Origin of the sequence: Leptospira kanakyensis (assembly GCF_004769235.1) — a bacterium.
In the GTDB taxonomy this organism is placed as follows: Bacteria; Spirochaetota; Leptospiria; order Leptospirales; family Leptospiraceae; genus Leptospira_A; species Leptospira_A kanakyensis.
Genome location: NZ_RQFG01000019.1, coordinates 115,344 through 173,014, shown reverse-complemented (window position 1 = coordinate 173,014; position 57,671 = coordinate 115,344). Strand labels below are relative to the sequence as shown.

The following is a 57,671-nucleotide window of genomic DNA, read 5'->3' as shown; positions in this document are numbered from 1 at the left end:
ATAAAGACGAGTTCCCGAGCCGCCGGCTAAAATGATTCCCTTCATTTTGAATTCAATTCCTTATATTGAGATTCATAATATTTGTTATACTCGCCAGATAGAATTTCTTCCCACCAAGGTTTGTTTTCTAAAAACCAATCTACAGTTTGTTCAATGGCTTCATCAAATTGGTATTTCGGTTTCCAACCCAATTCCGTTTCAATTTTTGCGGGATCAATGGCATAACGAAAATCATGACCAGGACGATCCTTAACAAATTGAATTAAGTTTTTATGAGGAGCACCGCTTGGATTTTTTTTGTCCATTAGTTCACAAATTCTATGAACTATTTCCAAATTATTTTTTTCATTTCGTGTTCCAATATTATACGTTTCACCAAATTTTCCATTTCGCATAACCAAATCAATGGCTAGACAATGGTCTTTCACAAACAACCAATCTCGAATATTTTCTCCGGTTCCATAAACTGGAAGTGGTTTACCTTGTAGACAATTTAGTATCATAAGCGGAATTAATTTTTCCGGGAAATGAAAAGGTCCATAATTATTAGAACAGTTCGTGGTGATGACAGGCAATCCATAAGTATGGAAGTATGCCCGCACCAAATGATCGGATCCGGCCTTTGATGCCGAATAAGGTGAGTTTGGCGCATAAGGTGTCGTTTCAGTAAATGCTCCATCTGCACTTAAGGAACCAAAAACTTCATCCGTGGAAACATGAAGAAATACCTTTAGCTCTTTTTTAGTATGAAGAGTTCTCGCAAACTCTAACATATAAAAACTGCCAATCACATTTGTTTTAATGAATTCTTCTGGGCCGAGAATGGATCTATCAACATGCGATTCCGCAGCAAAATGAGCTATTTCTGTTACCGAAACATTTTGTAACTTTGAAAATACCTCAGTTTTATCAGTGATGTCTAACTTGATAAAGTTGAATCGGGGATCATTTTTCCATTTTTCTAAATTCTTTAGATTTCCCGCATACGTTAACTTATCAACAACGGTAATAGAAACATCTTCAGAAGATTCTAAAATTGTATGAACAAAATTTGAACCAATAAAGCCAGCACCACCGGTGACTAAAATTTTTCTTTGTTTCATGATTAAAACTATTTTATCCTTAAAACTGGGATTTCATTCATGATGGAATTTTTAACTTTCAAATTTCCATTCAATTCCATCGGCTCAAACAAACGGACTGACAAAGTCTTTTAACAAAGGTAGGACTTTATCCTTATCGGACAAAATGCACGCCTCCGTGCTGATACCCCAATCGATTCCAAGAGCAGGATCGTTGAATAAAATTCCCCCCTCAGACTCCTTGGAATATTCATTTGTGACTTTATATAAAAATTCAGTATTGTCTTCCAAAACGAGAAACCCATGAGCGAATCCAGAAGGTACCCAAAAGATTTCATGGTTTTTTTCTGTTAAAATGACTGCTACGTGTTGCCCATAAGTCTTCGAGTTTTTTCTGATATCAACGGCAACATCTAAAACAGATCCTTTGACCACTCGAACCAACTTACCTTGGTCCATCGGAGGGGCTTGGTAATGAAGGCCTCTCAAAACATTTTTATTTGATTTAGAATGGTTATCTTGGCTGAAGAGACTGGGAATTCCTAAAGAAACATATTCGGATGCCTTAAAAGATTCCAAAAAAAAGCCCCTATCGTCTCCATGAACCGTCGGGAAAATAAGAACAGGCCCCGAAATGGGAAATTCTTTCGTTTTCATATATTTAAATGAGTGGTATGTCCTTTGTCAAACTCTGGGAACAAGATCTTTTCCTTAGAAAGGGTTGTCAATAGAAGAAATAAAGAGCACTACGAACCTTTACTTTTAGTTTATTTTGTATTCAGATAAGGAAACTTAAATAGACTGGAAGTAACATCTATGAAACCAAAAATTTCAGTATGTATGGCTACATATAACGGTGAGAAATACATTGCCGAACAATTAAACTCAATCCTCAAACAACTAGCAGAAAATGATGAGATCATCGTATCCGATGATTCCTCAACAGATAATACGGTCAAAATATTACAAACTTACGCCGCCAAAGATCCAAGAATCCAACTATTTTTATACCAAACCTTTAGAGATCCAATTCAAAATTTTCAAAATGCTCTAAAGAAATCTACTGGAGATTATATTTATCTTTCTGATCAAGACGACGTATGGTTAGATAACAAAGTAAATACGATTAATACAATCTTAGAATCCTACGATTTGGTTTTACATGATTCCATTGTGACTGATGAAAATTTGAATATTACGGCCCCCTCTTTTTTTAAGATATTTGGCTCTAAAAAAGGCATTCTCAAAAACGTGATCAAAAGTTCTTATTACGGATCGTGTATGGCTTTCCGTCGAAAGATTCTAGAGAATGCCCTTCCCTTTCCGAAAACCAAAGAGATTGGACAAGACTTATGGCTCGGACTCGTAGCCGAGTTAACTGGAAAAGTGACCCTGGTTGAAACACCATATATCTACTACCGCAGACACCAAAACACTTTTACATTAAGGGGACTCGGCGGAACCAAACGAAACATCTTCCAAATCATCAGGGGGAGACTTGTGATGTTTTACGAACTAATTAAATTTAGTATAAGAAAAATCGGATTATTTTAATTTTTCACGGATGCCATTTTCAAAAAGTGTCAGTGCGGCATCAATGGTCTCATGCATATCAAAGTATTTGTAATCACCCAACCTTCCACTGATATAAACGTTTTCTAATGCATCTGCTTCTTTACGATATACTTTTACCAAATCAGTGTTTCTCTTATCATTGATTGGATAATAAGGATTTGATCCATCATCCAGGGAAGAAAACTCTTTAATAGTAAGAGTTGTGTTACCGTATGTTCTTTCTGGATGGAGATGTCTTGGCTCATGGATTCTAGTAAAAGGAACCGTCTCCTCTGCATAATTCATCACAGACGTTCCTTGGAAATCATCATAAGGGTGGGATTCTTTTTCAAACCGCAGGGTTCGGTATTCTAGTTTACCAAACTTGTAATCAAAATATTGGTCAATTGGACCGCTATAAATCAAAATTGTATCTTTAGGAATTTGATCCTTAATATCAAAATAATTGGTATTCAAAACGGTTGTAATGAGAGGGTTAGAAAGCATCCTTTCAAAAATTTTCCCATAACCATCTTTGGGAATTCCTTGCCAACGACTATAATAGTAACTTTCGTTATAGTTTTTACGAATTGGCAATCTATTTAAAATAAACTCAGGTAATTCCTTTGGATCTTTATTCCATTGTTTCTTTGTATATCCTTTTATAAAGGCTTCGTATAAAGGACGTCCAATTAAGGAGATTGCCTTTTCCTCAAAGTTGCGTGGAGGATGATCAATACGATCCTTGGCCTTTTCTTTTTCCAAGAAAGATTCCACCTCAAAGGGTTTTAGATTCAAACCATAGTATTGATTGATTGTCTCCAAATTGATGGGCATTTGGTAGACTTTGTTCTTAAAAGTCGTAAGGACTTGGTGATAATAATTGTTAAACTCTGTAAACTTTTGGATATAATCCCATACCTTCACATTCGAAGTATGAAATATATGAGTCCCATAAGTATGAAATTCGATCCCAGTTTCAGGGTCTACTTCCGAATAACAGTTCCCGCCGATATGATTTCGTTTTTCAATTACAAGAACTTCTTTCTTTAATTCAGAAGCAACTCTCTCCGCAATGACCGAACCAAAAAAACCCGACCCAACAACAATGACTGAATATTTCGAATAGTCCATAAAAGTTATAATAGAACAATAATAAGTTCAGCATCACCTTTTCAATTTATTTTTCTTAATTTATACAAAACACTTTACATAGGTAATTGAACCAGAGTTCAATTAGAAAAATGGCACACCTGAGTTTATTCCAATGCTCAAAATAGAAAAAAAGAAACCAAACGTTCGCTTTAAAGAGTTCTTATTAAAAATATTATTTCCTTTATTCAAAACAAAACTCTTTCAATTTATATTCTTGAGCAAAAAAACGGAAATTTTCATAAATCAAACTTTCCATGAAAAACAAAACGATCGTTTGGTTCTATTTTCGACCTTTAACTTAAAAGGACAAATTACCAAAAATTTAAAATTTTACTTAAAAAGTCTCTCCGATTTAGGATCTGACATTGTACTAGTGGATACGTCCCCCATATCCATTGCAGATGAAATCAAATCAATTCAACCCTACATCAAACACTATATCTGGAGAGAAAACGTTGGTTATGATTTCGGATCCTGGAAAACTGGACTTCTAGAAACGAATCGCTGGGAAGAATACAATCAAATCGTATTCACAAATGATAGTATTTACGGTCCTCTATTTTCTTTAAAACCAATCTTCGATAAATTTACAAATTCTAGTTATGATGTTTGGGGACTCACCGACTCTTATGAATTTGAACATCATATTATGAGTTATTTTTTAGTATTTCAAAATCGAGTTTTGAGTTCCGATTCCTTTAAAAGGTTTTGGACTGAACTGCGACATTATCCAACTCGTTTAAAAAAATTCTTAATCCTGGCTTATGAAATTGGAGGAAGCAAATATTGGATTCAGAATGGGTTTAAAGTAGGAGCTCTGGTTGAATATCAAAAATTAGACCAAAATATCGACAGTAGCTTTTATATAAATCCAACGCATGTGCATTGGGACACGATAGTCAAAAATCACGGTTTTCCTTTTATAAAAAGAGACCTTGCAAAAACACTGATTGCCAACGGCCTGTCGAATGATTTAGAAAACCTTTTGGAAACTAATCAATATTACCATTTAGACAATATTGATTTAATTTCCAAATCATAACGAAAACTTTAGACTTTAAGCGGAACTAACCTTTCTTCAATATTCTCTTTTCCAATTTCGCCGCTTTCATGATATTCTGCATCTTGATTTACATTCCAAACATCGTAAACAATTCGATCAGCAGCAATGTTCTCCACTGTTAACATAGCTGTCATCATTGCATGATCCTGGTTGTTGTATTTATGCATTCCATTCCTTCCAACCAAATGGAGATTTGTAAATTTACCTTGTATCTCAGCTTTTAATACATTGATATGATTTTGGTAAACATCATCGTAAACGGGGTAAGCTTTTTTCTGGCGAACAACAAAACCTTCTTTAATGTCTTGAAGTTTAGTTAATCCTAGTTTAACTACTTCTTTCTTCGCTAAGTTTACGAGTTCTTCGTCAGTAGAAGTCCAAAGCCCATCACCTTCAAAACAGAAATATTCTAAACCATAACAATTATATGCTGGATCTGGAACCATTTCTGGAGACCAACTTTTGAAATTTTGTATCCTTCCTACTTTTACTGAAGGATCATGAATATAAATCCAATTATCATCAAAAATATCTTTCTCTGAAACAACAAGGGCAACAGTCAAAAAATCACGATAACGAAGAGAATTAGCAGAATTTAAGGCAGCGGCAGAAACTTCCGGTTCGCGAATCGCTTGGAACAACTCTCGAATCGGTGCAGATGAGATCACATGTTCTGCCTCTAAAATCTCTGTTTTGCCCGACTTATCAATGGTTTGAACTTTCCAAACCTCACCGGTGCGTTCCAGTTGGTTCACAAGACGACCCATCTTAATTTCACCACCCATAGCTTGGATCTTCTCTGAACAGGCTTCCCACATCATACCGGGACCTTTCCTTGGATATCGAAAGGAATCAATTAATGTTTTGATCATTTTCGATTTATCTTTAACCTTAGATTTAGGTTTGATTGCATTCCAAATAGCGGAATACAATGACAATCCCTTGATCCTTTGTGCAGCCCAGTCTGCGGAAATATCCTTCGTATCCATCCCCCATACCTTTTCTGTGTATGTTTTAAAGAATATAGAAAAGAGCCGTTTTCCAAATTGGTTAGTCACCCAATCCTCAAAATTCTTAGGATCTTTTACAGGAAAGATACTTGCCTTAAGATAAGATAAAACACAGAGAATTGATTCGAATATTCCTAAATTAAACAAAGCTTCAAAGGCTTTTAAAGGATATGCATAGAACTTATTATTATAATAAATTCGCGAAGATCGTGGCCTATCCAACATATCATTTGGTAAAATTTCAGTCCAAAAATCCTCAACTTCTTTTGATTTAGAAAAAAATCGATGTCCACCTATATCAAAATAAAAACCTTTGATTGATTCAGTACGAGAGATTCCACCGACATATTTCTCATCTGCTTCCAAAATGGTAACATTAAATCCTTTTTTTGCTAACAGATAACCAGAGGTTAGTCCAGCAGGACCTGCTCCAATGATAATGATATTTTTTTGCGATGACATTAATTTTCCCTTTGGTATTTGCCTTAAACTATTTTATCTTTCTACATAAAAACAATCGATCTTTACTTACTTCCTCGCATTGCCCCGAACGAAATACTTCAATTAGCCGAGGGCTTACTATACTTTTATCTGAATAAAGATCAGAATGTTTCAATAAAAATGCGCCATTATGATCTAAAAAACTAGATTTAACAGTATTATAGTAGTGATCGTCTGAATTAAGGTGCGGAGAATAAGATGAAAATTGATTAGGACATGGTTTAGCATCATTAAATAAGAAAAATTCCTGATCCCAATACATAAGAGAAAGACAAGAACAGTTCGTATTCTGCTTGTTAAACTTCTGTTTGCAAATATTTTTTTCAATTAACAAAGTAGAGTGATCTAACACCACAAACTTTTCAAATTCAATAAAGTTAGTGAGATAAGAAAGAATCTGAAAAACACAAAGTATAGAAATTACAAGAAAACCAAACTTAAAAAACACCTTTTCTATTTTAATATTAAACTTCGGTAGGCCAATAGGAAGAATACGAACAAACAGGCCTTTACCTTTGTCGGCTATGACCAATAAATAAAAAAAGCAAATCCCCATATTGACATCAGTTTTGTATGATTGGGATATCCAAATATTACCCTGTTCTGGAATCCTCCAAGAGTCAAGAGGTAAAACAAAGATAGCTAAACTCAAAAGTAAAACCAAGGGGGGGTTTTTTCTATTAAGCATGATTGCCACAAACCCTAGAATGATTACCAAAACACGGTGATCATAAATAGGACCAAAGGCATTCAATTCGTACCAATTTTTAGGCCAAAAAAAAGCATTACCTAAAACTGTTTTGAACATTTCCAAACCACTGCCCAACCCCTGGGCTTTGTTAGTTTCAATAATCCAATAATGAAAATCAAGTTTCCCTGATTTAATCAAAATAAAAATTAAAAGAAGAATTGCTGGAACAAAATGTTTAATCCGAATTTTACGAAAATCCCTAACCAAAAAACAAAAGAAAAAAGAGAAAAATATAAAATCAGTAAAAAGATTCGTAAGTCCGAAAAATATTGATAGACCTATAACGTAGTGTGCAGAAACCAAATAACCAAAACGTTCTTTGCGATTACCTAAATAATAACTAAATAGACTCAAATAAGTTAGCTGAAAAAAAGGCAGATAAGTTTCTGATAAAACCCGAAAATAATCAAAACTCATCAATAAATGTAAAAGAATCAAACAAAAACAAACTTTAAAAAAAAGACTGACTTGATTATCTCTCAACATTAAAGAGATTGAAAAAAATGATAATCCAACAATAGTAAAAATAGTTATAAAACTAGAAAGTACGATAATGAAAATTCCATTACCTAATGAATTAAGAAGAAGTGTCTTTGGTAAAACCGAAAAAAACAAAGAAAGATAGAGATAAAGACCGGGCATGTGATTACTTGTCGCATATTCGTTTAATTTCCCACCCTTTGCGAGAAAAAAAGCATTTTTGATATTCTCACTAGCGTCACTTAAATGGACATACCGCCAATTAGCTAACTCGAATATCCCAAAATCTCCACCCCTATACTGGAAAAAGATAAGTAAGAAAAAAATAAATATAGAAACTAACAGTATTTCAACGATGAATTTATATATTAACTCAAATAATCTCATAAATTAACACAACTTTGTGGGCATTTTACACAATTTTCTGGATTAGTATATTGTCAACTTGTTTCATACCAATACAAAAACTAAGTTCAATATATACGGATAAATTTCAAATAATTGAAACAACTAACCATCACGAAAGGTACGAGAGGAATTAACAAAACTTTTAAATCCAATCAAAGTTGATTGTAACCTATTTTTTAAACCAGATCTTATTCCCTTTGAAAAAATTTATTACGTAGCGATCAAACCTTGGAATATGAAATTTTACAAACAAAAACACCAGTTGAAATGCAGTGATTCTTCCAAAAACAAAATCAATCGCCAATTTTTGTTTATACGACCATGGAGCCGTGGACACGCCTGTATTATCATTAATAGATATAGGTTGGTCAAAATGGAAAACTTTCGCTTTAGGTATAGTCAAGAAAAAAATATAATCTGAAATGATAAGTTTAGGTGTGATGAGATAGTTACCATATAAATCATGTAATTTCTTTTTATAGATCACGGACTGATGCAAAATTGCACCTTTTTCATAATTTGCAAAACCCGGAAAAAGCAAATTAGGATCTTTTAACAAATTACATGTATACCAGTTCCCGAAAACAAAATCCACATCCTCTAAATTTTTCAATTTAAAAAACGAAGCTAAAACATTACGATCAGCAAAACGATCCCCTGCATTTAAATAAATAATCCACTCACCCTTTGCTACCTTTAACCCTTTGTTCATGGCATCGTAAATCCCACGATCTGGCTCACTTACCCAATAATCAATCCTAGATTTGTTCTTTTTTATGAGTTCAAGAGTACCATCTCTTGAACCACCATCAATAACAATGTATTCAAATTCTTTAAAACTTTGCTCTCGAATACTTTCCAAAGTATGTGCAAAGAATTCCTTGTTATTCAAGACGATTGTGATAATAGATAATTTGGGTAACATTCAATTGATTCCTAAAAGAACAAATCTTAAAAAGAAGTGTAAAACACTAAAATAGACTTTCGCCATACTTATAAGAAAAAAACTAAGTAGCAATTCCAATTTTTTTCACAATTAAAACAAATAGAAAATAGCAAGGTTAGTTAAAAAGAGAAAGAACAAACAAATTCAAAAACAATAATCAATTTTTTCCGAACTATAATCTGTTTTAGTTTTTATAATTCATCAAACCTAAGTTTTTAGTATTCTAGAAACAATAGGTTTTCCAAAATCCTGCGTCAGAAACTATTTAAGTTTTATAAAATCAAAACTCAGCTGGTTGCGTAATTCAATTAAAAAGTTTACTTTGCTTGTAAACCCAGCTAACAATCTAAGACCAATAAATAGAATCTATTTTTTAGGAGTAATACTTTCCATCATCAAATGATGATCAGACCAAGTTAAACTTTGATAAAGTCTTGAAACAGCAGGAGCAAAATAATCTGACCTTTCTACCAAAAACTTAATAGACTTTGAATTCACTTTCTGCCTGGTAAAAACATGAAACGAACTCGAAATTGAAAAATAATATAATCCGTATTTTTTTGCTATAAAGGATAATGTTTTTTTATTATAGAATGTTATATGTTGTCCTGTTGCAAAAGAAAAATACCACCAACTTAAATCAGGAACTCGTTCTCCGTAAAGCTCAGTTGAAAATATCAAAAAAGAAATATTTTCATTTTTTAATAGAATATCAAACTGAGAAATCGGATTTTCCAAATGTTCTAAAACTTCAAAACTGACTACAGCATCGAAATGTCCCTTTGTTTCCGAACCAAACCCCTTTGAAAATTTATTTTCAGTGTACGGATCACTCCAATATGCTTTTAAACCTGAATCTCTTAAAAGTCGGACTAATAGTCCATAACCACCGCCGTAATCCAAAATTTCCCTTTCATAGCTTTTAAAGAATACACTCGCAAAGAATTTTATAAACATTTTCAAAAAACGAAGTATGAATACAGGAAAAATCAAATTACTATTTATAGAGGACAATAAAACCAATACTTTCTTTGATAAATCAATATTCCTTGCAACTAATCCCGTATCAGTAACAGCAATTGATTCAGCATATGCATTTTCCAACCAGTATACTTTGTCCAATTGTAACAATTCACATGTTTCACACTGAAACATATTTGCTTTGAATTTCGCCATATAAATTAGCTCACTGTAAACTAACTTACTTTGATTACCGCATAATTTACATTTCATAAAACAAATACCAAAAGAGTTCTCCTTAATTCAGTCGAAACCATATAGATAATTTAAAAAACATAAGCCGAAATCTAAATAACGTTCCCCTAAACCAAAATGGGAAATAATTTAATTCTGCAAAAATTTGATAAAAAGAATTAATTAACTGAGACTTAGGATGAATCAAAGGAAATTCCATTGATTCGACAGGTAAACTTGAAAACTGAGAATTTTCATCCAGAGTATGCGTCCCGTCACTTCTGAAACCAAGATTTTTAATTAAATTTTTATTCGGCATAATAGAAATTCTATTATTTTTCCAATTGTGATAAGTCCACTGATGATCCCAAGTATCAACAATTCCAGAGGACGAATCCATTATCCAACGTATCCAAATTTGTTTTGCTCGTTTATTCGATAATTTTTTATCCAAAACAAGTTCAACATCTTCTAACTTCACATTTTCTGCCTGGTATCCCTCCCATGCTCGACGCCATGAAGCCCATCCCCAAATATGAAAATACTTTGAAAAATAATATGATTCTCTAATACTAATTTGATTAGTAAAAAAATTATCACCAGATATCATACCAATCCGATCGTCTTTTTTATAATATTCCAAAAGGTTTTCACAAAATTGAAAAAAAGTAAGATCAGGTAGACAATCGTCTTCCAAAATAATCCCTTTTTCTTCCATTGAGAAAAACCAAGTAATTGCAGATGTAACACCATTTCTGCAACCTTGATTTGAAGTTGAAAACTTTGTTTCATATTCAATGGAATTTGGTATCAAATTTACTAATGCTCTCACCTGCTCTACTTTTTCGATTTCCCCTTCTTTTTGTTTTCTTGCTCCATCTACTGCAAAATATATTTTAGAGGGATTAGATTCGATGATTCTTTTTAACGTCAGCTTCGTTAAGTCAGGTCGATTAAAACTGATTAATAATACAGGAACACTCATAACGAATCCAATACTTTTACTATTTTTTTAAGTGCTAAATTAGAATCTATAGAATCAATAGATAACAATGAACCTCTTGAAAAAGAATCGTAGAGTAACTTTTTTTCAGTTTTAATTAATTTTTCAATTAGCGGTGGAAAAAAAACAGTTAAGTTCGAATATTTTTTTGGATAAGGAACAAATCTGAAAATATGATTTCCATTCGAAAAACAAAATACAGATTTAACACCCGTTCCCATTGCCATATGTAAACCACTGGAATCCATTGTTATTGTTACTTTGGAGTTACCAATAATATTTATTGTTTCAGTTAATGATAACTTTCCGCACTGGCTTTCGATATTATCTGAAATTTTACTTAAAAATTCACCAATTCGAGCCTCACTCCTTCCCCCTAAAACAATTATCTTATATCTACTGTTTTGTGAGATAGTTTTAAACATGAAAGTTAACTTACTTATGGATAGTTGGCGGCTCTTGGAGCTTGAACCAACAAAAAAAGCAATTATTTCTTTTTCACGTTTAAACGATTGATAAGGCAAAGAAAATTTTACATTTGAAAAAATAGGATCTAGTTGCTCAAAGAAATAGAGATTTCTGTCAAATTCAAACTCTAATTCCTTTTTGATTTCAATTAGGTTTGTATATTTATTATCGTTAAGAATTTTTGATTCAGGATCGTGATTTAAATCATCTCCATTTGGTGAAAATTTAAAACTTGCCCTTAGAGGCAACAAAAGAAAGTCAATGATTTGATTTCTTGAATAGGTTGGCTGTATAATAGTATGAATACGATAACAATTCAGTAAAAATAATACAAAAATTCTATAAATCCGACTTCTTTGTAAGTATCCAGTGTTAACCCAAAAAATTTTATCAACAGATTCAGAATCATAAATTTCAAAAATATTTTTCCAATCTTTATTCCCTATTAATAATACTTTTCGTCCTCCATTAATTTTCGATTTCCTAAAATCTCTCAAAAAATTTCTAAATAATATATAATCACCAATATTATCGATTTTACATATTACAGTGTATTCTTCTCCAAAAAATGATACTAACCGAGGAAATTTAACAATATTTAACAATATATTTTTAATCATTCTTACCATAGACATTTATGCGTTTCATAAGTATTAATTTAAAAGCATTAAACCTGAAATGTATAAGTGAATTAAATTGCATTTTTAGTAATGGGTGTAGTTGTTTAAAAAAAATTAGAAACAAGGTATTAGCACAAAATTGAGATATTAAAGTTGCATAAGCTGCGCCAATGATTCCAAAAGTTGGAATCCAAAAAAAATTTAGGATTATATTTGTAAACAGCCCTATTAAACTTTTGTAAACAGTCAGCTTTTGTAGATTCTCAAGGATGAAATAGTTACTTCCGGCAACACCTAAAAAAACGAAAATAGCAGTCCAAATATGAATTTTCAATACAGCCGCTGAATTTTCAAAATTAATTCCATACAAATAAGAAACCAAAACATTCCCAGAAAATTGTATCATTACTGCTCCGGTAAATGCAATCCAAAACAAGATACTATGCAAAAGTAAAAAACGATTTAAATATTGATTTGATATTTCCTTTTTTAATTGTATTAGAATTGGGAAAAAAGAGGAAGATAATCCAATCGGAATAAAATACCAAAACTCACTGAGTCTTACGCCAACGCTATAAATACCTAAATGACTATCTCCCAACATTGTTCCAATCATGATTTGGTCTACTTTCATATACACGATGACCGCAAAACTTGACACAAAAATAGGGAAAGAATCATACAGAATTTTTTTAATAATATTTAATTTAGGCTTATAATTTAAAAAAGAGCCATTTTGAATTCTATAATAAAAAAATAATCCAAGTGAAGCAAAAATTCCTTCTAATGCAAAACTAACAAATATATATTCTATAGGATACTCATATATGATCATGAGAAACCGAATAAATGAAATTGAAAAAAATACACTATTTTCGATAATCACCACTACCTTTATCTGAAGCAAAGCTTCATAAACATAGCGTACAACAGAAAAACATCGAAAAATTGATGGTAAACTTAAGAGAAAAAAATATGAGTATAAGCCACTATCTGGCCGCAAAACATATAGAACAAAAAATGACGCAATAAATGCAATAAAGCTGAAGCCTGTATGAATCCAAAACGTTGCAGCTAAAATTTCATTTTTGTTTTCCTTTTCGGACACCAACAATTTGATTAAAATTCCCTCGGAACCAAAGGAAATCAAAACAGAAAACAATACGACAATTGAATTTAAAAAATTATATTTACCGAACCATTCAGGACCAAAATATCTAATTAGAAGTACACTAACAGTGAAACCAATGGCTAATTTAAATACCTTATCAAAGAAAAACCATAGAGAATTAAGTAAAATTGCTTTCAAATGATAAAACTTTTTAGATAATACAAAAACTCACCAGAATAAGGAGGAAATTGATTAAATATCTCCATGCCGTCTTTGCCCAGTTTTTTATAAGAATAATTAAGGAAATAACATAAAGTTAAAATTTTAAACAAAACATATACCCTTAGCAATATCGAGATTTTTTGAAAAGTCCAAACTTTATAAAAACCAAACAATACAGAAGTGACAAATAAACTTAACCTAAAACCAAATAAAGTAAAAGGTAAAAACAATACATATAAAATAAAAACACCAATAAAAAGTCTGAACTCAAAATTATTAAGTTTATTAAAATTCAAAAGAACTGAGAATAAAATTAAAAACAAATAAGATGTCAAAAACATTGTATCATGTTGTGAAATAATACTTAGTTTCAATTCCATTAAATTTGATAATTGATATTTATCATGATAAAATTTGAACTTATATAACAACAATGGTATTTTCTCTAAATGTGAATAGAGTTCAGAATTCAAAATCGCCAAAAAAAGGAATATAAGCAGAGAGAAGAATCCGAAAAGGACTGCAATATAAATCTTTAATTTAGTAATCCTTTCAGAAAGGGTTACAATAAATAAATACAGTAGCGAACCCAAATGAAAAGATAGAGAAGTCAACCAAAGTAAAATTCCTTTTTTTGAGCCGTTTTTAACTAATACCAATGCCACTAAAGCAAATACCATCGAAAACTGCTGCCGCACCAATTGAGTCGAATAAAAATATCCGAAAGATAATAACGTTGCCGAAACTACAATTGGTTCAATTTTGTTGTTTAAGACATTTTTTGAAAGTTTAATTACTCCATAAAGAAGCATCAATGAGGTGGTAAAAGTGAATATAAACATTAAACCCGCTGGAGATAAATTAAAGGTTATAACACGTAAAAAAGAAATAAATAAAAAAATTAATGGCTCAACTGGAGAAGCCTTCCATACATTTAGTTGATCAAAAAAAGATGACTTATATATTTCTGTATAATAAAAATTCATGTCATCATTTGGAGAGCTTAAAACTCCTCTTGAGGAATGTATGATAGAAAGGTTAAATGCCAGCATAATATAAACAAAAATATGTATTCTTTTGTTTTCATTTTCAGTAAGGACAAGCAAACAAGTGGTTAGGAAAAAAATAGATAAAGCTGGGGCAAAAAAAACCAACCCAACTCCAAAAACCAAAAGTAGAATTGAAAGAAACTTTCTTATACGAAGATAAAAGCCCGATTTTAATTTTGATTCTAACTTGCGATTATAAATAAATATAAAGCTTAAAAGATTCCTATAAACATTTTGAAAATATTGTATATTCAAGATAATTCCCTTAGTCTTTATGATATTATAAAAAAAACTTATACAAACGATGGTATTTTTATATTTTAGAATAAAATATCACGATTTTGCAAAAACCCGATTTAATTACCTAGATCCGAATCCAGTTAAAATTGTTTTAATAGTTTTGAATGTAATTAATAAATCCAACCAGAATGAAAAGTTTTTAATATAATAAAAGTCATATTCTAATTTAACATTCATTCCTTCTACTTCCGCTGCATAACCTTGTTCAACTTGGGCCCACCCACTAATACCCGGTCTTACGACATGACGATAGGCAAAAAAAGGCACGTCTTTCTCATACCATTGTGACAGCTCAAAAGATTCTGGTCTAGGTCCGATAAAAGACATTTGCCCTATCAAAATATTAAATATTTGAGGAAGTTCATCTATTCGATATTTCCTAATAAATTTACCGATTTTCGTAATACGAGGATCATCTTCTGGGTTGGTGAATCCACTCCCCTTTTTATCGATATACATACTTCGAAACTTCAACATAGGAAAAACTTTCCCACGAAAACCCATCCTGGGTTGAATAAACAACGCAGGCCCTTTTGATTCTATTTTTATTAAGATAGCTATTAGTATAAAGATAGGGAAAAAAAAAGGAATTAAAACAATAGCAGAAATAATATCTATCCATCTTTTGATGTATTCATAAAACTCAGATGGCAATAATGATCCAAAAATATTTTCTGATAAACGATTGATTTTTACGCGACCTGTAAGAAATTCTCGAATTTTTTTTTCAGAGTATACCGGGATTCTTGCTAAAGTACACTGAGCTAAAAATTTTTCCCATTCAGCAGTAATCATAGGGCTATTGAAATCTGCAACAATAGCATTATATCTTTGACCTTCTAAATCGGGTGCTGACAATGTTTTAACGAATGCACCGTGCGACAATTCTAATTCCGAAATTGAACCGAAAGGTAAAATTGCATATCGAATTAACCTATATCTTCTACCAAGGAAAAAACCAGCGAAACACCAGATCAAAGTTACGAAAAAGCCAACTAAAAAGATCTGAATGGAATATGTAGTTCTAAAAAACAATATTAAACCAATTGGAACTGCATAACAGATCAAAGCAACTGGTAAAATATAAGATACAGATTCCGATCCAGGTAAACGAAACAATTTTCTTAAACTGAAAGTAGATATGGAAAACGCAATTAAACTAGCCGATAATGAAGTGATTAAATTTGGATCATTTGAATTCCAAAAAGCATAACCCCAAATAGGAATCGCACAGGATACAACAAGTACAATTCCACCCGTAATAAATTGAAAAAAATAACTTAACAATATGCGTTCGAACCACCTCGAATGCCTTCTAATATACGGAGTTGAATTCATATAAACTAATTACTCAAAAGAAGATAAAATTAAATCGACGGTCTTTGCAGTTGAAAAATAAGTATCCATCAGTAATAAAGATTTCTCAGACATTCTCTTTCGCACTTTCTCATCAGATAATAACACTGCATTCTTAAAAAGGGTTTTAGAATCACCGGCAATGGATATTTTACCGGCGCCATTTCCTTCGATTACTGAAACAATGTCATTTCCTGTGTTTACGGCGCCTAAGATTGGGATACCTACTTGACAATAAGCAAGAATTTTCCCAGGAAAATTATGAGTTGTATGATGGGGGTGCAAAGAAAACAAACCTACATTTACTTCTTGTAGAATTTGAATGAACTCTCCTTGGTCTACACTTTCTAAATATAAAGTATTTTGTAGGTTCCTATCTGATATCCAATTTTTAAGAAGGTCAACTTCATCGCCGCTTCCCATAAAAACAAAAAAAACATCTTTATACGGAACCATATCTTCAGCTAACTGAAGTAAATTCCTGATATCCTGTGCATGGCCAATATTTCCACCGTAGAAAAAAATAATTTTTGACTCTAAATTGTATTTCTTTCTAAAGTTTCCAATTTTATCTTTTATACGAGATTGCGATTGGTTACTTTTGAATCCAAGAGGTGAAGCCCAATTATATAACAAAGTAGATTTATTTCTAAAAATAGGAAATTTGTCCTGAAACCAATTTAAATTTGCTGGAGATTGGATTCCAATTATATCGGATGCAGAATAACACTTAGACTCATGCCATCTAAAAAACTTAGCAATCAATGATTTTTCTTTAATCATTCCATTATCAATGACCCACTGAGGAAAAAAATCTCTTAAAATTAAAAAGGACTTAGCGTTAGATTTTATCTTTAGAAAAAGAACGAAAGGATACCAAAAAATAGATGGTGAGTATGAAATAACGAATTGATAATTTCTACTTCCAAGTTTATTATAATATCTTAAAATCCCTTTATACGGCATCAATATTTCATTGATTAATCGTAATGGTTTCGAAGCAGTTTTTAGTTTTCCTGCGTAAAAACGGAAAATATTAATCCCATCCATTTGAATATTTAAGTTAGAGATACCCTTTTGAACCTTACCTAAAATCAATGGAGTATAAACATCCACTTCGTATCCACGGCTCTTAAATTCAATTGCAAGTTCATGCATCATTTTTGATGCAACTTTGGTACTATCTGGCAAATAATCATCAATCAGTATGGCTATCGAACCATGCGAATTTTTTTGAATCATTTATGTATTTTTTTTCCAAACTACTCGATTGACATATCCAGTATAACTTTGAACCAAATTTACGATTTTTGAAGAAACATCATCTACGAAATAATCAAAAACATTTTCATTTTTAACTTCTTTCTGATTAGAGACACTAATTGAAATATTCACTGATTCTAGAACTTCCAATTCCTTTAATCCAGATAAAATTAAAACTCCGGTATCCATCCCTTCAGGTCTTTCATGTGTGTTACGAATTGTTATCGCGGGAAATTTAAGAATTGCTGCCTCTTCCGTGATGGTTCCTGAATCGGAAATCACACATTTTGCATTTTGTTGTAAAAAAATATAATCTAAAAATCCAAACGGTTTTAAAAACTGAATATTCTCCACTGATTGGATACCCAAAGATTCTAATCTTTTTTTGGTTCTCGGATGGGTTGAAACGATCACAGGAATCTTATACTCTAACGCTAAACCCTTAAGTGAGTTTATCATTTCCAAAAGATTAGATTCGTTATCAACATTCTCTTCCCTATGGATACTTACCAAAAAATATTCTTTTTCACTCAAAGCTAATTCGGATAATATTTTTGATTTTTTTATTTTGGGTGCATAATAATCAAGAACCTCTTTCATATGAGATCCTGATTTAAATATGGTTTCAGGTTTAATTCCTTCATTCAAAAGATATCTTCTCGCATGTTCTGTTAAAACAATATTGATATCACTTAAATGATCAACTACCTTCCTGTTTAATTCTTCAGGGACTCTTTCATCAAAACAACGATTACCAGCTTCCATATGAAAAACTGGGATTTTTCGGCGTTTTGCGGAGATTACAGCCAAACAAGTATTTGTATCTCCATAAATTAAAATTGCATCTGGATTTTCCTTCTCCAATACTTCATCAATGTTTACTAATACTGCGGCGATAGTTTTGGCTACCGTATCAGATGCTACATTTAAAAAATAATCTGGTTTTCTGATTTCTAGATCATCAAAAAAAACATGATTTAGTTCGTAATCATAGTTTTGCCCAGAATGAACGAAAATATGATTAAAGTGCTTATCCATAGCAGCAATCACACGAGACATTTTAATTAATTCTGGACGTGTGCCAACTAAGGTTAAAACCTTAAGCATTTAGCTCACCTTGGACATAATCTAATTTTAATAATAATCCCTTAATTTCATCTACATCCAATCGTTTTGTATTGTGTGAAGTGTAATCATCCAATTCAGAAACCTTTTCTTCACCTTCTACAAAATATTTTTTATAATTTAGATCTCTATTATCTGCTGGAATACGGTAATAACGGCCCATATCTTCTGCCTTTGCCATTTCTTCTCTAGATACTAACGATTCATAAAGTTTTTCACCATGGCGAGTACCAATCACGCGAATTGGGTTTTTCTTCTGAAATAAGTCCTTTATAGCTTCGGCTAAATCTCCCACAGTTGAAGCAGGAGCTTTTTGGATAAAGATATCTCCCTGTTTTGCATGTTCAAAAGCATGCAAAACTAAATCTACAGAGTCCTCTAATGACATTAGAAAACGCGTCATTTGGGGATCCGTTATTGTCAATGGTTCTCCATTCTTCAATTGATCAATGAACAAAGGAATAACCGAGCCACGAGAAGCCATTACATTTCCATAACGTGTAGCACAAAAAACGGTACCACCTTCTGGAACTTGTCTCGATTTCGCAACCATCACTTTCTCAGCCATAGCTTTTGAAATTCCCATTGCATTAATAGGATAAACGGCTTTATCAGTGCTAAGGACAACTACCCTTTTGACATTCCTAAAAAGAGCTGCTGATAAAACATTTTCTGTTCCATTAACATTTGTTTTTAGCGCTTCCATTGGATAGAATTCGCAAGACGGAACCTGCTTTAAGGCAGCTGCATGAAAAACATAATCAACGCCAATCAATGCTGAAGAAATACTATCGAAGTCTCTTACGTCTCCAATATAGAATTTAAGTTTATCGTTGTTAAGAGAAATACGCATATCCTCTTGTTTCTTTTCATCACGGCTAAATACTCGAATTTCTTTTACATTGGTATTAAGAAATCTTTTTAAAACAGTGTTACCGAATGAACCTGTGCCGCCAGTGATTAAGAGAGTTTTATTATCAAACATGAGAATTGCCTTTGTATTTGTCATAATAAGATTTCATTTCAAATATCATTTGTCGCCATTTTCCTGGTTCATATCCCGTGATTTCGCGAAATTTACTAGAATCTAAAGATCTATCAATAGATGTTTCCCAATCAGGTATAATCTCGATATTTTTTTCGTATTCTTCTTTAATTAACTGAAGTAAATCAAATTTAGAAATTGGCTCGACTGATAAATGAAAAAGACCGCTGAGCTTTGGATTTGGAAGAATATATTTTTGAATTACTTTTGCCATCTCAACTGTTGTTAAACCAGAAAATATTGCCTTTTTAAAACCTCTTACTGCTATTGATTGTGTCAAAAACCAATCTACGAGAGAGTGATTTGATTGCAATTCATGCCCTATCAAAGAAGTTCGAAGCGTAATTACGTTTGGTTTATCCTTTATCTCACCCAATTCCTTTGATTTCCCATACAAATCATCGGCATTTGCTTTATCAGTTTCCTTATAATTCCCGACTTTTCCATCAAACACGCAATCCGTACTTATATGAACAAGTCTTGCTCCTACACGAAATGCAAGTTCCGCAAGCCTATGCGGAAGTAAAGAATTGATAGGCAAAACATATAGAGGATCAATTGATATGTTTAACTGTTTGATGATACCAACACAATTAATGATAACATCTGGCCTGATTTGAGTAATAACCTGGTTTAAGTGATCTGTGTTAAGAACATCAATATTATAAATCAAATTTTTGGAATTTGGAAAAAAATTTGTAATAGATTCTGTCTGTTTACTTTGCCTGAGTGTACCGAAAACTTCGTGGCCATATTCAGGTAACAGTCTATAAGTCGCACTTCCAAGCATTCCGCTTGTTCCCAGTATAAGGATTTTCATTATTTTGGTTATCTGTCCTAGAATCTCTTAAAGATTAAATAAAATATAAAAAAACTAATTTTACAAACAAACGCAACCAACCTCACTCGAATGTCAGGAAAAGAGAATAAAATATCTAGATGCTTTTCAAGTTCAAGTTTCTTCGTTAGATATATAAAAGTCTTATAGTCAGATCTTTTTGCCACAGTCTTTAATGCACCGATAGTCCATCTAGGTAAGACGAACATCCCATTTATAAACGAAGAATTAAATTCAAGTTTCTTTATCCCAACATAACCACTCATAACTTTATTTGGATTTATTGTAGTCATAATTGAATTCGGCCTAATCAAATAGAAATATAATTTTGCATCACTATAAGAAATTTTAATATTGTGATTAATGAGTCTCCAAATAAACTCTTGATCTTCAGAGAAATAAATACTTTCATCAAAATAAATTGAATTCTTAATCAAAAAACTCCTTCTAATCAACATACAAGGAATAATTAAAGTCACTTTTCTCTTGAGGAATTGCTCCTGTAGAAATAAGTTATCGAACACAGTATAATTGATTTTTTTTACAGAAGTTTTATCCTCTCCCTGAGTTATAAAACGAAAATTCACGACGGAAGCAGTAATTTCTTTTGTTTTCGCCTGAGAAATCAAGGCATTCAGAAATTCAGGATCTAAAATATCATCCGAATCTACAAAAACTACAAATTCTCCAAGAGCATGTTTAAGCCCGAGATTTCTAGCACTTGATAAACCCTTATTTTCTTGATAAAGTATTTTGAATTTAACATTCTCCGAACTCAGAATATCTTCAGCAATGGAAATTGAATTATCTTGGGAACCGTCGTTCACCAAAATCAATTCAAAATCTAAAAAACTTTGATTTAAAATTGATCTAATGGTATCTACAATATATTTCTCAACATTGAATACTGGAACTATTACACTAACTAACGATTGCATATTTTTTAACGTGTGAAATTATTATAAATCCATTTCAATAGCAATTTAGCTAAATTAAATATTCCAATGTCTCTATAACAAACCAATATTTCTGATAGGTCAACTTCCCTTTCATTTAATTTGGCTAATAGAATTGCATAACCCATCCATTTTGGTTTTCGATTTCCTATACACTTCTGAATGAAATCATTGTATTGATTATAGACAAAATCAAAGATCCTTTGATATCGAACTAAACTACTTATATTGCCACCACCTATCCAATAGTAACCTAAACATATTGGTATTTTTTGAAACTTCTCAGTAACTTCAGATATTCGAATCCAATAGTCATAGTCTTCTCCCGCAATAATCTCTCTTGCTTCCGATAAATATCCAACTTTTTCAACAATTGACCTACGTAAAACTACACTAGAATTATTTATTGCATTTCCATTGAGCAATAGATCCCTTTTAACAGGAACATCTAGCTTACGAGTTTTTGCTTTATTAAAAAAGAAAGGAATACCATTAATTCCATAAAGCCATAAATCATGGTATACTAGATCTGCACCTTTTTCTAGATAACGCATAGAGATTTCTAGTTTGTCAGGCAACCACCAATCATCAGAATCCAGGAACGCAATAAAATCACCTTTTGAATTCTGGATTCCAATATTACGTGATTTCGCAATTATTCCGTTATTCTGGATTAGATGATAATTTATTTGTATTTTATCTCTAAAATATCGAATTACTTCTTTAGTATTATCAATAGAATTATTATCAACAATTACTATCTCTAAATTCCGATAACTTTGATTTAACACCGAATTCAAACATCTCTCAAGAAGATGACCATGATTAAAAGTGGGTATTATTACTGAAACCTTCTTATCATAGCTTTTTTTATATTCACTTATATTATGCAAATCAATATCCTTATTTTGTTCATTTATTCGATATCATTTTTACAAAAAACAAGCAACCTATCGACTTCTTCATGCATATTCGGAAATTCATACAAATCAAGATTTTTGAGAAGCGTAATATCGAAATTAAATTCGATCGATTTTTCATTTATTGAGGATTCTGGTGTAATAATTTTTGGTAAATAACCATACAGGATATGAACCCTCGACTGAATTAATTCAGCCATTTGAAATATAGTTATTGTTTTTCCAGAAGCAAGATTCACGTGAGGAAAAGTAATATTAAAGCTATCGTCTGATATCTTGCCTATAACTGTTTCAATATTCTTAATAGGTATAAAATCTCGCAGTAGACTTTTATTTGAATGAATGTGAAGGCTTTTTGACTTAAATACTTGTCTACACAGGTCATTTGCCAGAAGACCCCAAGTTGCTACTTCTTTATGGGTTGGCGAACCAAAACCATTCGATAAACGAAGATTTACACCTTGAAAGTAACCCTGTGATGAAGCAAAATTCACCGCAAACTCCGCCATTAGGTGCGAACTCGCATAAGGATGGTAATTTCTTGTGCAAGTTTCCTCTGTAATTGTTCCAACAAGAGGAGAACCGTACACATGAGCAGTAGATAGATTGATAAATTTTTTAATTTTGCCAACCCTTGTCGCTTCGATTAACCTTGAAGTTGCAAGGCTATTAAATTCGATAGCCTCTATAGGATTTTTAGAACAATCTTGAGCGTTCATACCAGCAGCATGAACTATAATGTCAATTTCTCTACAAACCTCTGAAAGTTGAGTTTGATTCTTCCAATCCATTTGCCTAACTTCGCAATTTGGCAACCAATTGGGAGAGCTTTGATTCACCCTAGATCCTAAAACAATCAAATGACCCAAGGAAGAAAGATACTTGGCAATTCTACCTCCGAGATATCCAAACCCTCCTGTAATAAGTATCTTACTCACATTAACTGATCCAGGGGGCCCCCCCTTTTGCCCAAAGAGATTCTAATAGTTCATGATCACGTTTTGTATCCATACAATGCCAAAATCCCTCGTGATGGTAAGCCATTAACTGACCCGCGTTTGTGGCTCTTTCCAATGGTTCGCGTTCTAACAAGGTTGAATCTCCTTCGATAAATTCAAAAAACGAAGGTTCGAATACAAAAAAACCTCCGTTGATCCAGCCTTGGTGTAACTGCGGTTTCTCTTGGAATTTTTTCACAAGTGAACCGTCCATTTCTAGTTCACCAAAACGCGCAGACGGTCTCACTGCAGATACTGTGACCATTTTACCATGGCTATTATGAAAGCTTAATAGTTTGTTTAAATCTATATTTGAAACTCCATCCCCGTATGTTAACATACATGTTTCATTTCCGATAAATGGTTGCATACGTTTCACTCTACCGCCTGTCATCGAAAGATCTCCCGTGTTTACCAAAGTTACCTTCCAATCGACATTATCATGTTGATGAGGGTTGATGTTTCCAGTAGATAAATCTATCGTAAAATCAGAATTTAAAGATCTATAGTTCAAAAAATAATCTTTTACAACTTCTGCTTTATATCCTAGTGCTAGGTAGAAATCTTTATGGTTAAATTTTGCATAATGGTTCATGATATGCCATAGTATGGGCTTTCCACCAATTGGAACCATCGGTTTCGGAATTACATCGGTATATTCGGCAAGTCGTGTTCCAAATCCACCAGCAAGAATAATAGTTTTCAAATAAATCTCCTTAAATCAGGCAATAGTTCATCGCCCATTTCTCTGTTTTCCGCTTCCGATGGATCGTGTTCTAGGTCGCATATATTCAAAATTGCATTCAGTTCTTCCGAACCATAAAAAGCGACCCAAATTCCAGGTCCAATCGTGAGTCTTTTATAGTTTTCTAAAGAAATTACTATCTTTGAGAGAGATCCGTATGTTCGAGATGATCGTCTATCATCATAAGCAAAAAAAATCACTTCACCAAAAGCCAATGTTAAATTTAAAGTAGCCCGGTTATGCTTCTTCCAACCTTTAATTTCACCCCTTTTTATAGTAGAGAAATATGCCTCACCAAAACTAATGAAATTTGGATCACTTCTTTTCATCGCATGTCTTACATCTCCCTTTAAGCCTTTAATTATACTTAAAGAAGTTACAGTAATATCTTGAATTTCATCGAATGCTTTGAGAATCATAGAGACGTTGCCCACGGAATACTTTTACTCATAGCATTTTCAGAATATTCATAAATTTGCTTTAAGAAAAATTCTCTTATATTGGCTTTGTCATCAATAAAGCATTTATAACCTTGGGATGTCATTTTTATAGTTGTAGCAAAATCCCATGTAGCCTTCCATCCAAAATAAAAGAGAGCTTTATCACAGTTTAACTTCAATAAGCCGGATTCATAAGGCCCACGATACTCTGTTGAGATGTCCTGAAACTTGACTTGCTCCCAATATTGGCTCATCTCCGTCACCAGTTCGATAACTGAATGATTATTTTCTGCAGGAGGACCAAAATTAAAAGCTTCACCATGAACTTTCTCGTCAGAATCCAAAGCAATTGCTAAATTCAAATAACCGCTTAGTGGCTCTAAAACATGTTGCCAAGGCCTAGTTGCATTAGGATTTCGAAGTTGAACTACTTCACCATTCGACCAAGCAGTTACGACATCTGGAACAATTCTATCAAGAGCCCAATCACCGCCGCCGATTACATTTCCGGCCCTGGCGATCCCAATTTTAATATTCGAGTTCCTACCACCAAAAAAGGATTTGATGTAAGACTTAATCACTAATTCTGCGGCTCCCTTAGACGCACTATAAGGATCAGCTCCGCCTAATGCATCATTTTCGCGGTAACCCCAAATCCATTCAACATTGTCATATGCTTTATCACTAGTGATCATTACTACGTTACAAGACTTATTGTATTCTCTCAAAGCTTCGAGTAAATTTGCTGTACCAATAACGTTCGAGGTATAGGTCAAAAGCGGATCATTATAAGATAACCTGACCAAAGGTTGTGCCGCTAGATGAAATAAAAAATCTGGCTTTTCCCGCAAAATTATATTTTTCAAGGCACCCGAATCCCGGATGTCAATCCGAATATCCAATATATTTTTTGCTAAGTCTAATGCTTCGAAATTGGATGGGTTCGTAGGTATCCCATTGGAAATTCCAACGACCTTAGCACCAAGACTAAGCAACCACAAGGTTAACCAAGATCCTTTAAAACCAGTGTGACCCGTTACAATTACTTTCTTATCTTTAAATGTTGATTTTGTGATCATAAAACTTTCTTCAAACAAAATTATATCAGAAACTTATCCTTTATTTTTTTCTCGTCGGAGTTAATGCCTGTATACAAACTATTTAATACGGCTTTGATTTCTTTCTCTAATTCTTCACTCTTCATCGAATATAAATATTGCAAGTGATCCTTTAATTTTTCACCGCTTACCGAACGTAATATCCTATGTTTATCCGAAAGAAAATCGAGTCCATTCCAATCAAAATCCAATAATCTACTCACTGGAATGGGAATGCAGCCCGCAAGAACTGCGTCAATAATGCTAGCTGAAGCCATTACTGCAGCAAACTTGCTTTCGACTAAATCATCATATAAGTCTCGATTTGAGACTCGCCAATGATCGGGGAGATTTAAATTCCCAAATTTCCTCTTCAATACGTCGAATGGCAATAAAGGATGAGTTCTTAGAATAACCTGAATTCCTTTCTCATTAAGATATGCATCAAGTTTTGAAAAAAAAGTAAGAATTTCAATACTAGCCCCAGTATCCATAGAAAGAAGAATTGCAAGTTGTTCCTTTCTGATATGAGTTATTTTTTCAAGTTTAACAAATTTCTGGCGTAAAGAAGGACCAGTAATAACTCGTTTCTTATCAATTGGCTTTTGCTGGTATCTAGATGTATCGATAGATCCATTGGTTACTATAAAATCAGGGAAATGTTGAAAATGCTCCTCTCCTTCAAAAAGATGATACCCAAAAAAATCATTTGATACTAAACTATGATGATACCCTATTTGCAAAAAATCTAAGTCTTTTTGTGATCTAAAAAAAACAGGAATCACCTTTTCAAAAGGCATATTCTCAAAATGATCGTAAGAACGTATCATCTTAGCATTAGGAAAAGATTTGCCCAAAGCAAAGTAGTATTTATAAAAAGAATTTAAATTAGGTGAAGAACGAAAATGTAACCAAAACTCTCGATCAAGTAAAGCGGAAACATTTATTCCATCAAAAGCGCATTTCTTAAACAAGCTAAAACTAGAAAAAATACTCCGAAAAAAAGAAGACACGTAGCCAAAGAAGCTTAAATAATCTTCTGGAATCCATGCATCACTTTCACGCAACTTGGAAAATGTGACATGCAGCGGAATTCTTTTGACAGAAAAAAGCCAAGGTATGCGAACAATATTCTTACCTTTATTTTCAAGATAATCAAGCATAGTCGTAAAATAATTGCAAGTCAGTTTTCCGTGCGATAGGATGTTCTTTTCTGTTAAACAAAGATGAAATAATAACAGTTCTTTGTCATTTGAGAAGTCCCTCTTTTTATTTCTCGTATTTTTAGCCTGTTTAGAAAACTGATATTGAATTTTAATCTGTCTTCCCAATTGAAAGATGAAATAGGCAATCGAATAAAAAATATTAAACAAGTAATTACCAAAGTAGACAAATAAAGGAAATTGAATTTTAATTTTAATTTCTTTAAGCGACTGTTTAAGGCTATTCGCAAGAAAAAAATCCTCGCAAATAATAACCAAATCATTTGTTGCTTGATTTTTTCTTTCAGATATAGTCTGAATAATTCCTGATAACTGAACAACTGACAAAAAAAATGGACTTACAATATTGTTTCTTCCTGCTAGATGCGTCATCTCCCAAGATAAAGAGTTGTTGTTGAGTAATCCAAGCTCTTTGATAAACTTTAAAATTTTAGGAATCAGAAGTGTCTTTTGCTTTTGAATGTTTTCTGATAGAGAAAGAGCCTCCCATTTTGTTTCTGACTGAATTCGCTGATAGTTCTGTATGTTCGAACCCAAATAAATCCACGGAGAATGAATCTCCAATGAGCCAAACCTTGGGTATATAAGAATTTTTAAATTCATAATAATATAGTTAAAAATTATACTATACTTTATTTAAACGAAACAAATCAAGTGGCAGTTCCAAAGACATCTTAAGAAAGGTTTCTTCGCCTAATCTTTTCTTTCTAATGGCAAATGCAGCAAAACACAAAGACTCATAAATAGTCTTAGCAGACTTTGATGGTTGTCCCCAATATCCACTAGCTTTGATTTCTTTTGGATCCAAATAAGACAACTTTCCCAACAAATCATTTACATTTAAAACTACGTAAGGAGCAATTTCGCCCTCAAATTTCCCTTCAAAATTTATGTATTGATAAGATTTTTTTATATCATCAACTGTAGCAGCATTCGTTAGGCGGAAAGTAGAAATAAAAACTCCCCCATCCTTAACTAAATCCCAAGCAGACTTTAAAGTATGATCAAAATTTAAATTCCAATCGATACAACTTAACGAAACAACTAAATCAAATTTACGAGATTTGATGTTTTCATTCTGTAAATTAAAGATATCATCAACATAAATGTTTGCAGTCGGGCGTAAAGACTTACCCAGTTCGACCGCTTCTGTTTGAATATCGATTCCCGTGTAGTCTTCCACACCAAACCTTTCCATAAGCGCTATCCCAAGTCCACCACAACCGCACCCAAGGTCTAAAACGGAAATATTTTTATCAACTATAGAATTTTCAAAAATAACTTTTTCAGAATTATAGAAATCATCCCATTTGATACGATTCTTAGAATAGAACTCTGCAATATTTTTTGAAGTGTATTTTATGCTTTCACTCATTAGTTATGGCCCTACAATTTCTTTTAAACTATTCTCCAGGATCATCATTTGTTCCTGGGGACCAATAGTTAATCTCAGAAAATTTTCATATCCCTGAAAAGGCAAACCACCCCTTACCAAAAGAGAATTCTTTTCGAAGATCTTTACCGCAGACTCTTTTTTATTAGCAAAATCTACATGGATAAAATTTGTATCAGTTGTTATATAAGACAGTCCTAATCGATCCAAAACCGCAGCCAGATATAAAAGACCATTCCTAGTTGACTTTATATAATCAGTAACTATTTCGGGATTGTCTAATAAGTAATCAGCAAAAAGTAACGATACAGATGTTACTTCATACATTGGTCTAAATTTATACATTTTAGAGATTAATGACTCATTGGAATACAAATAACCAATCCGTAATCCCGCAAGTCCAAATGCTTTGGAAAAAGTTCTGGCAATAATTAAATTATCAAATTCTTTTAAAAAAGGTTCAGCTGTTATATCTGAAAATCCAAAATACGCTTCATCAATTAATATAGGAACATTTAAATCCGCTGCTCTACGGATAATTTGTTTAATCGAATTGGCAGGAAGCGAATTACCGGTGGGACTATTAGGATTTGCGATAATTACCAATGATGTCATCGGAGAAATTGCATTCATAATATCATCGACTTGAATGGATAAATCATCAGCATAAGTAACTATCTTCTTATTCGTTTTCCATAAAGTTGCATATATATCCACCATTGCAAAAGTGGGTGATAAAAACACGATTTCATCACCCTCATTGACAAAAGTATCAAAACAGTAACGAATTCCACCATCTGCTCCAGTTGTGATTAAAAAGTTTTCCGGTTTAGCATTATGATATTTACTTAGTTTCAAATAGAGAGGCTCTGTTTCTGGATAAGCTGTAATTAAATCTGAATCGATTTTACTTCTTAAGAATTCTAACACATTAGCTGGAAAACGATTTATCCTTTCATTTTTATCCAACCTTAGCTTGTCAAGGCGAGTATTCAACTCACCTCTTAATCGATAGACCGCATCAATGTGTTTTCGATATTTTGTTGGCATTTATACCACCGCACATCCTTTACATGGATTGACTATTTGCCTGTTTCCTGATTTATGAGCAGCACGCAAACCTTCATATCTTTCCATCCGCCATAATTCCGATATAGATTTTTCAGGGAATTTTCCCATTTGCAAAGTAGACCTGTAATCACTATCACATGGATTCGTTAATCCGTCTTGCCAAATGAACATTCTACGAAACAAATCGGAACATGCTTTCGTTTGACCATTGGGTTTTGCCTCATAAATATTTTCCCAAGGATTGTAGTTAACAAATGCTACTTGGTCTACAAGGTTACCCCAAACTTTTTCCATAGAATCCATATCCTGTTTTTCCGTTACCTTTACACCTGATACTCTTGTAATGATAGGAACTGAAGAATATTCTTTCTGTCTTATATTCTGAAACATTTCTATATTTTTCAGAACCTTATCTAGTTTACCATTGACTCGCAACTGACTATATAATGGCTCCTCAGCCGCGTCTGCAGAAAAAACTACAGTTTTTACACCTCCCGCAAGGAGGGCATGAACTTTTGATTCTGTTAACAAAGAGGCATTAGTATTTACTTTTAGGTTTAAAAATTTATCCTTAGCATATACCAACATCCCTTCAATCTCTTTTGCGAGTAGCGGTTCTCCCCTCGAAGCAAGCGAAAGAAATTCAATATTATTTGTAGCTTGGTCAACAATCTCTTTAAAAAGATCCAAACTCATTTGGCCCATACCTGGAGTTGTTTTTTTAAAGAAATTAGTATCTGTTTGGTAACAGAACACACAACGATAATTGCAAATGGAAGATGGTTCAATTTGCAAATAAGGAGGATATTGGTCTAACTTCTCTAATTGAGGGAATACATCGTATCTGTATCTATGATAAAAGAAACGGAGAAGTTCTTCATCGCTATATGTGTACATCTCCTCAGCTATAAAAGGAGTGATCTTAAATAAAACTTCTTCAGAGGTAGATGTTAAATCAGCTAAAACTTGGGCTAAGGTTTCTTTAAAATTTTCCTTTAGATGGATGGGATGATTGGTTACAAGAGTTCCTACTGACCATTCATTTAAAACACGAACAGCTCTGCCCTTTTGGTATTCTATGATTCCAGTTTTATGACTTTTAAAATCCTGAAAACTGTGATGTTTCTTATATACTTTTGGATCTATCTCTTTCATACTAGTTACCTAAACTCACCGTATTTGTTTAACCACCACTCTACCACTGGGATTTGCCATTCATAGTCAACGTCACATCCCGCTTCTTGATAAAGAGGCAAAATTTTCTGTCCCATCCACTTTTGAGGAAGCATTCCATCTTCCAAATGAAGTAAATTTTGGGGACGAACAATGGATACTCCCATATCAGCAAATAAAACATCACCTTGCGAATCACGATCACAATTTAAGGTTTTAGGGTCTCCAAAGGTCTCAAAAGGAACAAATGGTTGAAGAAAACCATTGAAATCTTTTTTTCGTGCACGAAGCGGTGACCACATATTGTATTTGGAGACAGTCACTGCCGAATCTGCGTCTTTATTTTCTCTTAGTTGTTTGATACCATTTGAAATCGTATCAGAAGTTACAGTCGCTGCATTACAAAAAAGTAATACAACTAATTCAATTGTCTGCCCTGGATTTCTCTCCTGAATGACTGAAAATCCATGTTGATAAGCATGCTCACCTAACGCTTCTTTGGTTGCAAGATGAGAAGGACGATCGATGACTTCAACACCCTCAAGCATAGCCAGATTCTTTAGTTCAGGGTCGTCCGTAGAAAGATAAACTTTGTCAATCTCTCTTGTTCGTTTGGCAATATTCATTGGATACCAAGCCAATGGTTTTCCCATAATGGGAAATGTATTTTTGCCAGGAAAACCAATACTACCTTTTCTTCCAAGAAGGAGTGCTACTATCATATGAAACCTATAAAATCCTTTATTTTATTTCCCGAGTAATGAATTGAAAAATCACTATTATCTGTTTCCCGAAGGAGGAACTGAATGCCTGTTTTTTGTGCAGCCAACCAATCTGTTTTGCTATCGCCGATCAAAATCGAATCTTCGATTTTGCTATTGTAGTTTTGTAATGCCCACTCAATCGCTTTCGATTTTTGTGTCGGTGCCCCAAAAATACGATCAAAAATAGAATTTATTTGCAATTGGACCAAAATCTCTTCGATTTCTGTTTGTGGTGTACCCGTTACAATGACAAACTTCTGATCATTCTGTTTTTGTTTTAAGGTTTGTTCCACGCCAGGAACCCAAGGAGAAGAAATTACTTTTTGAACGACTAAGTTAGCAAACTGATCTAGATACTCGGTGATCACCTGGTTTGTAGGTTGTATACCAACCAAATCCAAATAAATCGGAATTTTCTCCAACCGAGAGATCCCACCGTATTCTAAATGATGGGATTTAATTTTCTCTAAAACTTCCCTAGGTGCATTCGGAAATAAAGAAATATAAGCATCTGTTTTTACATCGACAGAATCTTTAATGACTCCGTCAAAATCCCAAAAGATGAGTTTGAAATGTCTAAGTGAATTTAGAATTTACCTAACCCAAACTTGATTATATGTATTTTTAAAAATACTATTATTGAACATTTCAGCATGTCGCTTCTCTTTGAATTTTAATCCAGAAGAAGCTAATATTTTCTCACTATTCCGTCGCTGCTCGATAAAATCTTCATTTATCTCAATACTAACACTTTTTACATTTTTTAAAGTTGACTTAGCACCAGCTAGTATCAACTGCTCAATTCCATCTACATCCATTTTAATATAATCAGGTGCTGGAATTTTTAAAAATTTGATTACCTCATCAATAGATAGTCCCACTAGTTGGTATTCAAATGTTTTCTTTAAAGCTTTTCCATCGTGACCGTATTCTTTTCCAAATGTAGATAGAGCCCCCCCCCAATCAGTGCTTGTCAAATTTAATTTACTTATTGAGAGTTTGTCTGATAGAGGAATTGGCAGTACAACGATCTTATCCGACAATCCATTTACAAAAATATTCCTCGATAATAATTCTAAATTAAAAACAGAGGGTTCAAATGAAAAAACTTTACAATTTCGAGCTTTCGCCGCATAACATGAATATAAACCGACGTTTGCGCCAATATCCCAAAGAACAGACCCCTTTGCAATCCCATCAATCCATTCCAAAGTTTCAGGCTCTTTCTCAGAAAAAGTAACAGCACGATACTTATTAAGTGAATCAGGAACGGCAAATTGAAAATTTATGCCGTTATGATTTACAGACAAAACTTCTTGCCAAGAGCCTTTCATAATTATATCGAAAAACTCTCGTCCAATTCTAAAGCGTAATAATACACTATAGACTATCTTTAAAACCCTACGAATAAATTCCAAAATAATTCTCTTCACGCTTCCTCCAACTCTATTCATTTGCAATATGTCTAACTTCATCAATCAATTGTAACAAACCCTGGCCAAGATCCACATGCATGGGAGGAATGTATTTTCTTCCTAACTTTGGTTGATAAGCATAAGGTGTTCTCACATAATGCCCAACTTGATCGCCTTCTAAAAATTCTATTGAATCGGGCCTTCCGAGGATTTCTGCAAGCATCTTAAGAAGTTCGATGACTCTCATAGGTTCTTGCCCTGTTAAAACTACACTTTGGTTTTTAAACTCATCTCCCATTGCTATAACACTTGCCTTGGCAGCATCTTCAACATGGATGTATTCTCTTAAACTGTCAGCGCTTCCTTCATAAGTAATCCGCCCTGTTTCTAAAGCAGATTTTACAATACGATAGAGTCCATTTGATTCATCGGATCTTGGGCCATATAAAGAGCCATATCGAAGAATCGTAAAATCCAAGCCAAAACATTTTTGATATTCCTCGATATAACTTTCTGACGCTTGTTTACTGCACCTGTAGAAGCCACCTTCACGACTATATACATACACAGTACTTGCATATATGAATCGTTTTACCTTATGTTTCCTACAAGCTTCCAGAATATAAGTATTTCCGAGTACATTGATACGAATTGTATCAACTGGCTTATCTAAAGCTTGGTTTAAATCTGCAAGTGCTGCAAAATTATAAACTATATCAAAGCCAGAAACGATTTCGGAAACAATCTTTTCATCTAATAAATCGCCAGAAACAAATGTCTGATCAGAACGCAACCAATACGATTTTACTAAATCGAAAATGGTTACTTCATGTCCTGCATCTGCTAAAGCGTCTGCTACGTGAGATCCGAGAAAACCTGATCCACCAAATACTAATACCTTCATTGATTTTCCCTTAAATACAATATTTCTGTGGTTTTACGGCCACTCACTCTAGCTGCAGGAAGATCATCTCCCTTTAAAACTCTATCCACAATTTTTTGTTTTGAATCTCCTGAAACTAGAAACAAAATATGTTTGGAATCATTGATTCTTTTAATTGAAAGAGATACTCTCTCTGAAGGAGCTTTCGGAGAATTAAAAACAGGAATAACATTAGCTTCAGAGTCAGATTCCCCTAACTTATTTCCTGGAAATAAACTAGCAGTATGCCCATCTTCACCAATACCCAATATTGCCAAATGGAATATAGATACACTTACTAGTTTTGCTTCATATTCTTTAGCCATATCTTCTGGATTGTCTGAAGAAAAAGATTGAAATTCTGACAATTCTATGACTCCGGTTCCCAAAGCTTCTTTGACCATCGTTTCGTTTCTCTCTGGATGATCCTTGGGGTAAGAGCGCTCATCTGCTAACCAGAAATTTACCTTTTCCCAAGGAATATTCAAATCGACGAATCTTTTGTAAATGGGAAGTGGCGTGTTTCCGCCGGATAACAAAATGTGAATTCTACTATCTTGATTATATTTAATCAAATATGATTCAATTTTCTGAATAATCGCGGAAATAGAGAAATAATGTAAATCCATCTTTAATCAAAGAGTTTGGTATTTTTCTCTTTGTCATAAACTTTAATTTCGTTCCTGAAAAATGACACCCATTTAAGAAGTGGATTTTCATTCTTTCTGTATCCTAATGCTACATCAGAAAAATCATCTCTAGCTTTCTTCGTTATGGGATCTTCCCACCAATGTTCAATATTATCTTTTATTGAATTGATATGGTGAGCAGCCTTAATTGGATCATGGAAAACTATATTTGCATTCATCATTTCGTTTAGTAATTCGCAAGTGTAATCAGAAAATTCCCAATTTTTCGCATCATATAAAAGAATAGTTGGCTTTCTAGTAGCCATTGCTTCTGCAAAAGTAGTTTGTGGATATGTGCAAATTATAAGTTTTGAGATATCAAATATATCTGTTAACTTATTTTCAGAACCATACAATATATTAGAGCCATATATTTCGTCGAAACGGTTATCTTGTCCCCATCCACTAGTCGGATAGGCTTTGATTCGCAAGGATTCAAAAATATCTTTATTCAATGCGTTAATAAAACCTACAGTTAAATCAAACGTATCTAAAGATAACGAAGACATAGGCGCAGATTCAGCCCTATAGCTATATGAAATTCGATTATGCAAAGCAATGATTGAAAAATTTTCACTAAGGGATTTCGCTTTGCGTCCCAATAATTTAAGCGCAGGTAGCTGAATATCTTTAACTTCACTTGATTTATACCAGGTTACATTACTATCAGCTACTTCTGATTGAAACCTATCAAAACCAGATAGCTGAGGCGGAAAAGCACCTCCATGAGAAGTTAAAATATATCTAGACTGATTGGTTTTACTCTTTAAAGCAGCCCAGATTTTAAAATTATCACTGGACCAATGCGCATTGGCAGTAAATATAATCTTTGGATTGTATTTTTTTTTAGTCCTTTCGTATCGAAACGAATAAGATTCAAGATAGGATTTTGGAATATTTTCAACCAATTGTTTAAAAAGAAAATCTTCAAATCTATTCTTAGACGGAATTTTTAAAGCAAAATCACGCATCTTTGAACTTAGCGCAACATCAACGGTAAACTCAAATTCATTTTCATAGAACCTCGGGATTTGAAAAAAGAAAAGGTGGAAAATGATCAGTTGTTTAAGAGATAGATATGCTCGATAAAAGAGAATTGGTTTCTCTTTTCGATCAAAAAAAGAAAGTAAATTATCAACGAAAAGAAGAAGGTTTGTTTTTTTCCCTCTTCGCCTCAACGTCTTAATACTTTTCTCCTGAAAACTTCGATTTTCCCACACCACTTGATTAGCATATTCAAAATCGAGTATTTGATTAAAAATCACATGATTCCAGCTATCAGTATTAACCTCATCACCAAACTCAGTAAAATCTTCAGGCGCATTCTTAACAATATTTAACCGAACAACTTTATACTGAATGTCTTTATCTTCAAAAGCCATTCGAACAATTTCCCATCGATCAAATAAAACAGAAATATAAGTCAGTAGCCATGGTTCTAAAATTATCCGCCATTGGCGAGGACTGAAGTTTGTTAGGTGAATTTCATCAAAACGGAGAATAAGTTCAGAAAAAATGCGATCCTTTAAATCATTAAGATAGTGAAAATCTCTAGATAACTTTTCTCTATCTCGCCAATGAAAGGGTAACACTTGATAATCAAGCTTACCATAAATTTCCCGCCGCTCGTATCTCTTACACCATTCGCCTAAAAATATATTCTGCGAATCAAAACTCCAAGTTTCCTCAATTGCAGTTGTAACCAAATAAGGATAATTCATTCGTTCAATAATAAACTATGTTAATGAGTCTGAACCCAAGAGACTATCGATCAGAAGCCAATAAATATTACTTTTTATTAAATGCTCCGCCTTTTCGGCCCCTTTTTCCGATAAAAGCTTTCGTTCTTTCGGATTATGAATATAGTATTCAATTTTATTTGCCGCATCTTCTTCTGTATCATAACTTACAAAATGTACGCCAGGAATAAAAAACCTTCTCATTCCTGGAACTTCAGGGGCAATTAACAGCGTTCCAACAGCCATTGCTTCCAGATAACGATATGTAAGTTGTTGAATCCATTTCCAATCATTCAATGCTATATCAATTTGTTGGGCAGTTGTTAAAATAATCGGCGTTGTACCTAATACAGACCAATATTCTTCGTCACTTCGCCTTGGCTCGCCCGGTACCCGTCCTCGTATTTCTAACTCAATTTTCCTTTTGTGTAGAAGATCTTTAACTGCATTTAAAAAAGATGTTCTTGGCTCATACAAGGAACCAATAAATTTCACCTGAGCATTTGTTTCTTTGCCTTTAGGCTTAGATTTTATTTTAAAACCTTCAAAAGTATCAAAAGTTGCTTTTGAAAGCGGCATTAGTGCTGGAGACGTAACCCTACTATGCGGAAACAGTGGATAGCCTTCTTTAAATGCTAAAAAACTAATTACACATCCACGAAAGGTAGATACAACGATTGATTGAATTCGCCATGTACGATAAGAAAAATCAGTCAGCAAAACAATAGGGATAATACCATGTCGCAAAAAAAGACGAAGTACACGCAAGGATTGTATAAAACCCTCAAACCAAGATTGGCTACCTGTGCGAGGGTCATAAAAATAATGAGTTGGTCTATGTTCTAAGATAGTCGACTTTATTTGACTTACATAATCTAGGTCTTTACTAATCTCAACTTTTACAACTGAATCTTTTCCTAAAAACTCGGAAGCTGTTTGATACAATTCTTTAAACTCAATTGACTGCCAACCGGTCACACCAGCTTCCAAAACCAAAACAGATTTTTCTTTTCTATTCTTTTTATATTTAAAACAAAATACAGCGTAATAAGGTAAAAAAAATAGTTTTACAAGCCAGTATATAGGAAGTCCTATCCTCGGAATTAAATAATCAAAAAAAAACGATTTTACCATACCTAAGTTTGTTTCCTCTCTAACTCAACTAGAGTGTCTTTTATCAACTGTTGAACGAAAGTTTTAAAATCAATCGACCTTTTCCAGCCAGTTTTAGTAATTAACTTTGATGGATTACCCACTCTTAACGTAGACTTCCTATTTAACAATTGTTTATTTTCTAACAAGTAATCAGAAGCATTTAAGTTAAAAAAAGCAAAGGTTTGTTCTGCGAACTCAGCAACAGAATGGCTCTCCCCACTTGCAACAATATAAGTGTCGGGTTCGTTGCAACTCAGGATCTTTTGAAATGCCTCAATAAAATCGAATGCATAACTCCAATCGACTCTCGCATCTAAATCACCCAGAATTAATTTTTCATTGGATCCGGAAGCAATACGAATTGCTCCACGGATTATTTTTTGAGTTAAAAATGATTCTTTTCTATAACCTGACTCATGATTGAAAAGAATTCCAACAGAGACAAACAATCCATAAACTTTACGGAAATACTCTGCTATCCATACTCCCTCAGCCTTTGTTATTCCATAAAAACCGTTCGGGATCATAGGAGAACTTTCATCTAAGGGGACATCACCTTCGCCAGAATATATTAATGAAGAAGAAGCATAAAATAAACGTGTTTTTGGCAATTCTTCCTTCATGGCAACAAGAACATTCAACAAACCCGTTGAATTTACTAGCTGATACTTCAGAAAATCTTCTTGGATATCTTCTAAATCTTTTTCTTCTGCTGATTTATTATATGCTGCAAGATAATATATTTGATCTGGCTTAAATACTTTTAAAAGATATTTAAGTGATTCAATGTCTTCCAATTTTGGCTGAACTGAAAGTTTAATTTCTTCAGATGAGAAATAGGATTTTCCAGAAAACCCAAATATAGAGTGATCTGCATTTCTTAAATCTTCGACTAGAAGCTTTCCGTCCTGTCCAGAATGACCAATAACTAAAACTCGCATTATTTACTAAACAATTTCAATCTCAGGAAGAGGGAAAATAAGTTTACCACCACTAGCAAGATACTCTTGTTCTCTAGCAATAATTGAATCTCTAAAATGCCAAGGTAATACTAACATATAATCTGGCTTCATAGCTTTCGCTTCCGACTCCGAAACGATTGGAATTAAAGTACCAGGAGTATAAGATCCAAATTTATTTGGGTTCACTTCCGCAATATATGGAATATCTTTTTCAGTGAATTGACAGAACTGCAAAAGCACATTTCCTTTTGTTGATGCTCCATATCCAAAAACTTTTTTTCCGTCAGATACTAGCGCTTTAATTAAACTTGTCAAATTTTCCTTATGTTGAAATACTCTTTCTTCAAACTTTCTGTATGGAGATGGTGTATGTAATCCCATCCGGTCTTCTTGGTCTAACATCCAATTAATTACGGCGTCATTTGATTTAAGTTGCGATTCTTTTTTTGCCGCAGTAACAGCAAAACTACCACCATTGACAGAATTCATTTGAACATCAATAACCTTTAAGCCACATTCATTAAGTAATTTTTTAACTACGCTTAATGAATAATACTCTAGATGTTCGTGACAAACTGTATCATACGCATTCATACGAAGCATAGTAGGCATGTAACTTTGTTCAAAATGCCAAATACCATCTGGTGCCAAAACATCATAAATGTCTGAAACAAATTTCTTAGGTGATTCTAAATCATAAAACATTGCGATCGAAGTAATTATCTTCGCATTTTGTTTCGGAAAAATCTTTCTAAAGTTATCTTTCGTAAAAAAATCAGGTACAAGCTCTATGCCATCTGTATAATACTCAGAAAATTTCTTTCCTGTAGGATCTATCCCTATCCTCTTGATTCCTAAAGTTTTGTAGGATTTTAGAGTAGTAGCATCATTACTGCCGATGTCTAGAACAATGTCACCCGATGACAATGGATTCAGCCTAACCAAAAAATCAATTTTTTGCTGCAAATGTTTTACCATAGATTGGTTTAACCCAGACCTATATCCATAGTTCATTCCATACATTTCGTCTAAATCGTAAGAATGCCTTAATTGAAGGAGACCACTTTCCGGTGAGAGAACTAATTCTAAGGGACCTGATGTGATCACTTCGTCCTTAGATTTAGGAAATACACCCGTAAGGGTTTGATTTCCTAAATTTAAAACCGAAATTAAATTTTTACTTCCGCTGATTCTACAAGCTGTGATTTCGCTGATCTTATTTGACATTTAGTTTTCCTTTTGTTTTTCTCGTATCCCCAATTTTTTTTGCCGGAACTCCAGCCACAATAGCAAAGTCAGGCACATTCTTCGTAACAACTGCGTTAGCTGCCACAATCACTCCATTACCAATTGTTACACCGCCGGAAATGATTGCGCCGGCAGCAATCCAACAACTATCACCGATACGTATATCATACCCAGACTCGGGCACCTCTTCAGGGCCGCCTCCCCAGGACTCACTATTCCCACCTGGTAATAAAGATGCGCGTTTTCCATCGTAAAAAAGATGACGCCCAGTGATAACCATTACGTTATTGCTAAAAATTGTTCTATTTCCAACGTAAATGGAGCCACTAGATACGTTAAAGATTGTATTCGCAGTTGCAACTTTTTCACCAAGATAGACCTTTCCATTTCCGCCAACTGTATATGAAGTTTCATAGAAATAATATAAAAAGAACCGGACTATCGGTCGCATAATATTTCGTAGTCTCGCTTTCATTCTGTTGAATCTCCAATTACATCCTCATGAGTTTTTAAAAATATCAGAATGATGCTTATTAATAGTATCTAACATTTCCCATTTAACAGGGGTTCCTATTTCTATATTCACCTTGGCCTTTTTACCAATTACATCCATTTCGAATTTGGGAGGCAATCCAAACCCAGGCCTGATTCGTCGGATGTGGTGTTTTTCAATCACTTGACCTGCTTTTAATTCCTCTACAAAATACAAAGATCGTCTAAATTTGGCATTGGCCTCTTCTGCAGGTTTTCGTTCATACCCTGCTAAACCTAACGAAAGCCAAGCATCCTTGGCATCACGACAGAGTAATCTTAATTCCTCAGGTGTAATCGAAAATTCTGAATCCGGCCCTTTGTCTGCCCTATCCAAAATAAAGTGCTTCTCAATTACAGTGGCACCTAAGACAACAGATGCGATCGATGCAGTATTCGTAATTGTATGATCCGATAACCCAACTTGCACTCCAAACTTTTCTCTCATGTCTGGAATCGTAAGAAGATTTGACTGATCGACCGGAGCTGGATAACTACTAATACAATGCAAAAGTATAAGATCCTTACAGCCAGCAATCTTTGCTGCCTCGACCATTTCTTCAATTTCATTTAAGTTGGCCATACCGGTCGACATGATCATTGGTTTTTTAGTAGAGGCGATATATCGAATCAAAGGTAGATCCGTAGCTTCGAACGAGGCAACCTTATAAGCTGGTGCGTTTAAATCTTCGAGTAAGTCAACAGCCGTCTCATCAAAAGGAGTCGAAAACAAAGTAATCCCAATTTTTTTTGCATAATCAAAGATTTCTTTATGCCATTCAAAAGGAGTTTCTGCCCATTTATAAAGATCATACAACTTATATCCATCCCAAAGTCCACCATGGATCTGAAAATCTTCTTTATCACAATCAATAGTCATAGTGTCAGCAGTATAAGTTTGAATTTTGATTGCATCAGCACCTGCTTCTTTTGCGTATCGAATTGTCTCTAATGCACGTTCTATTTTACCGTTATGGTTTGCTGATAGTTCAGCAATGATATACGGAGGATAATCCTTTCCAATTCTTCTTTGATTAATTGTTACTACATTCATAATTCTTCTTTCAAAATAAATTTTACATTTGCCGAAAGTTTTCCTTCAAAATATCTGGCTTGATTAAACTGTAACTGATACTTCCCAAAATTAATAAATGCATTTGGATAACCATCCGCATCCAACATCCTAATAAAATCATAAATTTTTTCTAATTCCAAAGCTTCTGACAATTCACTCTCTTCTGGTTTTCTTCGCTTAAAAAGAACAGGCTCTCCCTTCTGAGGATTAGCTTTGGGTTCACTAACAACTAATTCTGCGATCATCTTCCATGTCAAAATAGATGCACGATTATAAATCTCTTCTGCTGAACCGCTTAAATTTAATGGGAGTTTCATATAAACGGGACCTGTATCCAAACCTTTTTCCATTCGCAGTGCAGTTAAAACCGTATTCTTGTGACCACGAATGATTAAGTTTTGCAAAGGAGATCCTCCCCGACCATAAGGCACGTCTGTCATATGAAAACAGATACATTCAACGTTGTTTAAAATTTTCTCTGGAACGATCCACCTCCAATGTGGAAAAAAAATATACCTCGGGTTAGTATCCTTTAAAACAATATCTAATTGCTCCGGTGAATCTACAAATCTCCATACACCAGGTAATTTTTCTGATTCAGCATCAAACAGAACTCGATTCCACTTCCCCACGGAAGCAACAATGTACTCATTCATATATCTTATCGAATCAACCGAGCACACATAAAAGCTTCGGCATATTCGAAACCAATATTGGCACCTCGCCACATTCCTAGTGCTTCAACTGCCTCAATAGAACGAGCATGTGGAAACTTTCTCATCTCCGAACCATAAAAGGAAAGTGCAGTCTTCTTCTTTTCCATATATTTTGCATTCAATCTAAAATATACAGTCGGTTGGAAGCCGCCTAAGTTTGGCGATATTTGCCATTCAGTACTAGAAGCCACTTCAAAAAAATAAATTTCCTCGACTACCTGTCCAGGATAAGCACGACAAGCTGTTACAACGGCATCGTTAGTGATACGATGATCAATATTCAGATCATTTACAAAATGAGTAAATAATAGGGAAGGTTTTATTTCTTCGATTTTTCGCTCCACAACTTTGATCACATCCAATCGATCTATTGAATCCATGCGGTTGTCGGGAAAATCAAATAATTCAACAGTTTTTACTCCCAAAGAAAAATTAGCCTTATTTGCATCATTCGATAGCGAATTTAATTCTGATTGTTTTGACTCTCGATCTCTCTTTATTTCTCTACTCGTAAGGCCTTCTGCAAGTATTAAAACATGTACATCGTGTCCTTCTGCTGATAATCGAGCTATCGTTCCACCGCAGCCAAGAACTTCGTCGTCTGGATGAGCAGCAATCACGAGAATATTTTTTTTATTCATATTTGAATTCATAATCACCGTTAACCAAATTTAATTCTTTAAAACCAAGGTTTCGAAAAACCTTTGCTGAAATTGAATTACCTTTTTTTACTTTAGCTAGAATCTTTATCGTTTTTTTAAACTGGCTATTAATTTTAGAAATCCCTAAACTTACTATGCTTTTACCGAGCCCCTTTCCGCGATAATTAATATCGATAGAATAGTCTATTTCGAAATATTCCCCATTTCTATCAAACCGAATCTGACCAGCATTTAACCCATCAACTTCAAAGATTAGAATTAGCGAATTTGGATCATTTAACTTCTGCAAAAACCAACTAACATGTTTCGGCCATTCAATTTTTTCGGTATAAAAAGAAGCATTTCTTACTTCAGGTTCATTGGCCCAATCAAATATCAGCTTACAGTCATCTTCCGTAGCTGGCCTAACGCTCAGATGCAAAGAAATTCTCCAATCCTTTCTAATTGGTTTTTTTTAATTTCCTGAACTCCTTGAAATTCAACAAAACCTCTAATATTATTCCTTTGGTTTTCAGCTGTTTCTATAACCATCATAGGAACACGGCAAACATCCAACTCATACATCGTTTGTCCACCTGCAGTAATCGCAAAATCGACACTTAACATCAACTTACACATTTTTTCCGCATTTAAGTCTTTATAGAAGAATGTTCCCTGGTCTGCTATTTTTTGTAACTCATTGCCATTAGTAAATCCAGGCCCAACTACTAAATGTTTTTCCATGTCAGGAAAGAGTGTAGCCAAATTTTGCAAAATTTTTACGGATAGATTATTTGGGTCAGAGCCGCCAAGTGTGATGAGTATTTTTTTGGGAGGTATATTTATTTCATTTTTTCTTTGAATCTTTCGGAAAGGCTTTCTCAATAGAACCTGCTCTTTTCCCGTTATAATCTTAAATTTTTCTCTGTCATATCCGAGGAAAAGTCCCGGATAACCTGGATTCAAAATCGTAGATCCCTCCGGATAATCCAATCTTTTGTCATCATCGATACAAATCAATTCACTACAATGAGTCTTTAGAATATAATAAATATCTAAAGGAGCCAAATAAGAATCGACATAAAAGATCAGCTTTGGGTCGGAAAGATTAAGAAGAAAATTATTTAACTTTGTTTCGACAATCCATTCCGTCTTTAAAATTTCACATGGGAAATCCCAATGAGGAAACGATTCATCCGCGTGGACTACCAAAAGAACTTGCTTACCCTGCTCTAACAATTGTTCTGCAAGAGCAGTACAGCGACCTAGGTGTCCGAGCCCAGTAGAAACTAAGGCTTCACTAAATATGATTACCAATATTAAAAATTTCCGATTTCGAAGTTTTTACGTACAGAAACACCTGCTTTGTGCAAATATTTTTTTGCCTCTGTTGGTGTTTGGTCAGTGAATTGAAATATACTTGCAGCGGCTACAGCAGAAGCTTTCCCTATTAAGATGGCATCCACCATATCTTGATAGTTACCGGCTCCACCAGATGCAATGACAGGGATTTTTACATTTGATGTAACTAAACTGATTAATTCCAAATCGTATCCTTCCATTGTACCATCGCGATCAATAGAAGTTAAAAGGATTTCACCTGCACCCCTGGCTTCAAGTTCTTTAACCCAATCAATGACTTTCTGACCGGTATTTTTGGTGCCAGAATGACTATAACAAAAATATCCCTCTGGACTACGTTTTACATCGACAGAGGCAACTACACATTGAGATCCAAATTTTTTTGCTGATTCTTCAATGATACGAGGGCTTGTGTATGCAGAAGAATTGATACTGACCTTATCGGCACCATACCGCAAAATTTTCGTTATATCATCGACCGATTGGATTCCGCCCCCAACAGTGAATGGAACATAAGATTCGTTAGACACACCTTCCAAAGTATCGAAGTCTGGAGGTTGGCCAGAAACACTGGCAGCGATATCATTCAGAATCAACTCATCCACATCTCTAGCGTTAAAAACTTTAATAGCAGGAAGTAATGATCCAATTCTTCTCCAACTATTGAATCCAACACCTTTCACTAGACCCAAATCTTTCCAAAGTAACGTTGGAATAATTCTTACCTTGACCATTCTTTTTGCTCTAAAAAATTAAGTATTAACTGTCTTCCAGCTTTGGAACTTTTTTCTGGATGAAATTGGACACCCATAACATTTCCATTTCGCACTGAAGCAGGAAAATGAAAGCCATACAAACAGGTTGAAGTTATATTTTCTGTTTTTTCACAATTAAATACAAAACTGTGCACAAAGTAAAAGTCAGTTTTATTGGGAATTTTGGAAAACAACGGATCTGAAATCTTTTCTTCAATCTCATTCCATCCAACATGGGGAATCCGCTCCGAACATCCTAGTTTGTCAAATCGCTCTACTCGACCGGAAATCAAACCTAATCCCTCGTGACCACCGCCTTCATCACCAAAAGTAGCTAACATCTGCATACCAAGGCAAATTCCAAGTAATGCATTTTTATCTTCTAATACATACTGATGAAGTTCTGTGTGCCAATCTTCGTCTTTTAACCTAGCCATTCCATCAAAGAAAGAGCCAACCCCAGGAAGAATCACTCTCGCACAGTCCCAAATATCTTTTGGATGGCTTAATATTTTGCAAGTGTATCCAATATCTTCGACAGCTTTGACTACAGAACCTAGATTCCCCATTCCATAGTTAATTACACCAACTTTCATACGTTGTCGTAGTTAACTTTTGTTAGATTTCCGTATTTATCCCTCAAAAGCTCCCCGCTAGAATCTTTGAGAAATATTTTCTTATTGGTAAATCGATCACATATTTTTTGAAACTCTGGTAGTGAAACATCAATTTTATCAAGCATTGCCTCAAGAGATTTACCCAAGTATGTCCAAGGAAATTTACCATCTCTTTCTCTTACAACTTCCATACCATCTTTGCGTGTAATTCTTCCGCGCCTAATATGTAAAGATGCCTGATCTGTTGCCCGAGCGAATCCAAATTTTAAAAACTTAAAGTAATCGTGTATTCCATGGAAATGATTATCTAAATTTTCATAATCAACCATCGAACCTTCACATGGCTCTCCGTAGGAATGAAATCCATTAGCCTGGGCTATCAATGCATTAGAAAGACCATCCCAAGGAAGATAATGACCTAAAAACAAACCAGTAACACCTACTCTTTTTAGCTCTTCATCAGTAGGATATTGGTATGGGATTAGATTTTTTTCATTAATACCATATGTAGCGGATAAATCAGATACTCTAAGACCGAGCAAACCACCGAATTCCTCCAACCATCTCCTCGTCAACACATTGTTCTCGGCAGCGGCAGCAGGACCGCCATACTCATTTTGAGAGTTTTCACCCCAAACCACCAAAGGAATGTTAAACTGAACTGCAGCACGAATAGGAATCGTAAAAATACCAACATGTTCTGGCCAAGCAATATCCCCAACTTCAGAAAGACCAATTTTATTTAGCTGGGCACGAACGATCGGATTTGGAGAAAACTCAACCAAATCGACCCCTAATTTTTTAATATTCTCAATGTTTTTCCTGCCAATTGCAGATAGATCGCAAGTAGTGGCAGTAACACATAAGGGATTTAGACCTAGCTGTATCATTCTGACAACTTGATAGGTACTATCCTTACCTCCACTAACCGGAACTATGCAATCCCAATTGGATCCTTTGTTTTTATATTTTTCTATAATTAGATCTAGTTCCTTTCCTCGGGAAACCCACTCTACTTCGGTTCGTTTTTCATAAGACCGACAAGCATTACAAATTCCTTCATCATCGAGATGAAGATCGGGTTTCGTATGTGGCATTACGCATCGAGTACAATATTTTATCATTTCAAATTCCTGTTAATTAATTAAAGAGATATCATTTATTTTGTAAAAGTCTAAATTTCAACTCTGCCAATTTCCAATCTTCTATAGTATCTATATCTTGAGTTTCTGATTCTTCTAACTCAATACCTTTCGCATTGGGACACCAGATAGTTTTATATTTTCTTAACGATTCGGTTCTAAAAAAATAAAACTGTCCTGAGTCATGATAGGCAATTTGCAGATCTTGAGTTCTTGCTGTCATCATCTTAGGATCGAGTTGAGTAATCTCCTGGTTTTTCCCAATGGCAAGGGCTCTCTGTATGGGGTGGGAATATCGCAAAACAGGAATGACTACATCTGTATCTGCTTCGGAGAATAACAAATTCCTACCTTCGACCAACCTCGCCTGCTTTAATAATGGTGTACTTGGATAAATACAGCATCCATACTCAAAATATCTACCTAGTTTTTCATACTGAAATAAAACCTCGAGGAGAACATCGACTGTCGAAGACAAATCGGTAGAGTTCTCTGCACTTCGAATAAACGGGACATTGGCCCCAACGTTTTTTGCAACTGAGGCAATCTCTTCATCGTCAGTAGACACCATCACTTCTGTAAAAATCTTTGATTCAAGGGCATTCATAATCGGATATGAAATCACAGGTTTACCAAAAAAATCTTTTATATTTTTTCGAGGAATTCGTTTAGAACCACCTCTTGCAGGGATGATGGCAATGATATCTTTCATTAAAAAATAGTCTGGTGCCCGAGGGGTGTTAATAAACTTTGAACAACAAATTTCTGTTCTTCATTGGTCAACTCAGGATAAATTGGAATACTTATTGCTTCTGAATAGTAAGACTCTGACTCTGGATAGTCTTCTTTCTTGAATCCCATTTTTTCATAGTAAGGATGCCTATAAATTGGTATATAGTGTAAGTTAACTAAAATGCCAGCGTTTCTAAATCGTTCAAAGATCTGATTATGAGAGATATTCAATTCTTTCAGCTTTAGCCGAACAATATATAAATGATAAGAAGAAAACGCATCAGACATCTGGTAAGGAGTGACTACGGGAAGATCCTTCAATAATACGTTATAATAGTTTGCAATTGAATGCCTTTTTTGAACAAACTCATCTAAGCGGTTCATCTGACTTACACCAAGGGCGGCCTGGATATCTGTAATTCTATAATTATAACCTAAATCTATTTGCTGATAATACCACAAACCATCCGGGGGATGAGTCATTTCTGCCGGATATCTAGTGATCCCATGACTTCTCAATCTTTGCATAATTCCGTTTAATTTTTCACTGTTAGTTAACGCCATACCTCCTTCCCCTGTTGTTATTATTTTTACTGGATGAAAGCTAAAAACGGCAATATCACTATACTTACAACTACCAATAGGCTCGCCATTATATTTTCCACCTATCGCATGAGAAGCATCTTCAATGATATAAAAACCATACTTTTTTGATAATTCAAATATCCTTTCCATCTCACAAGACTGACCAGCAAGATGAACAGGGATTACAACTTTTGGAAGTTTATTATTTCTCTGAGCGATCTCCAGCTTTTCAGCAAGTCTGTCTGCGGAGATGTTGTAAGTTTTGGAATCAATATCAACAAAATCAATTTCTGCACCGCAATAAAGTGCGCAGTTTGCGCTTGCAACAAAACTAATTGGAGAAGTCCAAACAATATCGCCCTTATTGACACCTAACGCTAAACATGCGATATGAAGAGCCGCTGTCGCAGAGTTTGTTGCGGTAGCGTATGAGGTGCCACAATAAGTTGAAACAATCTTTTCGAACTTAGGAATCCATGGACCTTGAGTCAAAAATTCCGATTGCAAGACACTTACAACAGCATCAATATCCGATTGGTTAATGTTTTGTTTTCCGTATGGGATCATAATATTTGTTTTAGTTTTTTGAAGATTTTTTAAGAAATAGAAATTAGTTTGTAATTGATTTACTATGATTTAATCAAAAAATATGCTCTGAATATCAGTCTTACGAAGCTTTATATAACCTTATATTTCCGATAAACAATAATTACGTCTACGGCGTTTCGTCTCACGCAGACACTACCCGACCGCTATCCATTCTCACAATCTTATCACAATTCTCAACTGTAGATAACCTATGTGCAATCATTAAAATGGTTAATTCTTTTCCAAGCCCATCGATAGATTCCATGACTGCTTTCTCTGTTTCATTATCCAACGCACTCGTCGCTTCATCAAAGACAATCACAGTTGCATTTTTATATAATGCTCTGGCAATTCCAATCCTTTGTCTTTGACCGCCAGATAGTTTGATTCCACGTTCACCCACAATGGTATTATAACCCAGTTTCAGAGATTCTATGTGATCTGCAATCTGAGCCTTGCGCGCAGCAGTTCTAACCCTATTAAAATCTATTTCGTCTATAGAAATTCCGAAGGCAATATTCTCTGCAACCGTACTATCTGATAGGTATATAGACTGGGGAACATGTGCTATGTTCCGTTGCCATTCGCTCACATTTTTTTGATCAACGGTAGTTCCATCGACACACAAATTACCATCTGTTGGAGTTAATAGACCCATTACAATGTCTATCAAAGTACTTTTTCCGCTACCCGTCTTACCTACAAAACCGATTCTTTGCCCTTTTTCAATCTTCAATGAAACACGGTCTATAACCAAAGGTAAGCCATCCCCATACCGAAACGATACATCCTTGAGTTCGATGGAAGATCTTAGAATCATTCGCTCGCTGAAAGATTCTTCAGCATTACGCTCAATTACCGAAAATGGTTGATCCAATAGTTTAATAACATCAATAAGTGTTGGTTTACCAATCTTCAGATAAGCCCATGCTGAATAACACTGTTGCAAAACCGGGAGCATCCTTTGTGCACCCATAGCCAATGAGCCCAAGAGTGGTATTACATTGAGAAGATTAGTTGATGACAAACTTAGTTGATAGGCAAAAATCGCCATCAAGGCAATCCCAAGTGCTTCAATTGTGTATCTCGGACTCGTGCTCACAAATTGACTATTACCTTGTGCCCTGCGATAAGGAATGTCAGCTTGAGAATAGAGATTTATATAAAAACGCTGAGTTCCATCAAGGATAACATCACGAATGGCTCCTAAACCTTCCTGTAATGATTTCTGAAGGATAGTTTGGCTTTGCGCTGTAATTTTACCATCTCGAGAAAGTTTTTTCTTAGCGTTGAAAGCAATCACAAGATAAAGCAAAGAAAAAATCGCAAACGCTAATGTCGTGATATATGGATCAATAGAAAACAAACCCAATAATATAACTGATAATAAAAACACAGAAGATACTAAAGTTAATATTGGCTGAAGGACATAAAACACAACACCATTTGCCTTTGAGGTTATCCCACTAATTACATCAGCGCTGTTTCTGGAGACATGGTCAAAATAAGATTGATAGAGTGTTCTCTTATAAATTTCTACACTAAGATCAGCTCCTATAGCAAAGGAAAGGCGTGTTGTTATATATAGCAGGCATAAACGAAACAAACCAGCAATAAGTGCCCCTATTGCAAATATAAAGGTGATCGGCAAAAGAATCTCATTTGAGTTTTTGATTTTTAAAATTTCCCAAAGAAACTGAAGTTCGTGAATTTCAAAGACTTTTTCGGGAGAGATTAAAACTCCCAAAAAAGGAATAATTGCCCCAAGACTCAATACCTCTGCAAAAGCTGTTATGATAATTAAAATCAATACAAGGAAATACTGCACTTTCCTTCTCTTTGAAAGCAAGTTCCAAAGTTTTCTGTATTCTTCCGAAAGAACCCTCATACCACCCTCTCCCAACTTCCGCCACTAAAAAACCCAACCACATTTTCTGCAGCTTCCCTCTCCATGTCTTCCCGACAATCGTTGGAACAAGAACCCATATGTTGCGTTAGAATTATATTTTCCAATTCACAAAGTGGTCCTTTGTAAGGTTCCTCCTCAAATACATCCACTGCGGCTGCGGAAATTAAGTTATCTTTTAAAACTTTGTATAAATCATTTTCATTAACAATTCCGCCTCTAGCAGTGTTAATCAAAACGGCACTAGCTTTCATCAGTGATAAGTTCTCATAATTTAGTAAATCTTTAGTTTCTTTTGTTAGTGGAAGGTGAATGGTAAGCGCGTCAGATTTTTTTAGTAAAGTTTGAAAACTAACTTGTTCAACAGTAGTTTTACTCCAGTTTTTCCCAAGCATTCCATTCATTTTTTCGATCTGGCATGCTGAATCATTGAATAGAGTTATCGATTCAGTTTGGTCTAACAGATCACAAACCAAAATTTTCTTTGGCAAATAACCTAAAAGATGGGAAGCAACTCGTTTGCCAATCCTTCCAAATCCTAAAATTCCAATGGTAGAACCACCAATCCTTTCACCATAAGGCCTTGTCCATTCACCTCGTCGAATCTCTCGGTCTGAATAAGTCACCTTCCGCATTGTATCCACAATCAAACTTAGGGCAAGCTCAGAAACAGCAGGAGAAACGGCATCTGGTGTATAAGCAACAGAAATTCCTTTCTCTTTGCAGAGATCCAATGGAACACTATCTAAACCAACTCCCACACGAGAGATTAATTTTAATGACTTCGTAGTTGTCACTAGAGGAGTTAATTCTTCTGTACCGGCGATCAAAGCGTCAAAATTTTGCGCCGCCTCGGTTACCTCAGACGGTTTCATTTTTCGACCAAGTGGATTAACAACCACCTGACAACCATTTGACTCCAAAACCTCTAGAGCCTTAGGACTTGTTCGGCAAAATGGAAAAGTAGAAACAAAAATTTTATGCATACGTAAATGTTATTATATCGAAAAAAATACAATTTTCATTGATAAAGCACGACTCCACTCATCAATTTTGTTTTTGTAAAAAATCTTCATAAGCCAAAGCCACCCCTGCCCGTAGCTCCACTTCATGTTTCCAGCCCATTCGATGAAGTTTCGATACATCAAGAAGTTTCCTAGGTGTTCCATCTGGTTTTGTTAGATCAAAGGTTAAATTTCCCGGAAAACCAACAACCGCCTTTACTGTTTCTGCAAGTTCTTTAATACTCACTTCAATTCCGGATCCAACATTGACATGTTCGCCGCCTTTGGGATCTCCCGAGACATCATAGTTTTGCATTAGGAAAACACAGGCTCTTGCCATATCTTCTGAGTATAAAAATTCTCTTAGAGGATTTCCAGTTCCCCAAATCACCACTTCAGGTAATTTGTTTATCTTTGCTTCATGAAAACGACGGATGAGAGCTGGCAATACATGAGAATTTTCAGGATGGTAGTTATCGCCCGGTCCATATAAATTTGTTGGCATAACAGATATATAATTAGTATTATATTGACGATTGTACGATTGACACATCACAATACCGGCAATTTTTGCAACCGCATAAGGTTCGTTTGTTGGCTCTAGTTTACCATCCAACAACTGACCTTCTTCCATGGGTTGCCTTGCAAACTTTGGATAAATACAGGATGATCCTAAAAAACAAAGTTTTTTCACCCCATACCGGTAGGATGCATCAATGATATTATTTTGTATTTGCAGATTAGAAAAAATAAATTCAGCCGGATAAGTATTATTTGCATGGATCCCACCGACTTTAGCGGCAGCGAGGAAAACATATTCAGGTTTTTCCTTAGCAAAATAATCCAAAACCATAGATTGGTTTGCTAAATCCATTTCAGAATGGGATCTACCAATTACATTTTTATACCCTAATTGGTTTAAAACTTTTACTAAAGCAGAACCAACTAGTCCCCTGTGACCGGCAACATAGATCTTTGAAGATTGATTCATTAAAGCATTTTCCATTAACGATTAAGATAAAAATTAGTAAGTAATTTCATTTTTAAAATCAGATTAATTCTTCCGCAATTTCACCTAACTTTTCTACTTCGGCTTTAAGGGCCTCGTATTCTCGTTTTTTGATTTCATAAAAATGTAAGGTGATTCTAGCCTTCTCTTCGATTCCTTGAGGAGTTAGTAGATAAGTGTAAGAAAGTTTATTTTTATTATTACGGAAGTTATTCATTTTGATTAGGCCCTTATCCAAAAAGGCTTTCAAAATATAGTTCACTTTACCCAAACTAAGACCCAGGACATCCGATGCGTCCCTCTGGGATAAATGGGGATTTTCCTCTAACAATTGCAAAAGTTTGAGGTGGTGGTCATTGTATTGGAAGTTTTCTTTCATGACAAAAAGGCTTCGAGAAAGGTCGGGAACGAGAACCAGGCATAGCTTCGCCCCCTGAGTCCCATTATTTTTACAAAATGTGTTCAGTCTTTGAACGAAGTAAAGAAATTTTTGTTCAAGTTTTGAACAAAAATTCTCAGGCCAACTAACCGGCAGAGGGGGGATACCCTCGGCTCCGGATCCAGTATGACACAAAAGATACAATACCAACTAGAGCCCAAAGGAAAGGGAAAACAAAAAGAACCAAATGGACTAGAGACAATTTAGATTGCATACAATCCTCTGGCGACTCATACAAGCTAACAAATCGTAAAGAGTTGGAAAGTGGAACCGAATGTTTTTCGGAAAACTCTTTTAGTAATTTTTGATGGTCTTCCTGAGGTGGGATCAAAACTCCAAAATTTGGATGAACCCTCTCCTCTTGCCAATGATGAAACCTGTATAAACTGGACTCGAGGGCAAAGAAATGAATTTCCGCATTGGGATTCTCTTTCCACCGGAGCGGAATCAAAACATAATGCGAAGTATGGCTATTGTCCCGTCCTTTATGGTCATGTGATTTTTTATAAATGGAGGTATTTAGAATCAACTGCGGATCCAAATGATAACCATCTAATAAAAAAAACTTTGGATCGAAATCTTTGGGTTCATTTGAAACCAAATTTTTCTCTTTCAAACTCAATTCGATTTCTCTAACGATTTGAAATTCTTCTTTAAAATACAAAAGAAAAACCAAGATACAAATAGTAACAAGAATGAAAGAAACTTTCTCTGGATAACTTGGTTTCAATAAGTGGGAGAAAAAAATGATCAGGCACTGTGATGCAATGGTAGCGGTTAAAGCAAACGGAAATTCTAAATTTTTCCAAACCCAAATGGAAAAAAAAATCCAAACCACAAGAAGGATCACGTTTCCGAAAGTAATCAAGTAACGATGCATTTAACTACCAAAAATCCCAGATCACAATGACGGCCTTTCCAACACTTACAAGCAAAATCATCAAAGAAAAAACCAAGGCATTCTCTTTTGTTCAAGTTATGAACAATGTTTGCAGAAAAAGAAAAGAAACCGAACGGTCTTTATCCATTTCTCTCGCTTTCCAATTGACGAAAGACCTACCCAAAGGAATACCAATGGTAATGAAACCTAAAAAAAGAACGGTTACTTACGATTTTCTAATCAAACTCGTGAGTTTCACTAAAAGTCTCGTTTTCCATTCCATTGAAGAAAATTTTTCAGACGCAGACAATCACTTAGAAACACCCTATCCTTCTGCCTTACTCTGCAATCATGTATCAGAAGCAGATGTTGTTTCACTTTCGATGGTTTATCCGAGACTCAAACCAAAAATCAAAATGATCATTCCAGCAAGAGAAGACATTTTAGAACCAGGGTTTTTACAAAAAGAATTTCGTGCCAAAGGAATCATCAAATGGATTTTCCGATTCATTGATGCTACAAAAATCATTCCATTTTTATTACGTTATATTGGAGCCGTCCCCATCAAACGTCCATTTCGCGACAATACAAGGGAACTAATCAAAAAAGGAGAGTTACGAGATAAGGTAGATAATGAGTGGAATGACCTTGTGGCTCATATTAAAAAAGGTCGAAACTTGTTTATGTTTCCAGAAGGAACCTACAACCACGATGGTTTCCTAAACCAAGTGAAACGTGGTGCCTATTATATCAAATCCAAAATCGGCCAACTTCATTTTAATAGTTTTACACTGACTTACGATCATCTTTCTTATAAAAAAACAAAACTATATATCAAATATGGAAAACCATTTCAATTTGATCCGGATTTTTCCGCCGACCAAGTTGTACGTCTTGTGGGCGAAAGACTTGGAAAAAACTATACAGTCACTTTAGGAAACCTAACCTCTTTTGTTTTATTAAAATTTGGAAAAGAAACCAAAATCAAACAACAACAGTTTGTCGAATTACTTTTAAAACTCAAAAAACAAATCGAAATTTCATTCCCTGAAATCACCCTTGCTTCCGAACTGAGAGGAGAAACTTTTCAGATTCAATTGGAATCCATATTTTCCAAACTAAAAAACTTCAAACTCATTGACTGGGAAAACCAAATCATTCATACCAAAGAAACACTTTACCATTTGCCAAAATCACTTCATAATTTAAAGAAGTTGAATACAGTTTTGTATCATAGAAACCAACTTACGGCCCATATCTCCCAATTAGAAGAGATATGGAACGGAGTATTTACGGGACATGGAGCTTATCATGAAACCACTTAAACCCATACGAATTCTTCTTTTCCTTAGTTTATTTTTTGTTGGATGCGGGACAATTTCCCGTGGTTGTGCCAAATACTTTGGTTATGATGAAGTTTGTGTAGACGGAGTCAAATACATCCAATTCACATCAGGGGCTAGCGTGAAATACAATCCTGACGGGACTATTGCCACCTGCCGCTAAATTTTCCTGCAAATTACCTACTTTAAACTATTTCCGGTTCTTTTTTATTTCCCAAAGTAAAATGGAACCGGCTACAGATACGTTTAGAGAATTCACCACTCCATACATCGGGATCTTAAGAATGAAATCACAAAGAGATTGTAAATGTACACTCATCCCCTTAGCTTCATTTCCTAAAATGACAAGGATCGGAGAATTTAAAGTTGTATCCACTAACGAATATTCACCGGTCGAGTCAGATCCAACGATCTGAAGACCAACTCTTTCTTTTTCCTTTTTAAAAAATGTTTCTAATACAGATAGAGATTCGATAAAAACTATTTTGGTATGAAATACACTCCCAAGACTTGCACGAATGACTTTAGGTTCATATACATCGACTGCATGTCCCAAAACAAAAACCGCATCGACTGAGAAAGCATCTGCGGATCGCAAAATCGAACCAAAGTTCCCTAAATCACTTGGTCGATCAAAAAGTAAATAAAATGGATTTTTAATTTCAGGAAGATCCCGTAAATCGTAACTGGAAATTTTTGCGGTAACAATTAACTCAGAAGGATTTTCTTTTTCAGAAAGTTCCAGATACAATTCAGGAGATACTTCCAACTGTTTTGCCGAGGGGTTTGACTTTAAAACAGACTCTCCCCAACTTGATAAATTCACACCATCCCGAAATAAAATCCGAGTGATCTGCCAACGAGCAGAAATCAATTGTTTGATGTTCTCCGTTCCTTCGACAAAAACTTCCTTTTCCTGGCTTCGTTTGGAACGGTTCGTCCGCAGTGCCATAAGGATCTGAAATTCAGAATTCTTTACCGAAATTTTCAGCGGACGTTTTGTATTCATCAAAATTCTAAATGGTTACGGCGAGTCTTGTCCCTTGGTCAATCGCACGTTTTGCATCTAGTTCTGATGCAAGGTCTGCCCCACCAATCAAATGCACAGGAATTTTTGCTGATTCCAAAGGTGCCAGTAATGTACGATTGGGGTCTTGTCCCGCACAAACAACAACTGTATCACATGGAATTTTTCTAGATTCCCCTTTCACTTCAATGACAACACCGTCAGCTTCAATTGCCTTATACGTAACCCCAGAGATTTGAGTTACCTTTCTATCTTCTAGTGAGGTTTTATGAATCCAACCAGTAGTTTTTCCGAGAGTGGCACCAAATTTACTATTGGAACGTTTTAACATGGTGACTTCTCTACCAGAATGCGGAGTGTCTTTGGTTCCAAGTCCACCATCCTTTGCTATGTTTTGGTTGATTCCCCATTCCTTTAGATAGTTTTCTTTCGTGAAGTCATGGCCTGCATCAGTTAACAAAAGACTGACATCAAATCCAATCCCACCGGCTCCCATGACAACGGCTCGTTTCCCCACTGGTTTTCCTTTTAAAACAACATCTACATAACTAAGTACATTGGAACCATTGATCCCGGGAATTTCTGGAATTCTTGGAATGACTCCCGTTGCAAGCACTACTTCGTCAAACCCTTGTTTAATGAGATCTTCTGCTGAAACAAAAGTATTGAGTTTAAGTTCCACTCCATGTTTTTTAACCATCTCTCCAAAATAACGAATGGTTTCTTTAAACTCCTCTTTTCCGGGAATTCGACGAGCAATGTTTAATTGTCCGCCAAGTTCAGCCCCAGCATCAAACAAAGTTACAGAATGTCCACGTTCGGCAAGTGTTGTGGAACATGCCATCCCACCAGGACCTGCACCAACAACTGCTACCTTTTTTGGTTTGGATGTTTTTGTAATGATAAGATCGGTTTCATGACAAGCTCTAGGATTCACCAAACAACTACAAATTTTTCCTTGGAAGATATGATCGAGACAGGCTTGGTTACAAGCAATACAAGTATTGATCTCTAGCGATTTACCTGCAGCCGCTTTGTTAACAAAAGCGGAATCAGCAAGGAAGGGTCTTGCCATCGATACCAAATCTGCATCACCTGCGGCAAGAACAGATTCAGCGATTTCTGGAGTATTGATACGGTTGGAAGTCACAAGCGGAATATTTACGTGACCTTTTACTTTTGCTGTGACCCAGGTAAATGCAGCTCTCGGAACCATCATGGCAATGGTAGGAATTCTTGCTTCGTGCCAACCAATCCCTGTATTGATGATGGTAGCTCCAGCCTTTTCAATTTCTTTAGCGAGAATTAGAACTTCGTCAATATTGCCACCATCTTCTACAAGGTCTAACATCGACAGACGGTAAATGATGATAAAGTCCGTTCCCACTCGTTTGCGAACTGCTTTGATAATTTCAATGGGAAACTTAATACGGTTTTCAAAACTGCCACCCCAATCGTCTGTTCTGTTGTTTGTACGTTTGGCAATGAATTGGTTGATGAGGTAACCCTCACTCCCCATAATTTCTACCCCATCATATCCTGCTAACTTAGCAAGTTCCGAACAGCGCGCAAAGTCTTCTATGGTTTGATAAATTTCTTCTTCTGTGAGAGGATGGGGTTTGAACATATTGATGGGAGCTCTGAGGTTGGATGCCCCAACAATTTTATCATGATAACCATACCTTCCCGTATGTAGGATTTGCATGGCAATTTTTCCGCCTTCCTTGTGGACTGCCTCAGTCACAACTCGGTGGTGTTTTGCCTCTTCTTCTGTATCCATAACCCCGCCACCGCGAGACACACGACCTGCTGCATTGGGAGCAATCCCGCCTGTAACGATGAGTGCGACTCCTCCTTTGGCTCTT

The 57,671-nt window shown here is 34.7% G+C and carries 58 protein-coding genes (2 of these 58 cut by a window edge); 4 read left to right on the top strand and 54 right to left on the bottom strand.

From position 1 onward, the window contains the following. From rfbA to rfbC, 3 genes are all read right to left on the bottom strand, one after another. Positions 1-45, bottom strand: partial view of a glucose-1-phosphate thymidylyltransferase RfbA gene (gene rfbA, locus EHQ16_RS15090; RefSeq protein WP_135632089.1) — the 5' end (the start) only. 834 nt of this gene lie to the left of the window's left edge; only the first 45 of its 879 coding nucleotides appear in the window; the start codon lies at positions 43-45; the stop codon falls past the left edge of the window. Beyond that, positions 42-1,103 (bottom strand): dTDP-glucose 4,6-dehydratase, encoded by a 1,062-nt coding sequence (gene rfbB / locus EHQ16_RS15085; RefSeq protein WP_135632088.1) that lies wholly within the window; start codon positions 1,101-1,103, stop codon positions 42-44. The genes rfbA and rfbB overlap by 4 nt, the downstream gene beginning before the upstream one ends. A gap of 84 nt (positions 1,104-1,187) precedes the next feature. Then, positions 1,188-1,739, bottom strand: coding sequence for a dTDP-4-dehydrorhamnose 3,5-epimerase (gene rfbC / locus EHQ16_RS15080; protein ID WP_135632087.1), 552 nt, complete (start codon positions 1,737-1,739; stop codon positions 1,188-1,190). Positions 1,740-1,898: 159 nt separating this feature from the next. Between rfbC and EHQ16_RS15075 the strand changes: the two genes are divergently transcribed. Next, positions 1,899-2,636, top strand: a complete 738-nt coding sequence (locus EHQ16_RS15075) for a glycosyltransferase family 2 protein (protein ID WP_135632086.1) — start codon at positions 1,899-1,901, stop codon at positions 2,634-2,636. Here the strand turns inward: EHQ16_RS15075 and glf are convergent. After that, positions 2,628-3,770, bottom strand: coding sequence for a UDP-galactopyranose mutase (gene glf / locus EHQ16_RS15070; protein ID WP_135632085.1), 1,143 nt, complete (start codon positions 3,768-3,770; stop codon positions 2,628-2,630). The two genes, EHQ16_RS15075 and glf, sit on opposite strands and share 9 nt — an antisense overlap. A 133-nt stretch (positions 3,771-3,903) precedes the next feature. Between glf and EHQ16_RS15065 the strand changes: the two genes are divergently transcribed. Next, the gene (locus EHQ16_RS15065; RefSeq protein ID WP_135632084.1) at positions 3,904-4,833 is read left to right on the top strand and encodes a rhamnan synthesis F family protein; all 930 of its coding nucleotides are present in this window, start codon (positions 3,904-3,906) and stop codon (positions 4,831-4,833) included. Between the two features lie 8 nt (positions 4,834-4,841). Here the strand turns inward: EHQ16_RS15065 and EHQ16_RS15060 are convergent, their stop codons facing one another. The 48 genes from EHQ16_RS15060 to EHQ16_RS14825 form a co-directional block, all read right to left on the bottom strand. Then, positions 4,842-6,326, bottom strand: coding sequence for an NAD(P)/FAD-dependent oxidoreductase (locus EHQ16_RS15060; protein WP_135632083.1), 1,485 nt, complete (start codon positions 6,324-6,326; stop codon positions 4,842-4,844). Between the two features lie 28 nt (positions 6,327-6,354). After that, positions 6,355-7,983 (bottom strand): hypothetical protein, encoded by a 1,629-nt coding sequence (locus EHQ16_RS15055; RefSeq protein ID WP_135632082.1) that lies wholly within the window; start codon positions 7,981-7,983, stop codon positions 6,355-6,357. Positions 7,984-8,173: 190 nt separating this feature from the next. Further along, positions 8,174-8,929: a glycosyltransferase family 2 protein gene (locus EHQ16_RS15050; RefSeq protein WP_135632081.1), complete on the bottom strand. Its 756-nt coding sequence runs from the start codon at positions 8,927-8,929 to the stop codon at positions 8,174-8,176. A gap of 387 nt (positions 8,930-9,316) precedes the next feature. Next, the gene (locus EHQ16_RS15045; protein ID WP_135632080.1) at positions 9,317-10,183 is read right to left on the bottom strand and encodes a class I SAM-dependent methyltransferase; all 867 of its coding nucleotides are present in this window, start codon (positions 10,181-10,183) and stop codon (positions 9,317-9,319) included. 25 nt (positions 10,184-10,208) lie between these two features. Continuing rightward, on the bottom strand, positions 10,209-11,129 hold the full coding sequence (locus tag EHQ16_RS15040; protein ID WP_135638900.1) for a hypothetical protein: 921 nt from the start codon (positions 11,127-11,129) through the stop codon (positions 10,209-10,211). Next, a complete protein-coding gene (locus EHQ16_RS15035) occupies positions 11,126-12,235 on the bottom strand; it encodes a glycosyltransferase family 9 protein (protein ID WP_167482668.1) in 1,110 nt (369 codons plus the stop codon). Before EHQ16_RS15035 ends, EHQ16_RS15040 begins: the two co-directional genes overlap by 4 nt. Then, complete coding sequence (locus tag EHQ16_RS15030) at positions 12,228-13,544, bottom strand: flippase (protein ID WP_135638896.1); 1,317 nt, start codon at positions 13,542-13,544, stop codon at positions 12,228-12,230. The genes EHQ16_RS15035 and EHQ16_RS15030 overlap by 8 nt, the downstream gene beginning before the upstream one ends. Beyond that, positions 13,541-14,872: an EpsG family protein gene (locus EHQ16_RS15025; protein ID WP_135638894.1), complete on the bottom strand. Its 1,332-nt coding sequence runs from the start codon at positions 14,870-14,872 to the stop codon at positions 13,541-13,543. The genes EHQ16_RS15030 and EHQ16_RS15025 overlap by 4 nt, the downstream gene beginning before the upstream one ends. Positions 14,873-14,977: 105 nt before the next feature. Further along, the gene (locus EHQ16_RS15020) at positions 14,978-16,255 is read right to left on the bottom strand and encodes a sugar transferase (RefSeq protein WP_135638892.1); all 1,278 of its coding nucleotides are present in this window, start codon (positions 16,253-16,255) and stop codon (positions 14,978-14,980) included. A gap of 9 nt (positions 16,256-16,264) precedes the next feature. Continuing rightward, positions 16,265-17,515 (bottom strand): glycosyltransferase family 4 protein, encoded by a 1,251-nt coding sequence (locus EHQ16_RS15015; RefSeq protein WP_244242104.1) that lies wholly within the window; start codon positions 17,513-17,515, stop codon positions 16,265-16,267. Continuing rightward, positions 17,516-18,643 (bottom strand): non-hydrolyzing UDP-N-acetylglucosamine 2-epimerase, encoded by a 1,128-nt coding sequence (gene wecB, locus EHQ16_RS15010; protein WP_135633029.1) that lies wholly within the window; start codon positions 18,641-18,643, stop codon positions 17,516-17,518. It lies immediately after the preceding gene. Beyond that, the gene (locus EHQ16_RS15005) at positions 18,636-19,646 is read right to left on the bottom strand and encodes a polysaccharide biosynthesis protein (RefSeq protein ID WP_135633031.1); all 1,011 of its coding nucleotides are present in this window, start codon (positions 19,644-19,646) and stop codon (positions 18,636-18,638) included. Before EHQ16_RS15005 ends, wecB begins: the two co-directional genes overlap by 8 nt. Beyond that, positions 19,639-20,526: a dTDP-4-dehydrorhamnose reductase family protein gene (locus EHQ16_RS15000; RefSeq protein ID WP_135633033.1), complete on the bottom strand. Its 888-nt coding sequence runs from the start codon at positions 20,524-20,526 to the stop codon at positions 19,639-19,641. Before EHQ16_RS15000 ends, EHQ16_RS15005 begins: the two co-directional genes overlap by 8 nt. 17 nt (positions 20,527-20,543) lie before the next feature. After that, the gene (locus tag EHQ16_RS14995; RefSeq protein ID WP_135633035.1) at positions 20,544-21,482 is read right to left on the bottom strand and encodes a glycosyltransferase family 2 protein; all 939 of its coding nucleotides are present in this window, start codon (positions 21,480-21,482) and stop codon (positions 20,544-20,546) included. Between the two features lie 5 nt (positions 21,483-21,487). After that, positions 21,488-22,393 (bottom strand): glycosyltransferase, encoded by a 906-nt coding sequence (locus EHQ16_RS14990; protein WP_167482667.1) that lies wholly within the window; start codon positions 22,391-22,393, stop codon positions 21,488-21,490. Positions 22,394-22,416: 23 nt separating this feature from the next. Further along, positions 22,417-23,358 carry an SDR family oxidoreductase gene (locus tag EHQ16_RS14985; protein ID WP_135633039.1) on the bottom strand — a complete coding sequence of 314 codons (942 nt, stop codon included), beginning with the start codon at positions 23,356-23,358 and terminating at the stop codon, positions 22,417-22,419. A 1-nt stretch (position 23,359) separates the two neighbouring features. Then, a complete protein-coding gene (rfbF, locus tag EHQ16_RS14980; RefSeq protein WP_135633041.1) occupies positions 23,360-24,124 on the bottom strand; it encodes a glucose-1-phosphate cytidylyltransferase in 765 nt (254 codons plus the stop codon). Further along, positions 24,121-24,582, bottom strand: coding sequence for a dTDP-4-dehydrorhamnose 3,5-epimerase family protein (locus EHQ16_RS14975; protein ID WP_135633043.1), 462 nt, complete (start codon positions 24,580-24,582; stop codon positions 24,121-24,123). Before EHQ16_RS14975 ends, rfbF begins: the two co-directional genes overlap by 4 nt. Beyond that, on the bottom strand, positions 24,579-25,679 hold the full coding sequence (rfbG, locus tag EHQ16_RS14970) for a CDP-glucose 4,6-dehydratase (protein ID WP_208742317.1): 1,101 nt from the start codon (positions 25,677-25,679) through the stop codon (positions 24,579-24,581). The genes EHQ16_RS14975 and rfbG overlap by 4 nt, the downstream gene beginning before the upstream one ends. 23 nt (positions 25,680-25,702) lie before the next feature. After that, positions 25,703-27,526 (bottom strand): hypothetical protein, encoded by a 1,824-nt coding sequence (locus tag EHQ16_RS14965; protein ID WP_135633047.1) that lies wholly within the window; start codon positions 27,524-27,526, stop codon positions 25,703-25,705. A 22-nt stretch (positions 27,527-27,548) separates the two neighbouring features. Beyond that, positions 27,549-28,298 (bottom strand): class I SAM-dependent methyltransferase, encoded by a 750-nt coding sequence (locus tag EHQ16_RS14960; protein WP_135633049.1) that lies wholly within the window; start codon positions 28,296-28,298, stop codon positions 27,549-27,551. 3 nt (positions 28,299-28,301) lie between these two features. Beyond that, positions 28,302-29,366: a pyridoxal phosphate-dependent aminotransferase gene (locus tag EHQ16_RS14955; protein WP_135633051.1), complete on the bottom strand. Its 1,065-nt coding sequence runs from the start codon at positions 29,364-29,366 to the stop codon at positions 28,302-28,304. Then, positions 29,367-30,542 carry a radical SAM/SPASM domain-containing protein gene (locus EHQ16_RS14950; protein WP_135633053.1) on the bottom strand — a complete coding sequence of 392 codons (1,176 nt, stop codon included), beginning with the start codon at positions 30,540-30,542 and terminating at the stop codon, positions 29,367-29,369. It lies immediately after the preceding gene. 5 nt (positions 30,543-30,547) lie between these two features. Beyond that, positions 30,548-31,282, bottom strand: a complete 735-nt coding sequence (locus tag EHQ16_RS14945) for an acylneuraminate cytidylyltransferase family protein (protein ID WP_135633055.1) — start codon at positions 31,280-31,282, stop codon at positions 30,548-30,550. Beyond that, positions 31,279-31,887: an HAD family hydrolase gene (locus tag EHQ16_RS14940; RefSeq protein ID WP_279632422.1), complete on the bottom strand. Its 609-nt coding sequence runs from the start codon at positions 31,885-31,887 to the stop codon at positions 31,279-31,281. Before EHQ16_RS14940 ends, EHQ16_RS14945 begins: the two co-directional genes overlap by 4 nt. 30 nt (positions 31,888-31,917) lie before the next feature. Next, a complete protein-coding gene (locus EHQ16_RS14935; protein ID WP_135633319.1) occupies positions 31,918-32,757 on the bottom strand; it encodes an FkbM family methyltransferase in 840 nt (279 codons plus the stop codon). A 13-nt stretch (positions 32,758-32,770) separates the two neighbouring features. Next, positions 32,771-33,643, bottom strand: a complete 873-nt coding sequence (locus tag EHQ16_RS14930; protein ID WP_135633059.1) for an NAD-dependent epimerase/dehydratase family protein — start codon at positions 33,641-33,643, stop codon at positions 32,771-32,773. After that, a complete protein-coding gene (gene pgl / locus EHQ16_RS14925; RefSeq protein ID WP_135633061.1) occupies positions 33,640-34,290 on the bottom strand; it encodes a 6-phosphogluconolactonase in 651 nt (216 codons plus the stop codon). The genes EHQ16_RS14930 and pgl overlap by 4 nt, the downstream gene beginning before the upstream one ends. A 2-nt stretch (positions 34,291-34,292) precedes the next feature. Further along, positions 34,293-36,071, bottom strand: coding sequence for an LIC12162 family transferase (locus EHQ16_RS14920; RefSeq protein WP_135633063.1), 1,779 nt, complete (start codon positions 36,069-36,071; stop codon positions 34,293-34,295). 15 nt (positions 36,072-36,086) lie between these two features. Next, entirely contained in the window at positions 36,087-37,223 is a 1,137-nt protein-coding gene (locus EHQ16_RS14915) for a glycosyltransferase (RefSeq protein WP_135633065.1), read from the bottom strand. Between the two features lie 2 nt (positions 37,224-37,225). Further along, complete coding sequence (locus EHQ16_RS14910) at positions 37,226-38,185, bottom strand: GDP-mannose 4,6-dehydratase (RefSeq protein WP_135633067.1); 960 nt, start codon at positions 38,183-38,185, stop codon at positions 37,226-37,228. Positions 38,186-38,191: 6 nt separating this feature from the next. Continuing rightward, entirely contained in the window at positions 38,192-39,433 is a 1,242-nt protein-coding gene (locus tag EHQ16_RS14905; RefSeq protein ID WP_135633069.1) for a class I SAM-dependent methyltransferase, read from the bottom strand. Further along, positions 39,423-39,905, bottom strand: coding sequence for an acyltransferase (locus tag EHQ16_RS14900; protein ID WP_244242103.1), 483 nt, complete (start codon positions 39,903-39,905; stop codon positions 39,423-39,425). The genes EHQ16_RS14905 and EHQ16_RS14900 overlap by 11 nt, the downstream gene beginning before the upstream one ends. 48 nt (positions 39,906-39,953) lie before the next feature. Further along, positions 39,954-41,039 (bottom strand): pseudaminic acid synthase, encoded by a 1,086-nt coding sequence (gene pseI / locus EHQ16_RS14895; protein ID WP_135633073.1) that lies wholly within the window; start codon positions 41,037-41,039, stop codon positions 39,954-39,956. Further along, complete coding sequence (locus EHQ16_RS14890) at positions 41,036-41,716, bottom strand: formyl transferase (RefSeq protein WP_135633075.1); 681 nt, start codon at positions 41,714-41,716, stop codon at positions 41,036-41,038. The genes pseI and EHQ16_RS14890 overlap by 4 nt, the downstream gene beginning before the upstream one ends. A 5-nt stretch (positions 41,717-41,721) precedes the next feature. Then, positions 41,722-42,417 carry a PIG-L deacetylase family protein gene (locus tag EHQ16_RS14885; protein WP_135633077.1) on the bottom strand — a complete coding sequence of 232 codons (696 nt, stop codon included), beginning with the start codon at positions 42,415-42,417 and terminating at the stop codon, positions 41,722-41,724. Then, a complete protein-coding gene (locus EHQ16_RS14880) occupies positions 42,410-42,859 on the bottom strand; it encodes a GNAT family N-acetyltransferase (protein ID WP_135633079.1) in 450 nt (149 codons plus the stop codon). The genes EHQ16_RS14885 and EHQ16_RS14880 overlap by 8 nt, the downstream gene beginning before the upstream one ends. Further along, entirely contained in the window at positions 42,850-43,383 is a 534-nt protein-coding gene (locus tag EHQ16_RS19605; RefSeq protein WP_244242102.1) for a hypothetical protein, read from the bottom strand. The genes EHQ16_RS14880 and EHQ16_RS19605 overlap by 10 nt, the downstream gene beginning before the upstream one ends. A 353-nt stretch (positions 43,384-43,736) precedes the next feature. Beyond that, complete coding sequence (hisF, locus tag EHQ16_RS14870) at positions 43,737-44,513, bottom strand: imidazole glycerol phosphate synthase subunit HisF (protein WP_135633083.1); 777 nt, start codon at positions 44,511-44,513, stop codon at positions 43,737-43,739. After that, the gene (gene hisH, locus EHQ16_RS14865) at positions 44,501-45,130 is read right to left on the bottom strand and encodes an imidazole glycerol phosphate synthase subunit HisH (protein WP_135633085.1); all 630 of its coding nucleotides are present in this window, start codon (positions 45,128-45,130) and stop codon (positions 44,501-44,503) included. Before hisH ends, hisF begins: the two co-directional genes overlap by 13 nt. Then, positions 45,127-46,275: an N-acetyl sugar amidotransferase gene (locus tag EHQ16_RS14860; protein ID WP_135633087.1), complete on the bottom strand. Its 1,149-nt coding sequence runs from the start codon at positions 46,273-46,275 to the stop codon at positions 45,127-45,129. The genes hisH and EHQ16_RS14860 overlap by 4 nt, the downstream gene beginning before the upstream one ends. A 31-nt stretch (positions 46,276-46,306) precedes the next feature. Continuing rightward, on the bottom strand, positions 46,307-47,005 hold the full coding sequence (gene pseF / locus EHQ16_RS14855; protein ID WP_135633089.1) for a pseudaminic acid cytidylyltransferase: 699 nt from the start codon (positions 47,003-47,005) through the stop codon (positions 46,307-46,309). Next, positions 47,005-48,177, bottom strand: coding sequence for a UDP-4-amino-4,6-dideoxy-N-acetyl-beta-L-altrosamine transaminase (gene pseC / locus EHQ16_RS14850; protein ID WP_135633091.1), 1,173 nt, complete (start codon positions 48,175-48,177; stop codon positions 47,005-47,007). Before pseC ends, pseF begins: the two co-directional genes overlap by 1 nt. A 163-nt stretch (positions 48,178-48,340) precedes the next feature. After that, positions 48,341-50,086 carry an ABC transporter ATP-binding protein gene (locus EHQ16_RS14845; protein ID WP_135633093.1) on the bottom strand — a complete coding sequence of 582 codons (1,746 nt, stop codon included), beginning with the start codon at positions 50,084-50,086 and terminating at the stop codon, positions 48,341-48,343. Next, the gene (locus tag EHQ16_RS14840; RefSeq protein ID WP_135633095.1) at positions 50,083-51,090 is read right to left on the bottom strand and encodes a phosphoglycerate dehydrogenase; all 1,008 of its coding nucleotides are present in this window, start codon (positions 51,088-51,090) and stop codon (positions 50,083-50,085) included. The genes EHQ16_RS14845 and EHQ16_RS14840 overlap by 4 nt, the downstream gene beginning before the upstream one ends. A 61-nt stretch (positions 51,091-51,151) precedes the next feature. Further along, positions 51,152-52,099, bottom strand: coding sequence for a GDP-L-fucose synthase family protein (locus EHQ16_RS14835; protein WP_135633097.1), 948 nt, complete (start codon positions 52,097-52,099; stop codon positions 51,152-51,154). Positions 52,100-52,157: 58 nt separating this feature from the next. Next, positions 52,158-52,496, bottom strand: coding sequence for a MarR family EPS-associated transcriptional regulator (locus tag EHQ16_RS14830; RefSeq protein WP_135633099.1), 339 nt, complete (start codon positions 52,494-52,496; stop codon positions 52,158-52,160). Positions 52,497-52,641: 145 nt separating this feature from the next. Continuing rightward, positions 52,642-53,436, bottom strand: coding sequence for a hypothetical protein (locus tag EHQ16_RS14825; RefSeq protein WP_135633101.1), 795 nt, complete (start codon positions 53,434-53,436; stop codon positions 52,642-52,644). A gap of 200 nt (positions 53,437-53,636) precedes the next feature. Here EHQ16_RS14825 and EHQ16_RS14820 point away from each other — a divergent pair, with 200 nt between their 5' ends. Next, on the top strand, positions 53,637-54,761 hold the full coding sequence (locus EHQ16_RS14820) for a 1-acyl-sn-glycerol-3-phosphate acyltransferase (RefSeq protein WP_135633321.1): 1,125 nt from the start codon (positions 53,637-53,639) through the stop codon (positions 54,759-54,761). Continuing rightward, complete coding sequence (locus tag EHQ16_RS14815) at positions 54,748-54,942, top strand: hypothetical protein (RefSeq protein ID WP_135633103.1); 195 nt, start codon at positions 54,748-54,750, stop codon at positions 54,940-54,942. Before EHQ16_RS14820 ends, EHQ16_RS14815 begins: the two co-directional genes overlap by 14 nt. Before the next feature lie 27 nt (positions 54,943-54,969). Here EHQ16_RS14815 and EHQ16_RS14810 read toward each other — a convergent pair whose 3' ends face one another. After that, complete coding sequence (locus EHQ16_RS14810) at positions 54,970-55,788, bottom strand: TrmH family RNA methyltransferase (RefSeq protein ID WP_135633105.1); 819 nt, start codon at positions 55,786-55,788, stop codon at positions 54,970-54,972. Positions 55,789-55,795: 7 nt separating this feature from the next. Beyond that, on the bottom strand, positions 55,796-57,671 hold the 3' portion of the coding sequence (locus tag EHQ16_RS14805) for an NADPH-dependent 2,4-dienoyl-CoA reductase (protein WP_135633107.1). 140 nt of this gene lie beyond the right edge of the window; 1,876 of the gene's 2,016 nt are visible here — the last part of the coding sequence; its start codon lies off the right edge, out of view — the gene reads right to left on this strand; the stop codon is at positions 55,796-55,798.

Bases quoted from the DNA above. Each gene is read 5' to 3' on its own strand.
- rfbB (WP_135632088.1), bottom strand. From the start codon at position 1,103: ATGAAACAAAGAAAAATTTTAGTCACCGGTGGTGCTGGCTTTATTGGT.
- rfbC (WP_135632087.1), bottom strand. From the start codon at position 1,739: ATGAAAACGAAAGAATTTCCCATTTCGGGGCCTGTTCTTATTTTCCCG.
- EHQ16_RS15075 (WP_135632086.1), top strand. From the start codon at position 1,899: ATGAAACCAAAAATTTCAGTATGTATGGCTACATATAACGGTGAGAAA.
- glf (WP_135632085.1), bottom strand. From the start codon at position 3,770: ATGGACTATTCGAAATATTCAGTCATTGTTGTTGGGTCGGGTTTTTTT.
- EHQ16_RS15065 (WP_135632084.1), top strand. From the start codon at position 3,904: ATGCTCAAAATAGAAAAAAAGAAACCAAACGTTCGCTTTAAAGAGTTC.
- EHQ16_RS15060 (WP_135632083.1), bottom strand. From the start codon at position 6,326: ATGTCATCGCAAAAAAATATCATTATCATTGGAGCAGGTCCTGCTGGA.
- EHQ16_RS15055 (WP_135632082.1), bottom strand. From the start codon at position 7,983: ATGAGATTATTTGAGTTAATATATAAATTCATCGTTGAAATACTGTTA.
- EHQ16_RS15050 (WP_135632081.1), bottom strand. From the start codon at position 8,929: ATGTTACCCAAATTATCTATTATCACAATCGTCTTGAATAACAAGGAA.
- EHQ16_RS15045 (WP_135632080.1), bottom strand. From the start codon at position 10,183: ATGAAATGTAAATTATGCGGTAATCAAAGTAAGTTAGTTTACAGTGAG.
- EHQ16_RS15040 (WP_135638900.1), bottom strand. From the start codon at position 11,129: ATGAGTGTTCCTGTATTATTAATCAGTTTTAATCGACCTGACTTAACG.
- EHQ16_RS15035 (WP_167482668.1), bottom strand. From the start codon at position 12,235: ATGATTAAAAATATATTGTTAAATATTGTTAAATTTCCTCGGTTAGTA.
- EHQ16_RS15020 (WP_135638892.1), bottom strand. From the start codon at position 16,255: ATGAATTCAACTCCGTATATTAGAAGGCATTCGAGGTGGTTCGAACGC.
- EHQ16_RS15015 (WP_244242104.1), bottom strand. From the start codon at position 17,515: ATGATTCAAAAAAATTCGCATGGTTCGATAGCCATACTGATTGATGAT.
- wecB (WP_135633029.1), bottom strand. From the start codon at position 18,643: ATGCTTAAGGTTTTAACCTTAGTTGGCACACGTCCAGAATTAATTAAA.
- EHQ16_RS15005 (WP_135633031.1), bottom strand. From the start codon at position 19,646: ATGTTTGATAATAAAACTCTCTTAATCACTGGCGGCACAGGTTCATTC.
- EHQ16_RS15000 (WP_135633033.1), bottom strand. From the start codon at position 20,526: ATGAAAATCCTTATACTGGGAACAAGCGGAATGCTTGGAAGTGCGACT.
- EHQ16_RS14995 (WP_135633035.1), bottom strand. From the start codon at position 21,482: ATGCAATCGTTAGTTAGTGTAATAGTTCCAGTATTCAATGTTGAGAAA.
- EHQ16_RS14975 (WP_135633043.1), bottom strand. From the start codon at position 24,582: ATGATTCTCAAAGCATTCGATGAAATTCAAGATATTACTGTAACTTCT.
- EHQ16_RS14965 (WP_135633047.1), bottom strand. From the start codon at position 27,526: ATGAATTTAAAAATTCTTATATACCCAAGGTTTGGCTCATTGGAGATT.
- EHQ16_RS14960 (WP_135633049.1), bottom strand. From the start codon at position 28,298: ATGAGTGAAAGCATAAAATACACTTCAAAAAATATTGCAGAGTTCTAT.
- EHQ16_RS14955 (WP_135633051.1), bottom strand. From the start codon at position 29,366: ATGCCAACAAAATATCGAAAACACATTGATGCGGTCTATCGATTAAGA.
- EHQ16_RS14950 (WP_135633053.1), bottom strand. From the start codon at position 30,542: ATGAAAGAGATAGATCCAAAAGTATATAAGAAACATCACAGTTTTCAG.
- EHQ16_RS14945 (WP_135633055.1), bottom strand. From the start codon at position 31,282: ATGATAGTAGCACTCCTTCTTGGAAGAAAAGGTAGTATTGGTTTTCCT.
- EHQ16_RS14930 (WP_135633059.1), bottom strand. From the start codon at position 33,643: ATGAAGGTATTAGTATTTGGTGGATCAGGTTTTCTCGGATCTCACGTA.
- pgl (WP_135633061.1), bottom strand. From the start codon at position 34,290: ATGGATTTACATTATTTCTCTATTTCCGCGATTATTCAGAAAATTGAA.
- EHQ16_RS14920 (WP_135633063.1), bottom strand. From the start codon at position 36,071: ATGAATTATCCTTATTTGGTTACAACTGCAATTGAGGAAACTTGGAGT.
- EHQ16_RS14915 (WP_135633065.1), bottom strand. From the start codon at position 37,223: ATGGTAAAATCGTTTTTTTTTGATTATTTAATTCCGAGGATAGGACTT.
- EHQ16_RS14910 (WP_135633067.1), bottom strand. From the start codon at position 38,185: ATGCGAGTTTTAGTTATTGGTCATTCTGGACAGGACGGAAAGCTTCTA.
- EHQ16_RS14905 (WP_135633069.1), bottom strand. From the start codon at position 39,433: ATGTCAAATAAGATCAGCGAAATCACAGCTTGTAGAATCAGCGGAAGT.
- EHQ16_RS14900 (WP_244242103.1), bottom strand. From the start codon at position 39,905: ATGCGACCGATAGTCCGGTTCTTTTTATATTATTTCTATGAAACTTCA.
- pseI (WP_135633073.1), bottom strand. From the start codon at position 41,039: ATGAATGTAGTAACAATTAATCAAAGAAGAATTGGAAAGGATTATCCT.
- EHQ16_RS14890 (WP_135633075.1), bottom strand. From the start codon at position 41,716: ATGAATGAGTACATTGTTGCTTCCGTGGGGAAGTGGAATCGAGTTCTG.
- EHQ16_RS14885 (WP_135633077.1), bottom strand. From the start codon at position 42,417: ATGAATAAAAAAAATATTCTCGTGATTGCTGCTCATCCAGACGACGAA.
- hisF (WP_135633083.1), bottom strand. From the start codon at position 44,513: ATGGTCAAGGTAAGAATTATTCCAACGTTACTTTGGAAAGATTTGGGT.
- hisH (WP_135633085.1), bottom strand. From the start codon at position 45,130: ATGAAAGTTGGTGTAATTAACTATGGAATGGGGAATCTAGGTTCTGTA.
- EHQ16_RS14860 (WP_135633087.1), bottom strand. From the start codon at position 46,275: ATGATAAAATATTGTACTCGATGCGTAATGCCACATACGAAACCCGAT.
- pseF (WP_135633089.1), bottom strand. From the start codon at position 47,005: ATGAAAGATATCATTGCCATCATCCCTGCAAGAGGTGGTTCTAAACGA.
- pseC (WP_135633091.1), bottom strand. From the start codon at position 48,177: ATGATCCCATACGGAAAACAAAACATTAACCAATCGGATATTGATGCT.
- EHQ16_RS14845 (WP_135633093.1), bottom strand. From the start codon at position 50,086: ATGAGGGTTCTTTCGGAAGAATACAGAAAACTTTGGAACTTGCTTTCA.
- EHQ16_RS14840 (WP_135633095.1), bottom strand. From the start codon at position 51,090: ATGCATAAAATTTTTGTTTCTACTTTTCCATTTTGCCGAACAAGTCCT.
- EHQ16_RS14835 (WP_135633097.1), bottom strand. From the start codon at position 52,099: ATGAATCAATCTTCAAAGATCTATGTTGCCGGTCACAGGGGACTAGTT.
- EHQ16_RS14830 (WP_135633099.1), bottom strand. From the start codon at position 52,496: ATGAAAGAAAACTTCCAATACAATGACCACCACCTCAAACTTTTGCAA.
- EHQ16_RS14825 (WP_135633101.1), bottom strand. From the start codon at position 53,436: ATGCATCGTTACTTGATTACTTTCGGAAACGTGATCCTTCTTGTGGTT.
- EHQ16_RS14820 (WP_135633321.1), top strand. From the start codon at position 53,637: ATGAAACCTAAAAAAAGAACGGTTACTTACGATTTTCTAATCAAACTC.
- EHQ16_RS14815 (WP_135633103.1), top strand. From the start codon at position 54,748: ATGAAACCACTTAAACCCATACGAATTCTTCTTTTCCTTAGTTTATTT.
- EHQ16_RS14810 (WP_135633105.1), bottom strand. From the start codon at position 55,788: ATGAATACAAAACGTCCGCTGAAAATTTCGGTAAAGAATTCTGAATTT.